General features: G+C 67.6%; 57 protein-coding genes and 1 tRNA gene (1 of these 58 running past the window's edge). 24 read left to right on the forward strand and 34 right to left on the reverse strand.

Features of this window, described 5'->3' with window-relative positions:
- A protein-coding gene (locus tag METY_RS01570; protein WP_103119632.1) for a hydantoinase/oxoprolinase family protein crosses the window boundary here: on the reverse strand, window positions 1-275 show its 5' end (the start). 1,819 nt of this gene lie to the left of the window's left edge; 275 of the gene's 2,094 nt are visible here — the first part of the coding sequence; its start codon is at window positions 273-275; its stop codon lies off the left edge, out of view.
- A gap of 106 nt (window positions 276-381) precedes the next feature.
- On the opposite strand from METY_RS01570, the gene METY_RS20760 reads away from it, so the two are divergent.
- Window positions 382-990 (forward strand): helix-turn-helix domain-containing protein, encoded by a 609-nt coding sequence (locus METY_RS20760; RefSeq protein WP_160147285.1) that lies wholly within the window; start codon window positions 382-384, stop codon window positions 988-990.
- Window positions 991-1,007: 17 nt separating this feature from the next.
- Here METY_RS20760 and METY_RS21660 read toward each other — a convergent pair whose 3' ends face one another.
- The 5 genes from METY_RS21660 to METY_RS01605 form a co-directional block, all read right to left on the reverse strand.
- On the reverse strand, window positions 1,008-2,765 hold the full coding sequence (locus METY_RS21660; protein WP_103119633.1) for an amino acid ABC transporter permease/ATP-binding protein: 1,758 nt from the start codon (window positions 2,763-2,765) through the stop codon (window positions 1,008-1,010).
- Window positions 2,766-2,793: 28 nt separating this feature from the next.
- On the reverse strand, window positions 2,794-3,645 hold the full coding sequence (locus tag METY_RS01590; RefSeq protein ID WP_244593471.1) for an ABC transporter substrate-binding protein: 852 nt from the start codon (window positions 3,643-3,645) through the stop codon (window positions 2,794-2,796).
- Between the two features lie 234 nt (window positions 3,646-3,879).
- Window positions 3,880-4,410 (reverse strand): flavin reductase family protein, encoded by a 531-nt coding sequence (locus METY_RS01595; protein ID WP_103119635.1) that lies wholly within the window; start codon window positions 4,408-4,410, stop codon window positions 3,880-3,882.
- Window positions 4,407-5,405 carry a succinylglutamate desuccinylase/aspartoacylase family protein gene (locus METY_RS01600; RefSeq protein WP_103119636.1) on the reverse strand — a complete coding sequence of 333 codons (999 nt, stop codon included), beginning with the start codon at window positions 5,403-5,405 and terminating at the stop codon, window positions 4,407-4,409. The genes METY_RS01595 and METY_RS01600 overlap by 4 nt, the downstream gene beginning before the upstream one ends.
- A 9-nt stretch (window positions 5,406-5,414) precedes the next feature.
- A complete protein-coding gene (locus METY_RS01605) occupies window positions 5,415-6,899 on the reverse strand; it encodes a 4-hydroxyphenylacetate 3-hydroxylase family protein (RefSeq protein WP_103119637.1) in 1,485 nt (494 codons plus the stop codon).
- Between the two features lie 74 nt (window positions 6,900-6,973).
- On the opposite strand from METY_RS01605, the gene METY_RS01610 reads away from it, so the two are divergent.
- Entirely contained in the window at window positions 6,974-7,567 is a 594-nt protein-coding gene (locus METY_RS01610; protein WP_103119638.1) for a MarR family winged helix-turn-helix transcriptional regulator, read from the forward strand.
- 95 nt (window positions 7,568-7,662) lie between these two features.
- Entirely contained in the window at window positions 7,663-8,130 is a 468-nt protein-coding gene (locus METY_RS01615; protein ID WP_103119639.1) for a group III truncated hemoglobin, read from the forward strand.
- A gap of 42 nt (window positions 8,131-8,172) precedes the next feature.
- On the opposite strand, the gene METY_RS01620 is transcribed toward METY_RS01615, so the two are convergent.
- The 9 genes from METY_RS01620 to nthB form a co-directional block, all read right to left on the reverse strand.
- A complete protein-coding gene (locus METY_RS01620; protein WP_255400792.1) occupies window positions 8,173-9,084 on the reverse strand; it encodes a DMT family transporter in 912 nt (303 codons plus the stop codon).
- A gap of 278 nt (window positions 9,085-9,362) precedes the next feature.
- A complete protein-coding gene (locus METY_RS01625; RefSeq protein WP_160147286.1) occupies window positions 9,363-9,815 on the reverse strand; it encodes a histidine phosphatase family protein in 453 nt (150 codons plus the stop codon).
- Between the two features lie 181 nt (window positions 9,816-9,996).
- On the reverse strand, window positions 9,997-10,653 hold the full coding sequence (locus tag METY_RS01630) for a hypothetical protein (protein ID WP_103119642.1): 657 nt from the start codon (window positions 10,651-10,653) through the stop codon (window positions 9,997-9,999).
- A complete protein-coding gene (locus METY_RS01635; RefSeq protein WP_103119643.1) occupies window positions 10,650-11,408 on the reverse strand; it encodes a CbtA family protein in 759 nt (252 codons plus the stop codon). Before METY_RS01635 ends, METY_RS01630 begins: the two co-directional genes overlap by 4 nt.
- A gap of 11 nt (window positions 11,409-11,419) precedes the next feature.
- The gene (locus METY_RS01640; RefSeq protein ID WP_103119644.1) at window positions 11,420-11,635 is read right to left on the reverse strand and encodes a CbtB domain-containing protein; all 216 of its coding nucleotides are present in this window, start codon (window positions 11,633-11,635) and stop codon (window positions 11,420-11,422) included.
- Between the two features lie 69 nt (window positions 11,636-11,704).
- Entirely contained in the window at window positions 11,705-12,226 is a 522-nt protein-coding gene (locus tag METY_RS01645; RefSeq protein ID WP_103119645.1) for a DUF1097 domain-containing protein, read from the reverse strand.
- 102 nt (window positions 12,227-12,328) lie between these two features.
- On the reverse strand, window positions 12,329-12,667 hold the full coding sequence (locus METY_RS01650; protein WP_103119646.1) for a nitrile hydratase accessory protein: 339 nt from the start codon (window positions 12,665-12,667) through the stop codon (window positions 12,329-12,331).
- Window positions 12,668-12,680: 13 nt separating this feature from the next.
- On the reverse strand, window positions 12,681-13,307 hold the full coding sequence (gene nthA / locus METY_RS01655) for a nitrile hydratase subunit alpha (protein WP_103119647.1): 627 nt from the start codon (window positions 13,305-13,307) through the stop codon (window positions 12,681-12,683).
- 65 nt (window positions 13,308-13,372) lie between these two features.
- Window positions 13,373-14,047, reverse strand: a complete 675-nt coding sequence (gene nthB, locus METY_RS01660) for a nitrile hydratase subunit beta (protein WP_103119648.1) — start codon at window positions 14,045-14,047, stop codon at window positions 13,373-13,375.
- A 521-nt stretch (window positions 14,048-14,568) separates the two neighbouring features.
- Here nthB and METY_RS01665 point away from each other — a divergent pair.
- From METY_RS01665 to METY_RS01675, 3 genes are all read left to right on the forward strand, one after another.
- Entirely contained in the window at window positions 14,569-15,723 is a 1,155-nt protein-coding gene (locus METY_RS01665) for a transporter substrate-binding domain-containing protein (protein WP_103119649.1), read from the forward strand.
- Window positions 15,723-16,370 (forward strand): ANTAR domain-containing response regulator, encoded by a 648-nt coding sequence (locus tag METY_RS01670; RefSeq protein ID WP_103119650.1) that lies wholly within the window; start codon window positions 15,723-15,725, stop codon window positions 16,368-16,370. Before METY_RS01665 ends, METY_RS01670 begins: the two co-directional genes overlap by 1 nt.
- Window positions 16,371-16,490: 120 nt before the next feature.
- Window positions 16,491-17,480 carry an acetamidase/formamidase family protein gene (locus tag METY_RS01675; protein WP_103119651.1) on the forward strand — a complete coding sequence of 330 codons (990 nt, stop codon included), beginning with the start codon at window positions 16,491-16,493 and terminating at the stop codon, window positions 17,478-17,480.
- Between the two features lie 246 nt (window positions 17,481-17,726).
- Here METY_RS01675 and METY_RS01680 read toward each other — a convergent pair whose 3' ends face one another.
- Both METY_RS01680 and METY_RS01685 read right to left on the reverse strand, forming a co-directional pair.
- Window positions 17,727-18,971 carry an NAD(P)/FAD-dependent oxidoreductase gene (locus METY_RS01680; protein WP_103119652.1) on the reverse strand — a complete coding sequence of 415 codons (1,245 nt, stop codon included), beginning with the start codon at window positions 18,969-18,971 and terminating at the stop codon, window positions 17,727-17,729.
- Window positions 18,972-18,996: 25 nt separating this feature from the next.
- Entirely contained in the window at window positions 18,997-19,497 is a 501-nt protein-coding gene (locus METY_RS01685) for a flavin reductase family protein (RefSeq protein WP_103119653.1), read from the reverse strand.
- Between the two features lie 303 nt (window positions 19,498-19,800).
- Between METY_RS01685 and METY_RS01690 the strand changes: the two genes are divergently transcribed.
- The 7 genes from METY_RS01690 to METY_RS01720 all read left to right on the forward strand — a co-directional run bounded on the left by METY_RS01690 (window position 19,801) and on the right by METY_RS01720 (window position 29,870).
- The gene (locus METY_RS01690; RefSeq protein ID WP_103119654.1) at window positions 19,801-20,922 is read left to right on the forward strand and encodes an LLM class flavin-dependent oxidoreductase; all 1,122 of its coding nucleotides are present in this window, start codon (window positions 19,801-19,803) and stop codon (window positions 20,920-20,922) included.
- A 2-nt stretch (window positions 20,923-20,924) separates the two neighbouring features.
- A complete protein-coding gene (locus tag METY_RS01695) occupies window positions 20,925-22,193 on the forward strand; it encodes a D-arabinono-1,4-lactone oxidase (protein WP_103119655.1) in 1,269 nt (422 codons plus the stop codon).
- Window positions 22,194-22,244: 51 nt separating this feature from the next.
- Entirely contained in the window at window positions 22,245-23,735 is a 1,491-nt protein-coding gene (locus METY_RS01700; protein ID WP_103119656.1) for an aldehyde dehydrogenase family protein, read from the forward strand.
- Window positions 23,736-23,818: 83 nt separating this feature from the next.
- Window positions 23,819-25,747, forward strand: coding sequence for a sigma-54-dependent Fis family transcriptional regulator (locus tag METY_RS01705; RefSeq protein WP_160147287.1), 1,929 nt, complete (start codon window positions 23,819-23,821; stop codon window positions 25,745-25,747).
- A 203-nt stretch (window positions 25,748-25,950) separates the two neighbouring features.
- Window positions 25,951-27,057, forward strand: coding sequence for an extracellular solute-binding protein (locus tag METY_RS01710; protein WP_103119658.1), 1,107 nt, complete (start codon window positions 25,951-25,953; stop codon window positions 27,055-27,057).
- A 22-nt stretch (window positions 27,058-27,079) separates the two neighbouring features.
- The gene (locus METY_RS01715; RefSeq protein WP_103119659.1) at window positions 27,080-28,150 is read left to right on the forward strand and encodes an ABC transporter ATP-binding protein; all 1,071 of its coding nucleotides are present in this window, start codon (window positions 27,080-27,082) and stop codon (window positions 28,148-28,150) included.
- On the forward strand, window positions 28,143-29,870 hold the full coding sequence (locus METY_RS01720) for an ABC transporter permease (protein WP_103119660.1): 1,728 nt from the start codon (window positions 28,143-28,145) through the stop codon (window positions 29,868-29,870). The genes METY_RS01715 and METY_RS01720 overlap by 8 nt, the downstream gene beginning before the upstream one ends.
- A gap of 13 nt (window positions 29,871-29,883) precedes the next feature.
- Here the strand turns inward: METY_RS01720 and METY_RS01725 are convergent, their stop codons facing one another.
- Complete coding sequence (locus METY_RS01725) at window positions 29,884-30,171, reverse strand: hypothetical protein (protein ID WP_103119761.1); 288 nt, start codon at window positions 30,169-30,171, stop codon at window positions 29,884-29,886.
- A gap of 220 nt (window positions 30,172-30,391) precedes the next feature.
- On the opposite strand from METY_RS01725, the gene METY_RS01730 reads away from it, so the two are divergent.
- The gene (locus METY_RS01730) at window positions 30,392-30,997 is read left to right on the forward strand and encodes a GNAT family N-acetyltransferase (protein WP_160147288.1); all 606 of its coding nucleotides are present in this window, start codon (window positions 30,392-30,394) and stop codon (window positions 30,995-30,997) included.
- A gap of 145 nt (window positions 30,998-31,142) precedes the next feature.
- On the opposite strand, the gene METY_RS01735 is transcribed toward METY_RS01730, so the two are convergent.
- Entirely contained in the window at window positions 31,143-32,009 is an 867-nt protein-coding gene (locus METY_RS01735; RefSeq protein WP_103119662.1) for a LysR family transcriptional regulator, read from the reverse strand.
- Window positions 32,010-32,177: 168 nt separating this feature from the next.
- Between METY_RS01735 and METY_RS01740 the strand changes: the two genes are divergently transcribed.
- A complete protein-coding gene (locus tag METY_RS01740; RefSeq protein ID WP_103119762.1) occupies window positions 32,178-33,029 on the forward strand; it encodes an oxidoreductase in 852 nt (283 codons plus the stop codon).
- A gap of 42 nt (window positions 33,030-33,071) precedes the next feature.
- A complete protein-coding gene (locus METY_RS01745; protein WP_146035644.1) occupies window positions 33,072-34,610 on the forward strand; it encodes an MFS transporter in 1,539 nt (512 codons plus the stop codon).
- A 121-nt stretch (window positions 34,611-34,731) separates the two neighbouring features.
- On the opposite strand, the gene METY_RS01750 is transcribed toward METY_RS01745, so the two are convergent.
- Complete coding sequence (locus METY_RS01750) at window positions 34,732-35,139, reverse strand: hypothetical protein (protein WP_103119663.1); 408 nt, start codon at window positions 35,137-35,139, stop codon at window positions 34,732-34,734.
- A 503-nt stretch (window positions 35,140-35,642) separates the two neighbouring features.
- Window positions 35,643-36,755, reverse strand: coding sequence for an NADH:flavin oxidoreductase/NADH oxidase (locus METY_RS01755; RefSeq protein ID WP_103119664.1), 1,113 nt, complete (start codon window positions 36,753-36,755; stop codon window positions 35,643-35,645).
- Window positions 36,756-37,410: 655 nt separating this feature from the next.
- Here METY_RS01755 and METY_RS20990 point away from each other — a divergent pair.
- Window positions 37,411-37,578: a hypothetical protein gene (locus METY_RS20990; RefSeq protein WP_160147289.1), complete on the forward strand. Its 168-nt coding sequence runs from the start codon at window positions 37,411-37,413 to the stop codon at window positions 37,576-37,578.
- Here the strand turns inward: METY_RS20990 and METY_RS01760 are convergent.
- The 3 genes from METY_RS01760 to METY_RS01770 form a co-directional block, all read right to left on the reverse strand.
- Window positions 37,575-37,958, reverse strand: coding sequence for a hypothetical protein (locus tag METY_RS01760; RefSeq protein WP_103119665.1), 384 nt, complete (start codon window positions 37,956-37,958; stop codon window positions 37,575-37,577). The two genes, METY_RS20990 and METY_RS01760, sit on opposite strands and share 4 nt — an antisense overlap.
- Window positions 37,959-38,110: 152 nt before the next feature.
- Window positions 38,111-38,827, reverse strand: coding sequence for an SOS response-associated peptidase (locus METY_RS01765; protein ID WP_103119764.1), 717 nt, complete (start codon window positions 38,825-38,827; stop codon window positions 38,111-38,113).
- A gap of 204 nt (window positions 38,828-39,031) precedes the next feature.
- Window positions 39,032-40,444: an MFS transporter gene (locus METY_RS01770; RefSeq protein WP_103119666.1), complete on the reverse strand. Its 1,413-nt coding sequence runs from the start codon at window positions 40,442-40,444 to the stop codon at window positions 39,032-39,034.
- A gap of 200 nt (window positions 40,445-40,644) precedes the next feature.
- Here METY_RS01770 and METY_RS01775 point away from each other — a divergent pair, with 200 nt between their 5' ends.
- Window positions 40,645-41,388: a GntR family transcriptional regulator gene (locus METY_RS01775; protein ID WP_103119667.1), complete on the forward strand. Its 744-nt coding sequence runs from the start codon at window positions 40,645-40,647 to the stop codon at window positions 41,386-41,388.
- Window positions 41,389-41,430: 42 nt separating this feature from the next.
- Here the strand turns inward: METY_RS01775 and panB are convergent, their stop codons facing one another.
- The 5 genes from panB to METY_RS01800 form a co-directional block, all read right to left on the reverse strand.
- A complete protein-coding gene (gene panB, locus METY_RS01780; protein WP_103119668.1) occupies window positions 41,431-42,312 on the reverse strand; it encodes a 3-methyl-2-oxobutanoate hydroxymethyltransferase in 882 nt (293 codons plus the stop codon).
- A gap of 132 nt (window positions 42,313-42,444) precedes the next feature.
- Window positions 42,445-42,750: a DUF6166 domain-containing protein gene (locus tag METY_RS01785; protein ID WP_103119669.1), complete on the reverse strand. Its 306-nt coding sequence runs from the start codon at window positions 42,748-42,750 to the stop codon at window positions 42,445-42,447.
- On the reverse strand, window positions 42,747-42,965 hold the full coding sequence (locus tag METY_RS01790; RefSeq protein WP_103119670.1) for a hypothetical protein: 219 nt from the start codon (window positions 42,963-42,965) through the stop codon (window positions 42,747-42,749). Before METY_RS01790 ends, METY_RS01785 begins: the two co-directional genes overlap by 4 nt.
- 27 nt (window positions 42,966-42,992) lie before the next feature.
- On the reverse strand, window positions 42,993-43,382 hold the full coding sequence (locus METY_RS01795) for a hypothetical protein (protein ID WP_103119671.1): 390 nt from the start codon (window positions 43,380-43,382) through the stop codon (window positions 42,993-42,995).
- 54 nt (window positions 43,383-43,436) lie between these two features.
- Window positions 43,437-44,240, reverse strand: a complete 804-nt coding sequence (locus tag METY_RS01800; RefSeq protein WP_103119672.1) for a sterol desaturase family protein — start codon at window positions 44,238-44,240, stop codon at window positions 43,437-43,439.
- 264 nt (window positions 44,241-44,504) lie between these two features.
- On the opposite strand from METY_RS01800, the gene METY_RS21680 reads away from it, so the two are divergent.
- Window positions 44,505-44,819, forward strand: a complete 315-nt coding sequence (locus tag METY_RS21680; protein ID WP_346433147.1) for an NUDIX domain-containing protein — start codon at window positions 44,505-44,507, stop codon at window positions 44,817-44,819.
- Between the two features lie 560 nt (window positions 44,820-45,379).
- On the opposite strand, the gene METY_RS01805 is transcribed toward METY_RS21680, so the two are convergent.
- Window positions 45,380-46,060, reverse strand: coding sequence for a DUF6538 domain-containing protein (locus METY_RS01805; protein WP_160147290.1), 681 nt, complete (start codon window positions 46,058-46,060; stop codon window positions 45,380-45,382).
- 93 nt (window positions 46,061-46,153) lie between these two features.
- Window positions 46,154-46,243: transfer RNA gene (locus tag METY_RS01810), tRNA-Ser, on the reverse strand.
- A gap of 157 nt (window positions 46,244-46,400) precedes the next feature.
- Between METY_RS01810 and METY_RS01815 the strand changes: the two genes are divergently transcribed.
- Complete coding sequence (locus tag METY_RS01815) at window positions 46,401-46,718, forward strand: hypothetical protein (RefSeq protein ID WP_103119765.1); 318 nt, start codon at window positions 46,401-46,403, stop codon at window positions 46,716-46,718.
- Between the two features lie 138 nt (window positions 46,719-46,856).
- Entirely contained in the window at window positions 46,857-47,450 is a 594-nt protein-coding gene (locus METY_RS01820; protein ID WP_103119674.1) for a TIGR00645 family protein, read from the forward strand.
- Window positions 47,451-47,497: 47 nt separating this feature from the next.
- On the opposite strand, the gene METY_RS01825 is transcribed toward METY_RS01820, so the two are convergent.
- Window positions 47,498-49,201: an AsmA family protein gene (locus tag METY_RS01825; RefSeq protein ID WP_160147291.1), complete on the reverse strand. Its 1,704-nt coding sequence runs from the start codon at window positions 49,199-49,201 to the stop codon at window positions 47,498-47,500.
- A gap of 175 nt (window positions 49,202-49,376) precedes the next feature.
- On the opposite strand from METY_RS01825, the gene METY_RS01830 reads away from it, so the two are divergent.
- The 3 genes from METY_RS01830 (at window position 49,377) to dapE (ending at window position 53,625) form a co-directional block, all read left to right on the forward strand.
- Window positions 49,377-51,341, forward strand: coding sequence for an acetoacetate--CoA ligase (locus METY_RS01830; RefSeq protein ID WP_103119676.1), 1,965 nt, complete (start codon window positions 49,377-49,379; stop codon window positions 51,339-51,341).
- 207 nt (window positions 51,342-51,548) lie between these two features.
- Window positions 51,549-52,391, forward strand: a complete 843-nt coding sequence (dapD, locus tag METY_RS01835) for a 2,3,4,5-tetrahydropyridine-2,6-dicarboxylate N-succinyltransferase (RefSeq protein WP_103119677.1) — start codon at window positions 51,549-51,551, stop codon at window positions 52,389-52,391.
- A gap of 64 nt (window positions 52,392-52,455) precedes the next feature.
- Window positions 52,456-53,625 carry a succinyl-diaminopimelate desuccinylase gene (gene dapE / locus METY_RS01840; RefSeq protein ID WP_103119678.1) on the forward strand — a complete coding sequence of 390 codons (1,170 nt, stop codon included), beginning with the start codon at window positions 52,456-52,458 and terminating at the stop codon, window positions 53,623-53,625.
- 10 nt (window positions 53,626-53,635) lie between these two features.
- Here dapE and METY_RS01845 read toward each other — a convergent pair whose 3' ends face one another.
- Both METY_RS01845 and mscL read right to left on the reverse strand, forming a co-directional pair.
- On the reverse strand, window positions 53,636-54,250 hold the full coding sequence (locus METY_RS01845; protein ID WP_103119679.1) for a glutathione S-transferase family protein: 615 nt from the start codon (window positions 54,248-54,250) through the stop codon (window positions 53,636-53,638).
- Between the two features lie 6 nt (window positions 54,251-54,256).
- Window positions 54,257-54,685: a large conductance mechanosensitive channel protein MscL gene (gene mscL / locus METY_RS01850; RefSeq protein ID WP_200819569.1), complete on the reverse strand. Its 429-nt coding sequence runs from the start codon at window positions 54,683-54,685 to the stop codon at window positions 54,257-54,259.
- Window positions 54,686-54,896 lie beyond the last annotated feature (211 nt).

Here is a 54,896-nt window from a genome sequence, read left to right on the forward strand (position 1 = left end):
GGGTGCCCCTCGGTCGCGAGCAGCGCCGTGCGGGCCGCCTGTCCCGTGATCACCGCGTTGATGGCGCGGGTCGTGGAGTGGAACAGCACCTCAACCCCGCCGAGGAACGCCTCGACGCCGGCCCCCTGCGCCTCCGCGGCCAAGGCGACCGCGGCGATGATGCCGTCGATCGGGTCGGGATAGGTGGTCGGGGCCTTGAAGATCTCGGCGGCGCCGGTGGAGCGGTCGACGACGAGGTCGGTGAAGGTGCCGCCGACGTCAATGGACAAGCGCATGCGGGTCCGCCCTTCGCATCCTGGGGTCGATGCAAGCCGCTTGCGCCATGCGCAAGCCGGCTGGTTTAAGTGGTTGGTCGTCGAATCTGAGGAGAACGGGAGCCGCATGGCCGGAACGAGCGTCGAGCGCAGCGCGTCGGGTCCTTCCCAGGAGAAGCCGATCCCGATCGGCCCCCGGGTGCGACACCTGCGCCAGCTTCAGGGCCTGCGGCTGAAGGATCTCGCGGGCCTCGCCGGCTGCTCCGAGAGCTTGGTGTCGCGGATCGAGAACGATCTCGTCACGCCCTCGCTCAGCACCATCCACCGCATCTGCAAGGCGCTCGGAGTGAACGTCTCCGCGCTGGTCGATCCCGTCGAGCAGCGTGTCTGCACCACCTACGGTCCGCATGACCGGCCGCGCACCTCGCATGGACCGGCCGGCGAAGGCGACGGCAGCATGTGCGAGACGCTGACGCCCTTCGGCGCGGAGCGGATGCTTGAGGGACTGCTGCTCGACCTGCCCGGCGGGGGGCCGCTGTGCGGACCGTTCGAGCATGCGGGCGAAGAGGTCGGCTACGTGCTGGAGGGCGAGCTCGAGCTCATCGTCGAGGGCGAGCGGCACCAGTTGCCGGTCGGGCACAGCTTCTTCTTCAGCTCGTCGCGCGTGCACAGCTATCGGGCCTTCGGAGCGAAGACCTGCCGCGTGCTCTGGATCAACACGCCGCCGACGTTCTGAGAGGGCGGGGACGCGGCTCACGACGCCGTCTCCGAGCGTTCAACGACCCGCAAGAACCGCTTGGTGCGCTCCTGACTCGGGTTGTCGATCACGTCCGAGGGCGGCCCCTGCTCGACCACTACCCCCTCGTCCATGAAGACGACGCGGTCGGCGACCTCGCGCGCGAAGCGGATTTCGTGGGTGACGACGATCATCGTCATGCCGGCGTCGGCGAGCTTGCGCATGACCTGCAGGACTTCGCCGACGAGCTCCGGATCGAGCGCTGAGGTCGGCTCATCGAACAGCATCAGCTTCGGTGAGATCGCGAGCGCGCGGGCGATGGCGACGCGCTGCTGCTGGCCGCCTGAAAGCCGGTGCGGAAGGTGGTCGGCGTGCCGTGCGAGGCCGACTTCGGCGAGCAGCCTCAGGCCGAGTTCGCGCGCCGCGTCGGGCTTCATGCCGAACACGCGGACCGGCGCCTCGATGACGTTTTCGAGGGCGCTCAGATGGTTGAACAGGTTGAAGTGCTGGAACACCATGCCGATGCGCGCGTCCGCCCGCGCTTTGGCGAGACGGCCCGTCGGCCTCAGTCCGCCCCCAGGACCGCGTTCGTAGCCGACATGGGCCCCATCGACGGTGATCTCGCCCCAGTCGACGGGCTCGAGGTGATTGATGGCGCGCAGGAACGTGCTCTTGCCGGAGCCGCTGGGGCCCAGGAGCACTACCACCTCGCCCCGCGCGACCGTCATGTCGATGCCGTTGAGCACGACGCGCCCGCCATAGGACTTCTGAATGTTGCGGCAGACCACGAAGGGCTCGCCGCGCTGCGCCGTCCCGCCCGCGGAGGTCGCCAGGCTTCGAAAGACGTCGTCGCCGGGCGCCGCCGGCTCGGCGGTCCCCGGGATCGCGGCGGACGCCGGCGGAGTGGCTTCCGACGGCTTTTCGTTCAGCCGGAACCCGAACATGCGCCGCAGCGTCTCGCCGCGCGGGCGGCGCTCCCGCTCAAGGTCGAAGCGCGCCTCGGCCCAGCCTTGAGCGATCGAGATCGCGCTCGTCAGGATGAGGTAGATGAGCCCGGCGGCTGCGAAGACCGTGAAGAACTTGAAGTTCTGGCCGACGATCTGCTGCGCTTTGAACGTCAGCTCGTTGACGAAGATGATCGAGGCGATGGACGTCAGCTTGAGCATGCTGATCGTGTCGTTGCCGACGCCCGGCAGGATGGCGCGCATCGCCTGCGGCAGCACGATGCGGCGCAGCGTCAGCACCGGCCCCATGCCGAGGGCTGTGGCCGCGGTCGACTGCGCCTTGTTCACCGACAGGATGCCGCCGCGGATGATCTCCGCGCTGAACGCAGCCTGATTGAGCGAGAAGCCGATGACGGCGGTGGTGAAGCTGTCGAACTTCAGTCCGATGTAGGGAAGCGCGTCATAGATGAAGACGAGCTGCAGCAGCTGCGGCGTGCCGCGCACGATCCAGATGTAGAACCAGGCGAGCGCGCGCACGGCGAAGAGGTTCGAGAGCCGCATCAGCGCGAGGCCAAGGCCCAGGACGAGGCCGATCGTCATGGCGAGCGCGGTGATCTTCACCGCGGTCCATGCCCCAGACCACAGGAATTCGGACGCCGCGTAGGAGAAGAACTCCCAGATCCAGTGCTGCTCCGGCGCCACGGGCGCGTCGTCGGCGAACAGGGATTGCCCGGCGGTCGTCGCCGGGGCCTGAGCCCATGCGGCGACCGCCATGAAGGCGCTCGCGGCGACGAATGTCGCCGCGACGCGCAGAGCGATGCCGATCGTCATGCGGGCGCGCCTGTCCGACCTCGCCCGATCAGTCGCGCTTCACTTCGGCCGCGACCTCGAGCGAGGGATCGACGCCGTACTTCTTGAAGATGGCGGCCTGCTCGCCCTTGGCCTGCAGCACCTTCAGTCCGTCGTCGATCGCCTCGATGAGGTCGGCGTTGCCCTTGGCGGTCGCTGCACCCATCGTGAAGCCGCTGATGATCGCGAAGGCGCGGGCGTATTTCTCCGGCGCGTCCTTCACGGTGGCGTCGGCGAAGCCGAGGTCCCACAGCAGGATGTCGGACCGGCCGCTCTCCAGCTGGCGCATGCCGGCCGCAAGATCCTGGAACGGCATCATGGTGACCGGGTCCTTGCCGCCGGCCTTGCAGGCCTCGTCTTGCTTCTTGGTCGCCTGCTCCTCGACGCTGCCGAGGCCGAACGCGACGGTCTTTCCGCAGAAGTCCTCGATCGCCGAGACTTTCTTCGGGTTGCCGGCCGGGACGAGCGCGCCGGTGCCGGCCTTCATGTAGAGCACGAAGTCGACGGTTTTGGCGCGGGCGGGCTTGTAGTAGAGGTTGTCCCACATGACGTCGATCTGCCCGGCCATCACCGCCGGCAGCAGGCCTGACCAGCCGCCGAGCACGAACTCGGTCTTGAGCCCCGCGCAGTCGAACACGGCGCGCGCGAGATCGGCGTCGACGCCTACGACCTTGTCGAAGTTCGCCTTGTCTCGCATGACGTAAGGCGGCGTCTGCGGATCCGCGCCGACCTTGATCGTCTTGCCGGCGAGCGACGGATATTTCTCCGCGACCTTGGCCGGCTCGCAGGCGGCCTGCGCGCGCGCGGCGCCCGTGACGGCGACAAGCGCTCCGAGGGAGGCCGCCGCGATCGCCATGCTCATTTTTATGGATGCCACAGTCTGAACTCCCCGATTGCGTCATGGTGTGAGGGGGCCGTCGGCGGAGCGCCGTCCGGGCGTCGCAGGCGTAATCAGTCGATGCAAGTTACTTGCATGTTGCGCAAGTCAAGCAAGCGATGTGCCACATCGAGGTCCGCCCGGTTTTTCGAGATTTCCTTGGCGAGACGCAGCGTCGCCCGCCGGCCGTCGCCGCTTTGCGCGGCGCCTGCACTCAGCCTAGGCGCCGACGAGCGCAGCTGGCGCTTGCGAGGGCGCGCTCAGCGTCGCGAACGCGCCGGCGTGGAAGAGCAGCGGTCGGCGGGAGGGCGCCGAGGTCAGCTTCAACACGCGGCCGATCAGGATGTGATGGTCGCCCCCGTCATGCATGGCGTAGCGCGCGCATTCGAAGGTCGCGATCGCGTCCCTGATCAGAGGGGCGCCGCACACCCCGGCGGCGCTCGGCGTCCCCGCCCATTTGTCCGCCCCGCGCGAGGCGAAGCGCATCGCGCAGTCCGCCTGCTCCTCGCCGAGCACGCTGATGCCGAAGTGGCTCGCGCGCTCGAACGCCGGCATGCTGGAGAGCGAGCGCGCGAGCGCCACTGAAATGAGCGGCGGGTCGAGCGAGACGGAGACGAAGGAATTGGCCGTGACGCCGACCCTTCGGCCCAGCTCGTCCTTGGCCGCGACGATCGAGACGCCGGTCGCGAAGCATCCCGCCGCCCGGCGGAACGCTCTGGGGTCTATTGGGTCCTCGCCGGCCTCGCTCACAGCAATCCGAGCGTCGCGACGCGCTCCCCCTTGGACACGCTGCCGAGGGTGGTGGTGCGTACCAGCAAACCGTCCTCGGGCGCGCTCACGACCTCGACCTCATCACCATAGACGTTGAAGATGCGGCAGAGCACGTCGCCGGCCTTCACCGCCTCGCCCAGCGCGCGCTCGGTGATCAGCAGGCCGCCCCGATTGGCGCGCAGGCCCAGGAAGTCGCGCATGACGTGGGTCTCCGCTGGCGGCACTTGATCGCCCTCGATCATCCCGAGCCCGATCAGCAGGTTGGCGACGCACTGCGCGCCGATGGCGACCTGATCCTCCTCGAGCCGGCCGCCCTCGCCGATCTCAAAGGTGAAGCCGGGAATCCCGGCCTTCGTCGCTTCGACGCACAGGATGCCGTCGGAGACATACATCCCCTTGTCGCCGCGCATGATCCAGCCGGTGCCTAGCAGTTGCGCCATGCGCTCGGCTTCGCGCGCGGGCTCGCCGAGGTTCATGTGCGGCAGGATCGCGATCGGCACATAGCGCCCGCCGCGGGTCGGGGTGTGGACGTCGAGCGCCGCGTCGCACTGGCTGATGAGGCGGAAAAGCGTCGCGGCCATGACCTGCGCGATGTTGCCCTGGGGGTCGCCCGGGAAGCAGGTCCAGGCGTCGGTCGGCGCCTGATCGAGCGGCGACTTCAGATACTGCGAGATCGGCAGGCGATGGTCGGCCAGCAGCGCGAGCGGCTGCTGCACCGGGCAGCAGACGATCGAGCCCGACAGCGTCTTCGGGTCGATCGCCGCGAGCGCCCGGTTGACCAGCGCGATTCCGTTCACCTCGTCGCCATGGATGCCGGCGCCGATGTAGATGCGGGGTCCCGGCTTCGCGCCGTTGATCAGCACGAGCGGCAGTTGCACGCTGGAGCCGTCCGCGAGCTCGAGCGCCGAAATCTGACCGCGCGCCCGCTCGCCGGCGGGAACGGAAAAGCCTTCGATCGTCAGGTCTTGCATCATGCGCTCGTATCAGCCGGCGACCGCTCTGAGCGGAGCGTCGGACTCCGGCTCGGGCAGGCCGTAGGAGGTGAAAAGGCCCTCGACCGCGCCCTTGGCGCCGGCCCAGTCGAAGGTGCGATAGGCCATGCCCGCCACGACGTGGCGCGGGCCGGAATAGAAGGTCTCGTACTGGACGTGCCGCGAGGCGAACTCCGACCCCATCGCGTCCCAGGCGAGCTTGAACAGCTGCACGCGCTCTTCCGGCGAAAAAGCCGGCGAATGCTGGGTGCGGCAAATGAGATCGGCGATTTCGGGATTGGCGAAATCCCCGACCGAGGACGGCAGCATGATCACGCCTCCGCCGGAGAGTTCGCGCAGCGTCTGAATCACCCGCGGATAGAGCGCCTGACCCTTCACCTGCGCGGCGTAGAGCAGGCCGCGGTCGGGGAGGAAGTAGGAGCCATAGAACGACCCCTTGGCTTCCATGCCGTAGACGAAGGCCTCGATCATCCCGACGTCGGCCGCCAGTTCTCCGAGCGTCTGGCGCACGTTCGGCATGGCGGAGGTGCCGATGGTGTCGGCGATCTTGTGGGCGAGGCCGACAAGGAAGCGCAGCTTCACCATCAGACGGATCTCGGCCTGATAGTTCTGGAACGCGTGCACCGGCGCCTCGTGCCACTGGGCCAGCTGCGCCGCGATCCCGCGATGGACGAAGATGCGGTCCCAAGGAATTTTGACGTCGTCGAAGTAGATCAGCGCGTCGTTCTCGTCGAAGCGCGACGACAGCGGGTAGTCGAACGCCGAGGTGGCAGCCTGCTCATAGGAGCGCCGCGACATCAGCTTCACGCCCTTGGCGGCGATCGGCAGCATCGCGGTCAGGGCGTAGCGCTCCTCGGTGGGCCCGAGCGGCCGCAGCGTCGTGACCATGACCTCGTCGGACAGCGCCGCGCCCGTGCCGAGCATCTTTGCGCCGCGGATGGTGACGCCGCCCTCGTCCTCGTCGACGATCCGGACCGCGACGTCGGCGTTGCCGCCCTCGCCCGCCCCCTTCGAGCGGTCGCCCTGCGGATCGATGATCACATAGGAGAGGTAGAGGTCGCGGTCGCGGGCGTAGGCGTAATAGTCCAGCACCGCGCCGGCCCGTCCGCCCTCCAGCCGGCGATAGACGTCGGCGCCCGCCGCCATGCAGGCGATCGTGGAGGCGACGTGATCGGGCGAGCGGCCCATGAAGCCATGATGCAGCTCCGCCCAGGCGACCAGCGCCTCCCGCCGGCGGACCAGCTCCTCGTAGGACGTCGGCATCTGCCAGGCGCGGCTGACGCGGACGCCCGTCGGCGTCTCGAAGGTCGAGCGCTCGATGTTCTCAGGGCGGGCCTGAAAGTCGTAGAGGCCCGCGACCGATGCGGCCGCGCCCTTAAAGGCCGCATGTCGCCCGACGTCCGGAACGCGCTCGCCGTTCAGGAAGACGCAGCGGCCGTCGTTCAGGCCCTGGACGTAGTCGGCTCCGGATCTCATTGCGCCCTCCACGGCCCCAGCTTCTTCGCAGGCCGATATTTCACTTTGCGACTTAGCTTTGTCAAGAAGCTAAAATGGCTTTATATTGGGATCCCTCGCGGTTGCGGTTCGTCGCGAGCTATGGGCATCTCGCCACGCAGACCTCCGCGGACGTTCCGATGACCTCATTTCCTCCAAAGACCGTCAGCCGCCGGGAACTGCTCGTCGACGGTTCCGACGCGGCGTTCCGGACCCTGGTCGACGACCTCTCGCACTTCGCGTCGCGCCTTCAGCAGATCCGGGACGGGCTGGCGCGGCGGATGGGGGTGACGACGCCGCAATATTCCATCCTGATGGCGCTCGCCCGCAGACCCGAGGAGGGCGCGCTCGGCATCAAGGCTCTGGCGGAGAGCCTGCGGATCAGCGTGCCCTTCGTGGTCAACGAGACCAAGAAGCTCGAGCGGCTCGGACTGATCGGCAAGCTCCCCGTCGCCGAGGACAAGCGGAAGGTCGACCTCGTCCTGACGGACGAGGGCCGGCGCGCGATCGCGGCGGTCGGCGCCATCCAGAGGGAGGTCAACGACGTGCTCTTCAGCAGCGTGGACGAGGCGTCGTTTCACGAGCTGTCCAAGCTGACCCGCGATCTCCTGGTCTCGGCGGGCCAAGCCCTGACCCTTTCGGACGAATGAGCCTCGCGTGAAGCCCTCGCAAGACATTCCTGTCCTCGCGTGGCAAGCATCGGCTCGCGAGGAACGCCTGCAGACACCAGCCCGCTGGAGCTTCGATGACCGCGCCGACGCCTCCTGCACCCTCGACGGCCCTACCCCGCGCCGTGACCCACGGAATCGACGAGCCTCTCATCCGCAGGGTCGTCGACCGCTTCTATGCGCAGGCGCGGGAGGACGCGGTCATCGGACCGGTCTTCAGGACCGCCGTGCCGGACGAGCGATGGCGCGCGCACCTCGACACGATCGTCGACTTCTGGAGCTCGATGCTGCTCGGAACCCGTCGCTACGACGGCCGTCCGCTACGCAAGCACCTCATGCTGCCGGAGCTGGGGGACGAGCACTTCAGGCGCTGGCTCGCGTTGTTCCGGAAGACGGTCGAGGAGCTCTGCCAACCGGACGTCGCGGCTTTCTGGGCCGACCGCTCGGAGCGCATCGGGAACTCATTCCGCATCAACGTTCGGATGCATCGCGGGGATGACGTTCTCCACATCAAGCCGCTCGAGCGCGAGGTCCTGCCCGAGTAGAGACATCCGGCATACGCCGGATCGCGCCGCGTCGAGCGCGGGCTAGGAGACCGAGCGACGCGCGCGAGTGAGGGCGATGATCCCCGCCATGACCACGATCGTCGATCCGACGAGGGTGAGAAGGTCGGGCCGCTCGTTAAAGACGATCACCCCCGTAAGGATGGCGAACACCAACCGCGTGTAGCGGAAGGGCGTCACGGCGCTGATCTCTCCCGTCCGCATCGCCGTCGTCAGGGCCCCGTAGGCGACGATCCCAGCGCAGGACGCGACCCCCAAGCTCAGGGCCGCGCCCGCATCCGGAAGTTCCGGCGCCGCGCCGAACGGAAGCGCCACGAGCCCGGCGAACACCAGAGACGCGAAGCCAAGCACGCCGAGTTGGTTCTGTGACAGGCTGGGCGGGGCGGCGCGCGTCGCGAGGTCCCGTCCCGCGAAGCCGAGCGTCGCGATCACGGCGAAGACGGACAGCAGGCTAAAGCCATCGGCGCCCGGCCGCAGGATCAGCAACACCCCGCCGAGCCCGACGAGGACCGCGAGCCAGCGGCGAACGCCGACGCTCTCGTTGAAGAACGCCGCAGCGCCGGCGATCACGACGAGGGGGGTCGACTGAAGGATCGCGGACGCGGTCGAGAGCGGCGTCAGCGCGATGGCCAGCATGAAAAACAGCCGCCCCGTGACCTCGAACAGAGACCGGACGAGCACGACGCGCGACAGGACCGCCCGCGACACGGGCCTCTCTCCCGCGGCGATCGCCATCGCGGAGAACGCCGCGAGCCCCACGGCGCCGAACGACATCAACACCTGCCCGATCGGCAACGACTGGGCCGCAAGCTTGAGGAAGGTGTCCTCGACCGCGAAGCCCAGCATGGCGAGGACCATGAATGCGGCCCCGCGCGCATTCCACGCCCCGTGGCGCCGGTCAGAACCGCGGTGAGGGGCGACACTTTTAATGCTCATGGCCACGCATGTGAGATGCGCCGTGGAGAGGCTGGCTACGGGGGGATGTCGCGCGTCGTGGCGCACGCGAGGGCCGCCGCCAACGCGCCGCACGGGCATACGCTATGACGGCTCGCCACGCGAACCTGATCGGACGCCGGCGACCATGTCGCTCCCTCGCCGGTCCATCTGCGGACATGAACAAGCGGGCGCGTTCGTTCGATTGCTGCTGGGCGCGGTCATGACCCCAGCCGCAGGAGGCGCGCCCTACGCCGATCTTGGCCCCATCCCGATCAAGGTCATGCGCCGTCGGGAGCCTGGCCAGACGCGGGCCTCACGCGTCGCCGGTCCGGCCGCTCATTGAGCGACCGCAAGCTCCACCTCCGGCCGTCGCTCACAAGCCTGGAGACAGAAAGCGGGTCCACGTCGATCCGGTAGAACGCCGTCGCGGGAGCGCCGAGCGATACGATCGCGCAGGCCTTCACGACCGCGGCCGGCGCGATGGCGACGCTATGCCCGCGATCGGACAGGCGCTCCGCGAGCCAGTCCCCGACGCGCGACGCGAGATCGGCGAGGGATTCGCCGCCATGAGGCTTCGCCAGTGGATCGCCGGCCCACTCCGCGAACGCACCGGGCTCATCTTTCGCCACGTCGTCCAGGTCGCGGCCGCTCCAGGCGCCATAGTCGATTTCGGCGAGCTTTTCCGAAGCGGCCGCATCCACGCCGAGCCATTCGGCCGTGAGGCGCGCCAAAGCATCTGGAGCGCGCCAGTACCTGTCGGCACGCGGAACGAGCCGACCGCGCCTGACCTCGATCGCGTGCGAGACATCGTCCGCGTCCTCGCGCTTCGGAAAGCCGGGGCGCCTCCGGCGGTCGGCGCAGATGAGAGTCAGGCGATGCGTCATCGCGCTCGGCCGGCTGCGCCGACCGCCCTCACTGATCGCCGGTCGGCTTCTGGCTGGCGCCGGCCGCGCGACGTCGGCCCGCCATCGCTGCGACGCCGCCGCCGACGGCGAAGAAGACCAGACCGAGGCCGGCCGACGCCGTCGCGGGATCGCTCAGGACATCGGTCAACCGCGGCCTGACGATCGCGGCGGTGTTGAACGGGCTTGCGCTCGAGGAGCAGATCGCGGCGGCCTCGGGCGAGGCGGCCCGTCGGGCCTCGATGCTCTCCAGGATCGCGTTCGCGCGCAGCCGGCTCGAAGGCGCGCGCGCCATGGCGTGCAGCAGTTCCTTGGCGGCCGCGAGATAGGCGTGGGCGCAAGGGTTGAACGGGCTGGCCTCGCGCGAGACGCCGCCGGGCGCCAAACCCCAGCCGCAGTAGGCGAACTGGACGCCGAAGTGGTTCACGAGCCGTCGCACCGGCCCGTCGGTCGCCGCCTGAGCCTCCGCGAGCGCGACGATCTCATCGAGATGCTCGTCGATGATGGCCATCTCGCCATGAGAGATCGGCGCGATCGGCAGGCCGCCGCCGTCCGTCGACGGCCCGCCCGAATGGGCGAGCGCGGCGGCGGGGGCGAAGACCCCAGCCGCGAGTGCGGCGGCCCGGACCAGGCGCCCGAGCCGTCCCGCAGAGGCGCCCGGCGTCATCGCGACGCCGCCGCGTGCGCCGCCCGGGCCGGCGGGCGCGCGCTTCGGGCGGCGTATTCCGTTGCGGCCCCGAAGCCGAGACCGACGGCCGCCCAGAGCACGGCCTGCACGCCGATCGACGCCATGCGGAAGTTCCAGAGCGCGGCCGGAGAGAACGAGGCGGGAATCTCCTCGATGTTCGGGAGCGCCGCGAACATGACCGCGACGACCGCAAGATAAAGGAGGCCCGCGGCCGTCGCGCCGTTCCAGTCGCCGAACCGCTCGGCGAGGCGCCGGGCCGCCATCACGCTCGCGGCCATCAGCGCGATCGAGAACGCCAGCATCGCGAAGAACAGCTCCGTGCGCGCCCCGATCGTGTCCGCGCTGCCGACGGCCGGAGGGTTCGCGGGATACTTGAGCTGCGGGATGAGCACGACCGTCACGAAACCGAGCGCCGCGAGAAGCGCGGCCGTCGAGCGGGGGCTCATGGACCCCAGGCGTCCGTTCGCGAAGGCGAAGGCCAGCGCGAACAGGCCGCCCGCCGCGGCGCCGTAGACGACGAGGCCCGTGAAAAGCCCAGCGCCGGCCTGTGTGGAGCGGCTCACGATCTCCGGCTCTTCGGCCTCGCCGTGAGCCCCGGAAGCATGGCTCGCGCTTTCCTCGAACGCGATCGCGTACTCAACCCATGGCTCGCCGAAGACCTTGGCGAAGCCGAAGGCGAGAAGGCCGGCGAGCACGCCGACCATCATGCCCCTCAGCAGAAGGTTGCCGACCATCTCGCCCTCCCTCAGTGGCAGGGGAAGCCGAGCAGGTGGCGGCCGTCGTGCACGAACTCATGCACGAAGGAGCCCCCGATCAGCGAGGTCGCGCCCTCTTCCGCTCCCACGAAGTAAACCGTGAGAAGGAGCATCAGGCCCGCGAAGACCGCCCAGGGCAGGATCGCCGCGACGGGAATCGGCTCGACGTGCGTCGACGTGGGGGTTGCGAATGCGGCATTGGTCATCAGGATCTCCCGAGTTCGACCGATGGAAGGAGAGACGCCGCGCGTGGGCCGCGCGACGGAAGGCGCGGCTCAGGACGCGCTTGGGGATTGCTTCAGCGCGACGTCGTGGATCCAGCCTGCGAGCTTTGCCGAAGCGAAGGCGAAGCAAGCCCCGATGATCATCGAGAACGGCACGATCAGCAGCGCGTTGCGCCCCGAAGCCGACAGCATGGCGGCGGGCGTGAAGGCGTCCGCGTTCTGCGTCAGGAATGAAAACGTGCAGGCGTAGCCGTAGGTGACCGCCGGGATCGACGAGAAGGCGGGGATGTGGGCGGCGAGAACGTAAACCGCGATCGAGGCCGCCACGATCGTCGCGCCGAGGACGGGCCCCGGAGCGAGGAGCGCGAGCGCGAGGCCTGCGGTCCAGGCGATGACGACTCCGAAGATGTTGGAGACGACGGTCGTCCGGAACGCCGCGGCGTCGCCGCCGCAGTGGTAGAAGCAGGCCCATGCCGCGAACGCCGCCCAGATCAGGAAGGCGTTGGTGGCGAGGAACGCCCAGGTGCAGATGCCCCCGAGGAGTCCCACGCTGATGGCGAGAGGGATGATCATGGCTTGCGCCTTTCGAGACGCGTGAGGACAAGACTTTCCCTTCCGGCGCGAAGCGATTCTCGCGCCGGTCGGCGAAACGCCGGTTCGGATGCGACTAGAGGGTCAGATGACCTCGTCGCGGGTGCGGTGGAGGAACTCTTCCGTGCGCCTGTCAAGCTCCTCGTGATTGATCAGCCCCTTGTCGAGCGCGAGCCTTTCGAAGGCTGCGAGCCACTGCTCGTAGTAGCTCCACGTTTCGTCGCCCGGCTCGTGGGTCTTGTCCCACTCGCCGATCGTGCTGATCAGGCTCTTGCGGAAGTCCTCGTAGGGGTAGGACTTCGCCTCCGCGAGCGCGAGAACCATGCCGAAGGCGCGTCCCTGCCAGGGCTCGTCGAACTTCAGGCTCTCGCAGTTCCGCGGGATGGCCTCGCGTCCGGTGAGGTCGTCGACATAGGCGTCCATCGTCCGCGCCTCCTCAGGCCGTCGCCAGACCGAGGCCCTGCATGGCCTCGGTGGAGACGAGCGCCGCGAGCTTCTCCTCGCTCCAGCCGTCCGTGCCGGCGGGCCGCTCGGGAATGACGAAGTAGCGGACCTGCGCGCTCGAATCCCAGATCTCGATCTTGGACTCGTCCGGCAGGGTCACGCCGAAGTCGGAGAGCACGCCGCGCGGCTCACGCACGACGCGGGCGCGGAACACCGGGTCCTTGAACCAGTAGGGCGGCAGACCGAGCAGCGGCCACGGCCAGCAGGAGCACAGCGTGCAGCAGACGACATTGTGGGTGCCGGGCACGTTCTCGACGACCTTGAGATTCTCGCCCTCGATGCCGTCGCGCATCCCGAGCTCGGCGATCGCCTTGTTGGCGTCGGCGAGGAGGCGTTCCTTGAAGGCCGGGTCGGTCCAGGCCTTGGCCACGACCTTGGCGCCGTTGAACGGCCCCATCTCGTGCTCAAAGAAGTTGATGACGCGGTCGACCGTGTCGGTGCCGATCAGGCCCTTCTCGCGGAACAGGGACTCCAGAGCCTTGGTGCGCGCGGCGTAGTAGGTCTCGCTTTCGCGCAAATGATGATGATGTTCGTGATCGTGATCGTGATCGTCGCTCATTGAACTCGCCTTCTCTTGGCGGGCGCGCCGCCGCTATTCGTCGCGTATCGGGAGGAGTATCTGGGTCACGCCGCCTCGAGGTAGGCCTCGAAGCAGTCGTTGTAGAGCACGTCGCCCTTGTCCGGGATGTCGTCCCAAAGATCCCGCGTCTTAAACTTCACGAGATATACAGGCTGGGCGGTGCAGATGCCGTCGGTCGGCACGTTGTCGGCGTAGAGATACGCGCCCTTGTAGACGGTCTCCACGACGCCGATCCGATTGCGGAGGTAGCCCGGGAGACGGGTATGGGCCGCCGGCGGCATATCCTTCACCCGCACCGTGTCTCCGGCTTTGAAGAGCGGGTCGACCGCCACGTCGCGATACGGATTTGCGCCGGTGTAGAAGTAGTCGATGACCTTGGCGGTGACGTCGTTATCCCCGGCGTTCGGCTGCGCGGCGTCGGGATGTTCGAGGTAGTACTTGGTCTTGGCCTCGAGCTCTTTCTCCGAGATATAATTCTTGGAGATCAGGAACTTGCACATTCCGCCGAGCCACTTGATGTAGTAGCGGTACTTGAAGTAATCGAGCGGGTTCATGGACTCGGCGAGAACCCGCAGGTCGGGCCAGGCCCAGATGCCGGTGCCCATCATCGTCGTGTGAACTGCGAAAAGCTGGGCCTCCCACGGCTCGACGAAGACGCGCTTCTCGACGTTGACGGGGCCGAGATTCTCTATGCCCCCGAGATAATGCTGTATCTTCATGCTTGAGCCTCCGCATCGATCGGCGCTGAACGACCCCCTCGGGATCGGCGCCTCGCTTGAATCAGGTCTGCGCGGCCGCGCTTCCGCGGCGTCGTCGCAGGCGAGTAATTCCTCAGATGCGCGACCTTTTTGCGAAGCAGGCCTCAAAGCCAAAAACGCAAAAAAGCCCGTCAGCATCTTGCTGCGGGCGACTGTGCCGAGTTCTGTTTAAGTGCGTGGCTTGCGTCTACATGGGCAGCACTGCCCGACGCATGCCATTAGAGTGAGGCTGGCATAAACGACAGTCAAGCACAATTTTTGATCTGATGGCGCACGCTTTTTACTCGCCTTCAGCGGGCAGGCGGTCCGATCGCCGCTTGACAACCCGTCTCGGCGGATGGAGCCTGAACATCAGGCGCTGGGCAAAGATGCCCGTTCGAGCGTCACGCATTTCGAGACACATCACGGCGCGGGACATCACCGCGCCTGGCAGCGACGCCCTCAAGCCTCACGGCTCGAGGGCTTTTTTGTTTGGCGATCCGATGACGACCTGCACCTTCCGCATCGGCCTGATGTTTTCCTCGACCGGGCCCTACAGCTCAGTCGCGGAGCCCATGCTGAACGGCGCACTGCTCGCCGTGTCGGAAGTCAACGCGTCGGGGCGGGTTCGTCTCGAGCCCGTCGTGGTAAACCCCGGCGGCGACCTTGCCCGCTACGCTCCCCTCAGCTCCCAACTGTTGTCGAGCGGGGTCCGACAGGTCGTCGGCTGCTACACCTCCTCAAGCCGGAAGGAAGTCATCCCGGTCTTCGAGAAGCACGACGCGATGCTCTGGTATCCCTCGCACTACGAAGGGTTCGAGAGCTCCGACAACGTCGTCTACACGGGGGCCGCGCCCAACCAGCACATCCTTCCCCTCATCGATTACCTGATGTCGTCTTACGGCGACCGCGCCTTCTGCGTCGGCTCCAACTACATCTGGGCCTGGGAGAACAACCGGATCCTGCGCGAGGTCGTGGTGGCGCGCGGCGGCTCGGTGGTCGCCGAGCGCTATCTCCCGGTGGGAGAGACCGACTTCGACAAGACCATTGAGGCGATCCTGTTGGCGCGGCCAAGTTTTGTGTTCTCGTCGCTGATCGGCGTCAGCGGATACGGCTTTATCCGACGTCTGCGCGAGATTTGTGTGGCCCGCGGCATAGACCAGCCGGCGAATCTCCCTGTCGCGAGCTGCAATCTGAACGAACCCGACCTGATCGACATCGGAGGCGATGCGATGGATGGCCATATCAGTTCAAGCGTCTACTTCTCGTCTCTCGCAACGCCCGAGAACGACGCCTTCGTGGCGAACTACGCCGCAGCCTATCCTCACAAACCCGCCACGTCCGCAGATGCGGAAGCGTCCTACATCGCGGTCAAGCTGCTCGCCGCGGCGCTCGCCGAGGCCGGCGTCGACGAGATCGTGCCGGTCCGCCGCGCGCTCGCCTGCCAGCGACTGAAAGCGCCCCAGGGCGAAGTCGCCGTCGACGCCGACACCATGCACCTTCATCTCACGCCGCGGATCGGCCGATCCCAGTCCGACGCGACCTTCGTGGTGATCCGGCAGGAGCCGGTGGCCGTCCGGCCCGACCCCTATCTCGTGCGCTTCTCCGCGACGGACCCCTGGTCGTCATCGACGGCGCAGCTTCGGGTGGTGAGCTGATGACCGAGGTTCATCTCCAGAATTTTCGAGGCATGCGCGCCGTGATCTTCGCGGCGGGCGAAGGCGGCATCGACACCTTGGCCTCGGTGCTCACGAAACTTGGTCTTGCTGTCGAGAGACCCGCGGCGCTCGACGGGCCCGTGGTCGACATGGCGGCGTTCAGTTCGGGACGCGACGTGCTGTTTATCGACGGCGATCTCGAAGGCGTGCTCTCGTCCGCGGCGTTTTCGAACGGCCTGCCGCCCGCGGCGGTGATCGGTCTCGTGGGCGTGGAGGCGCCGAGCCGGCTGAAGGGGCTGATGCACCAGGGCGCGACCGCGTTCCTGCGGAAGCCGGTTTATGCGGGAGCGGTCTACACGACGCTCTTCCTCGGCGTGAACCAGCACCTGCAACGGAAGGCGATCGTCGATCAGCTCGCCGAGCACCAGGATCGTCGCCGGCGACGGCGGCTCGTCATCAAGACCATCGTCCGGATCATGGAGCGCCACGGAGTCGACGACGACGAGGCCTACTCCATCCTGCGGCGCGACAGCATGCGTGGCAGGATCAGCCTCGAAGACTACTGCGAACAGTATCTCGCCTGCCGGTCAGAGCCGACCGGATCCACCGACGACGAAGCCGCCGACTTCACGCTCATCCGGCGCTGACCTGATCTCTCGACGACGCAGTCGACCGCCGCCCCGCACGTCGGGCGGCGAGCCGCCTCGCGCTTCCCCGGACGCCGGCTGCCATCGACGCCAGCCCGTCCTCCCCAGGAGAACGGCACAATGAACTGGCTCGACACGTCGATCATGGCGGCGCGCGGCGAAGCGAAGGGGCGCCCCGGGCGGACCTTCTCGATCACAGAAGAGTCTCAGGGCAAGTATCACTACGTTTACGGCCCCTACGCAGAGCCGAAGCTCCGGGTCGATCCCGGAGCGGTGGTTTCGGCCGAGACCCACGACGCGATGGAAGGGCAGATCAAAACCGAGAGCGACAGCCCGAGCGAGATCCTGAACTTCCCGTTCCTCAATCCGCAGAACGGGCCGATCTACGTCAACGGCGCCGAAAAGGGCGATTGCCTCGCGGTCTATATTCACAAGATCGTCCCGCGCGGTCCCCAGCCGGTCGGCACGACCTGCATCATGCCGGAGTTCGGCGGCCTCGTGGGCACGGGCGACACCGCGATCCTCAATCCGCCGCTGCCCGAGATCGTCAAGAAGCTCGAGGTGACGCCCGAAAAGGGCGTGGTCTGGAACGACAAGATCACGCTGCCCTATGAGCCCTTCATCGGCACGATCGGGACCTCGCCCGAAATCGAGGCGATCTCCTCGCTCGTCCCCGACTACTACGGCGGCAACATGGACCTCCCGGACGTCGGCCCGGGCGCCGTGATCTACCTGCCGGTGCATGCGCCCGGCGGTCTGCTCTATCTCGGCGACTGCCACGCCACCCAGGGCGACGGCGAGCTCTGCGGCTTCGCGATCGAGCATCCGACGGTCACGACGATCCAGATCGACCTGATCAAGAACTGGACCTTCCGCTGGCCGCGGCTCGAGACGAAGGACCTCATCATGACGATCGGCTCCGGCCGTCCGATGGAGGACGCCGCACGCATCGCCTATCGCGAACTCGTTCGCTGGATGGCGGCTGATTACGGCTACGACGAACTCGAGGCTTACATGCTGCTGACCCAGGCCGGAAAGCTCAGGGTCGGGAACATGGTCGACCCGAAATACACGCTCGGCGCCTCGATCTCCAAGACGCTGCTGATCTGACGGAGCCTCCCCCGTCGCTCCGGCCAGGCAAGGACGCGACCGGGTTCTTCGGCGTCCTTGGCGCCGGTGAAAGACTGAGCCTCGGGGTGGCGTGCGCGTAACGCCGCTTCGTGCTTCGAAGCGGAACGTCCCGAGATCCCCAGCAGGCGCCTTGGACTGCTGGGAACTTATGAGCTGCGGCTTGCCGGCCTTCGCAAAGCAGGAAGGCTCGCTCTCAAGCGCCAACGCCCGCCGGCGGAAGACCCGTTACGCCCTCGTCGGCGAGAAGGCCTCGATGGGGATTGTGGGCGCTCGGTCAGCGAGCAGGTCCGCCACCACCTCTCCGGTCCTCGCGCCCGAGGCCAGGCCGATGTGCCCATGGCCGAAGGCGTAGACGACGTCGCGCGAGCGGCTCGCGCGGCCGATCACCGGCAAGGAGTCCGGCATGCTGGGCCGGAAGCCCATCCACTGGGTAAGGCGTTCTTCCGGATAGTCGCGCCTCAACCCCGGAAAAAGCCGCTGGCCGAGATTGAGCAGGATCCGGGCGCGACGCCAGTCGGGCTTCGCGGCGAGTCCGGCGAACTCCACGGTGCCGGCCAGGCGAAGGCCCGTCTCCATCGACGTGGCGACGAACTTGCCGGTCGCGTCGAGGATCGATGAGCGCGGCGCGATCTCCGGATCCTTGATGACGATGTGATAGCCGCGCTCCGTGTCGAGGGGCACGTCGTCGCCGAGTTGCTTCGCGAGCGGCTTGGACCACGCGCCGGCCGCGACCACCGCACGGTCAGCCTCCAGGCGGCCGCCAGCCGTGCGCACCGCCTGCAGTCGGTCTCCCTCAAGATCGAACCCGACCGCACGCGTGCGCTCGATCGTGCCGCCGTCGCGAACGAACGCCTCGGCGAGCCGGGAGATCAGACGGTTGGGGTTCACCGTATGCCCGTTGTCGGGCACGAAGACGCCAATGCGGTACTCGCGGGAGAGGCTGGGCTCCTGCTGCCAGAGAGCGTCGCGGGTCAGCACCTCGAAAGCGATCCCGTTGTCGCGCCGCAGGCGCCAGCCGAGAGCGTCGCCGTCAAAATCCTCCTGGGAGCGGTAGACGACCAGATGACCCTGGCGCCTCAACAGCGCTTCCGCGCCGGCGTTCGTCACCAGCGGCCGATAGGACCCATAGCTGTCGCGCAACAGGCCGGCGAGCGCGGCGGCTTGGGCCGCGACACGATCGGGGGAGCCTGCCTTGAGGAAACGGTAGATCCACGGCGCGACCTTCGGCGCGTAAGCCCAGCGGATCGACAGCGGTCCAAGCGGGTCGAGCAGCCAGCCGGGAATCTTGGACAAGTTGCCCGGCATCGACATCGGCACGACCGAGGAGGCGTTGAGGCAGCCGGCGTTGCCGAAGCTCGCGCCCTCGGCGATGCCTCCCGGCTCGATCAGCGTGACCTCATGGCCGTCTCTCAGCGCGAAGCTTGCGGACGCCACCCCGACGGCGCCGCCGCCGATGACCACGACCTTCATGATTGCTCTCCTTCGATGCGGCCGCTCATGCCGGCGCCGCCGCGGAGCGCAGCGCGTCGAAGCGGCCGCCCGCGTAGAGCAGCGGGCGGGCTTCGTCGCCGCCCATCGTCATGTCCACGACGGTCGCGATGAAGAGGGTGTGGCTCTCGACAGGCATGGCCTCGGCGATCGCGCAATCGAAGCTCGCGAGGGCGCCTGCGAGCGCCGGCGCGCCCGTCGTCAGCGGTCGCCACGCGGTCTCGACGAAGCGCCGGTGACGGTGCTCCGAGGCGCTGAAGAGCCGCGCGGTGTCGACGTCGTCTTCGGCGAGCAGGTTCACGCAGAACACTCCGGCGCGGCCGATCACGTCGTGGCAGGAGACCTGGCGGTTCACGCAGATCAGCAGCGTCGGCCGTGGTTCGGCCGCCACCGAGGTCACGGCCGTCGCCGCGAAGCCGTGCGGAACGCCGCCTTCTATCGTTGTGATGACGGACACGCCCGAGGCGAGCCGCCGCATGCCGCGTTTGAACTCTGAGGGATCGGTCATCGAAGGCTCCTGTGCCGCAGCCGCTCCGTCGGCAAACGCCGTGCCATCGCAGCCCTCCGCCGCCGCTGAAGCGTGGGAGCGCGCTTCGTCTCGACGCTGAGGCGAGCGCTGTCGCTGATCTGAGACGTCGCGCGGTTGGGCCGCGCTCGTTCCGCTTCATCCCCGGCGCGGCCTTGGAGCACGCGCGGCCGGTCCCTCAGGAAAAGCAACGGGTTGGACCGCGTCGGAGGGGACGCCGCGGTCCCGCTGGCATGGCTCTTGCGGCCGGCGGTCGGACCACCTCCTAAGCAATGAGGCGCCGCCTTGAAGCTCTCACTGTTCATGATGCCGATGCACGCGATGAACCGGGACTATCCGGAAACGCTCGATGAAGACATCGAGGCCTTCAAGCTCGCCGATGAACTCGGCTTCGAGGAGGGCTGGATCGGCGAGCATTACTCGTCAGAGATCGAGCAGATCTCTTCGCCGCTCATCTTTCTTGCGCATATCGCTGCGCAGACGAAGAACATGAAGCTCGGCACGGGCGTGGTCTCGCTTCCAATCTATCATCCCGCGCAACTCTCGTCCCATGTCGCCCTGCTCGACCATCTGACGAAGGGCCGGCTGATCCTTGGCGTTGGGACCGGCGGCCTCGGGTCGGACTTCGAGATCTTCGATCTCGTGAAGGCCGACCGCACTGCGATGATGCTGGACTCGCTCTCCATCATGAAACGGATCTGGGCGTCCGACCCGCCCTACGACGTCCAGGGCACGTTCTGGAAGGTTCAGCTCAAGGATATGCTCTGGCCGGATCTCGGCGTCGGGCCGCTTCCGAAGACGCTGCAGAAGCCGCACCCGAAGCTCGCCGTCTCCGTCAGCAGTCCGAACTCCGGATCGATCCGGGTGGCGGCTCGGGAGGACCTGATGCCGATCTCGGCGAACTTCGTCGCCTCCTGGGTCGTGAAGACCCACTGGGACACCTACTGCGACGAGATGGCCAAGCTCGGCAAGACGCCGGACGGCGCAGACTGGCGGGTGGCGCGCAGCATCTTCGTCGCGCCGACCGACGCGGAGGCTGAAGCTTACGTCAAGACGCCGGGCGGAGCCTATGACTGGTACTACGACTACATGTTCCAGGTTTACGCCCGCATGGGCTCGGCGGCCCTGCTCGCGCCCTTCGTCGACACGCCGCCGGAGACGATCACCCATGAATTGGTTCGGGACAACTTCGTGATCTACGGAAGCCCGGAGACCGTCGCGGGCAAGATCTTGGCGCTGCGCGAAGAGGTCGGACCGTTCGAAACTCTGATGATGACGTCGCATGACTGGAGCGACAAAGCCGTGATGCGGCGCTCGATGGAGCTCCTCGCCAGGGAGGTCATGCCGCGGGTGAATGCGACGCTCGAGGCGGAGCCCGTCGAACTGAAGCGCGCCGCGGGGGCCTGAGCATGCTGAGCACGGATACGGGTCTGCTCCAGCCGGGCAAGCTCTGGGTCAACTGGTTCGGCGAGCAGTATTTCGTGCCCGCCTACACCGCGCGGCCGCGGTCGGAGGAGGACGTCCGCGCGATCGTGCTCGCCGCGCGCAAGCTCGGCCTGCCCATCCGCGCGAGCGGCGCCGGGCACTCCAATCCGGCCGTCGTGCCGACGCCGGGCGTCCATGTCGACTTCGACGCCTTCAACCAGGTCGTCGCCGTGGACCGGGACAAGCTCCAAGTCACGGTCCAGCCGGGCATCCGCGTCGGGGACTTGAGCCGGTACCTCCGCACGGTCGGCATGTCGCTCAACAATCAGGGCGACATCGACACGCAGAGCGTGACCGGCGCGATCATGACCGCGACGCACGGGGCGGGAGTCACCTTGCCCTGCATGTCCATGCAGATGATCGCCGCGCGGATCGTCACGGCGGACGGCGAGTTCCTCGATCTGTCCCAGGAAAAGGACGGGGAGTTGTTCAAGGCGTTCCGCGCCTCGATCGGCATGTTCGGGCTGATCGTGTCGCTCACCATCCAGGCCGTCCCGTCCTACAACATCCACAAGCGATCCTGGAACACGGACGTCGAAGACTGCCTCGAGGGTTTGCACCAGCGGCTCGCCGACAACCGGACGTTCTGGTTCTTCTGGCTCCCCCGCAAAGCGTCGGCGGAGCTCTATGTGCTGCCGGGCGGGGTGGTGCCGTCGCAGGCGACGCGGGACCACGACATCTGCCACATGCGCACCTACAACGCCGTGCCCGTGGACGAGCCCGCGCCCGAGCTGCAGCCGGGGGAACAGTTCGGCCACAGCTCGATGATCTTCCCCAACCCCTACATCCCGAACTTCCGGGAAATCGAATACGCCGTGCCGTTCGAACGCTTCGAGGAGGCCTTCGCGGAGGTCCGCGAGCGCTTCATCGCGAAGTATCCGCAGGCGATCTACCCGGTGGAGTGCCGCCCGGTGAAGGCCGACGACAGCTATCTCAGCGCCTACGCGGACCGCGCCGGCTACGCGCTGTCGATCTCCGGGCCGCTGGAGCACTGGAGCTGGGGCATGCTCAAGGAGATGGACGAAATCCTCGACCGGTACGATGCCCGTCCGCACTGGGGCAAGCATCACTTCATGTCCCCGCAGCGGCTCGAGCGGCTCTACCCGCGCTACGACGCCTTCAAGAAGATCCGTCGCGAGATCGACCCCGACGGCATGTTCCTGAACGACCACCTCCGGGCTCTCTTCGCCTGATCAGGGCCGTCGCTTGAACGACGACGCGCGCCCGAACCGACTGGAACAATCATGACCATGAGCCTCAGCGTCGCGGCGGCCGAGCCCGCCGGCGTCCCGACAAAGCAGTTGATCATCGACGGCAAGCATGTGGACGCGCAGGCCGGCCGCACCTTCGAGACCCGCAACCCAGCGACCGGCGAACTTCTCGCGGACGTCGCCGAGGGCGACGCGGCGGACATCGAGATCGCCGTCGCCGCCGCGCGCCGCGCCTTCGAGGGCCCGTGGAGCCGCTTCACGCCCTTCCAGCGGCAGGAGTGCCTGCTGAAGTTCGCCGACCTCGTAGACAAGCATTTCGAGGAGCTGACGCGCACCGACGTGCTCGACATGGGCGCGCCGATCACCTTCGCGCGCGCGCGCAAGACCCGCGCTCTCGGCATGATCCGGTTCTACGCCGGCATGTGCACCACCATCCACGGCGAGACGCTGCCAAACTCGTTCCCCGGCGAAGTCTTCAGCTACACGCTGAAGGAGCCGATCGGCGTGGTGGGCGCGATCACGCCCTGGAACGCGCCGCTGACCTCGACGATCTGGAAGCTCGGCCCGGTTCTCGCGACCGGCTGCACGATGGTGCTGAAGCCGGCGGAGGACGCGCCGCTGACGGCGCTGCGGCTGGGCGAGCTGCTGCTGGAGGCCGGCGTGCCCTCAGGCGTCGTCAACGTGGTCCCCGGCTTCGGCCACACGGCAGGCGCGGCGCTGGCGGCGCATATGGACGTCGACAAGGTCGCCTTCACGGGCTCCGACGTCACCGGCCGCAAAATCATCGAAGCCTCCAAGAGCAACATCAAGCGCGTGACGCTGGAGCTCGGCGGCAAGTCGCCGGACGTGATCTTCGCGGATTGCGACATGGAGGCGGCGGTCGCCGGCGCCGGCATGGGCGTCTTCGCCAACACCGGCCAGATCTGCTGCGCCGGCACGCGGCTGCTGATCGAACGCCCGATCTACGAGGAGTTCGTCGCGCGCGTCTCGGCCTACGCCAAGTCCCTCAAGGTCGGCGACGGAATGGACCCTGCGACGCAGATTGGCCCGGTGGTCAACGCAAAGCAGCTCGACCGCGTGACCGACTACATCGGCATCGGCCTTGAAGAAGGCGCCGTGGCGTCCGCCGGCGGGGCGCGTCTGACGGAGGGCAAACTCAAGGACGGTTTCTTCGTCGAGCCCACGGTGCTCTCCGGCGTCCACAATGACATGCGGGTGGCGCAGGAGGAGATCTTCGGTCCGGTCGCCTCCGCGATCCCCTTCGACACGATCGAGGAGGCGGCCCGGATCTCGAACGCCACGCCCTTCGGTCTCGGCGGCGGCGTATGGACGCAGAATGTCGCGACGGCGCACCGCATGGCGAAGTCCATTCGCTCCGGCACCGTCTGGGTCAACACCTATGGCGGCTTGGATCCGGTGGTCCCGTTCGGTGGCTACAAGGCGAGCGGGTACGGCCGGGAGTCCGGCCTCCACCATGTGGACGAATACCTCCAGACAAAGTCAGTGGTGATGAAGCTCGCCTAAGGCGACCTGGCGCAGCTGCTCAACTTGACGGCGCCGACAGGCGGAGCCCAAAATAGTCGCATCTCAGCGCTATGAGGGCTCCGATGGCTGACACGCTTGGCTATGCCGCGTCGCGCGCGGTCCGGACCGCCGCTTCGGCCGCCGTCGCCCTGCCTGCGGACAGCTATGACGTCGCCGCCTCATGGCGGCGCTGCGTCGACCGTTACCGCCTCGACCCGCTTTCGGGCCAGCCGGTGACGACGCTAACAGGACCCGAGCTGACGCAGCACCGTGAACCCTTCGAGGAAGTGCTGGCGATCGTCGAGGAGGAGATCTACCAGGTCGCCGAGCCGCTCTCGGCGGCGAGCTTCAGCGTCAGCTTCGCCGACATGGTGGGGCTCATCCTCTACTATCGGTCGGACCGCTCCCTCGGAAACTACCACGAGGTCGAGCGGGCGGGGACCCTGTGGGCTGAGGGCGTCGCGGGGACCAACGGCGTCGGCACCTGCGTCGTCGAACGTCGCCCGGTCCAGGTCTTCAAGGATCAGCATTTCTTTCGCCACTTTGCCCATCTCTCCTGCTGCGCCGCGCCGGTGATGGCGCCCGACGGCGAGATGATGGGTGTGCTGAACTTCACCACCGGAAACCCGGATGTCTCGGAAGGCGCGTTCCGGCTTGCCTGCGGGTTGGTGTCGAAAGTAGCCGAGCGTCTCGGCAACCAGCTGTTCCGGCGGCAGTTTCGCAGCAACGCGTTGCTGGCGTCGTTTGGGGCCTCGGGGTCTCTGCTGCTCGCCGTCGACGACGAGCACAACCTCGTCGGCGCGAACGCCTCGGCGCGGCGCTGGCTTCAACTCTCCGAGGGCGCGCTCCGGCCGCGGAAGCTTTGGGATCTCTTCGACGGCGACGGGGCCGCCTTGGCGGGCGAGGCCGGCCGCATCCGTCTTCGGCGCAACGACGAGGAGACCGAGTTCAGCTTCCAGGGGCGGCGGCCCGGCGCGGCCGTGGCGAGGGCGGCGACGCCGAAACCTACGAAGCCGTTCAAGCGGCCCGAGCCGGCCGATGTCGCCGTGGAACCGACCGTCGAGGCATGCCTTGGCGCCGACCCGCGCATGGCCGGCCAGCTCCGCCTTCTGCGGCGGGTCGTCGGCAGTCGTTTGCCCATCTTGGTCTTAGGCGAGACAGGCGTCGGCAAGGACACGCTCGCCCGCGCCCTGCACCGCGAGGGCGACCGGCGGGACAAGCCCTTCGTCGCCTTCAACTGCGCCGCGGTTCCGGAGAGCCTGATCGACAGCGAACTGTTCGGCTACGGCTCCGGCGCCTTCACGGGCGCGCGGCGCGAGGGCAATCCCGGCCGCCTCGTGGACGCCGACGGCGGCACGCTGTTTCTCGACGAGATCGGAGACATGCCGCTTGCGCTCCAGACACGGCTTCTCAGGGTTCTGGAGACGGGCGAGGTCACGCCGCTCGGCTCCGGCAAGCCGAGACAGATCGACCTGCAGGTGATCGCCGCAACCAACCACGACGTGAAGAGCCGGATCGCCGAAGGCGCGTTCCGGGCCGACCTCTATCACCGCCTTGCGGCGGTCGTGGTGACGCTCCCCCCGCTGCGCGAGCGCACGGACGCCGCGGCGCTCATACGCAGGCTCTTCGCGCTGGCGCGCGCCGACCGCCCGCTCGACCTCTCGTGCGAGGCTCTGACTGCGCTCCTGGCTCATCCCTGGCCCGGCAACGTACGCGAGTTGCGCTACGTGCTCCAGCGCGCCGCGCTTGTGGCGGAGGGCCCCGAGGTGACGGTGGACGATCTGATGCTCGACGCCGCCGTCGGATGCGCTCAGCCAGCCTCTCCCGGCAGCGAGACCCCCGACACAGCCCGCGGGGCCGTGGCGCTCGCCGAGCGGCGGGTCATCGAAGAGGCGCTCGTGGCGCATGACGGCGACGTCACGCGGTCCGCGCGCGCGTTGAAGATCAGCCGGGCGACCCTCTACCGAAAGCTCCGGCAGCACCAGCTCGAGGTCCCTGGGCGTCAGCGTTGAACGCTCATCAGGCGATCTCGGTGTCGCACCCGCGAGACTCCTCGTCCGATCCTGAAACGTCGGCGGCGGACGCGCTTGCGGGATCCGGCTAGCGAAGCCGCCTCAATCTTCACCGCGCTCAAGATCTGCTCAGCTGCACAGGAGGCGTGGCACGGGGTTTGCGCACGCTCCCAACGTCCACCCTTGAAAGCTGAGAGGCGCCGATGTCAGACAGCATTGCCCAACCGAGGCTCGACCGCCGATCGGTCCTGAAGGCGGGCGCCGCGGGCGCCGCCGTCGCGCTTGCGATGCCCTCCATCATCCGCCCGGCGATGGCGGACGACACGATCGTGCTGCTCACCTGGGAAACCTATCACGACGATCCGTGGCTCGAGGAGTGGGGCCGGGCCAACAACGCCAAGGTCCAGGCGATCCGGATCGGCTCCGAGGACGAACTCTTCCAGCAGCCGTTCTCCGGCGCGGTTCACCCGGACGTCATGTACATCGAGACCGGTTCGCTCGCCCGCTTCAAAGCCGGCGGCCTGATCGTCGATTTCGACGTTTCGCAGGTCCCGAACGCGAAGAACATCACGCCGAAGCTCGACTGGAAGAAGTACGCGAGCATCGACGGCAAGGTGCAGGCTGTTCCTTACAATTGGGGCACCCAGCCGCTGATGTACGACGCCGACGTGGTGAAGGCGACCGATAGCTGGTCCGTCCTCTGGGACCCTGCCTACGAGGGCAAGGTCAACCTGTTCGACGATTGCTCGCTGACCTTCCCGATGATCGCGCTGCATGTCGGGGCCAAAGACCCGTTCAATCTGACCGACGACGAATTCAAGAAGTGCGAAGACGCGCTGCGCTCGCTCCGCAAGCAGATCCGCGTGATCGCGCGCGGCTTCGACGACGCCTCCACCATCTACGCCGCCGGCGACGCCGTCATCGGCTACTGCCAGAACGTCGCCGTGGTGACGTCGCTGCAGCAAAAAGGCAAGAACTTCAAGTACTCGCTGCCGAAGGAAGGCACGCCCACCTGGATCGACTGCGCCGGCGTCTCGGCAAAGGGCAATCGCCCGATCGTCTATAAGTTCCTCAACGACAATCTGACGCCGGAATGGCAATCACGCTTCATCACGAGCTCGACCAACAACGGCGTGCTCAGCGCGGACGTCGCCCGGACCGCGGGCGTGAAGGACGAAACGATCAAGATCACCAACCTGCTCGACGCCGAAGACCCCTCGTTCTGGGAGAAACTTGTCGTCTTCCAGAAGAACGAGGATCTCGATCGGCGGCTCCAGATCTGGAACGACTTCAAGTCCGGCACTCTCTGAAGGCCGGCGGCGGGAGAGCGAGATGAGCCTGGCGGAACCGCCGTTGCTGGCGCTCGATGGGGTCGACAAGACCTACGAGAGCGGGAAGAAACCCGCTCTCGACCGTGTGTCGTTCCAGGTCGCGAGGGGGGAATTCTTCTCCATCCTAGGTCCGAGCGGCTCAGGCAAGACGACGCTGCTGCGGATGATCGCGGGCTTCGAGACCCCCGACAGGGGCCGGGTGGTGATGGACGGCGAGCCCATCACCCACGTGCCGCCGTTCAAGCGCGACGTTCGCACCGTCTTCCAGAGCTACGCCCTGTTCCCGCACCTCACTGTTCGGGGCAACGTCGAATATCCGCTGCGGATGGCCCGTATGGACCGTCCGCAGCGCGCCGCCAAAGCGGTGGACGCGCTCTCTCTGGTCGACATGGCGGACTACGCCGACCGGCTGCCGCATCAGCTGTCCGGCGGCCAGAGGCAGCGCGTAGCGCTCGCGCGCGCGATCGTCTGCCGGCCACGGATTCTCCTGCTCGACGAACCGCTTGGCGCCCTCGACCTGCGGCTCCGCCAGCAGATGCAGCACACGCTGGTTTCGCTGCAGAAGGATCTCGGGATCGCCTTCGTCTACGTGACGCACGACCAGGGCGAGGCGCTGTCTATGTCCAACCGGGTCGCCGTGATGAAGGAGGGCAGGATCGCCCAACTCGGCACGCCGGAAGAGCTCTATTTCGAGCCGGCCTCCGAGTTCGTCGCCCAGTTCGTCGGTCGCTCCAATCTCATCCCCGTGACCTTCCAGTCGGACGACGACGGTCCGGTCGCGGTGATCGGCGGCTCGCGGTTCCCGCGGTTGAGGTCCCCGAAGGCCGGGCCCGCCCGTCTCGCCCTGCGCTTCGAGGCCATTCGCGTCGCCCCCGTCGCCGCAGGCGCGGGGGACCTCCCAGGGGTGGTGGAGGACGTCCTGTTTCTGGGCACCAACCTCGAGATCAACGTCCGCTGCGAAGGGCTCAACCTCATCGCGAGCGTCCCCGCGGCGCGGACGAACGGGCTGTCACGCGGCCAACCGGTCAGCGTGACGATGGACCTCAGCAACGCGCGGGTCTTCCATGGTTGATCAGTCGGCCGCGGCGACCGGCATGAGCACGCCCGCGCTTCCGCGACCGCGCATCGCGCGCCTCGTCAATCTGCCGGTCTGGGTCTGGCTCGCGGTGATCGTGCTGCTGCCGAACGCGCTGCTGATCGGATGCAGCCTCATGCGCATCTCGAACGGCTTCATCGCGTTCGATCCGTCGCTGGTGAACTACCAACGGCTCTGGGGCTCGTCCGGGTTCTGGACCCTGCTCGGGCGCACCCTGAAGCTCAGCCTCCTCGCGAGCGCGATCGCGGCCCTGATCGCCTATCCCCTCGCCTTTTTCGTCGGCCGGGTCGTCAGGCGCAACAAGGCGCTGATCGTCACTCTCATCCTTGTGCCGCTGTGGATCAGTCTGCTGATGCGCGTTTTCGCGTGGCGGCTGATCCTCGGCCAGTCCGGCCTGCTCAACAGCTTCCTGGTCTCGAGCGGCGTCCTCGACCGGCCGTCCGAGGCGTTTCTCTACACCTCCGTGTCCGTCATCCTGGTCTTCACCTACATCGCCATCCCCTACATCTTCATCGCCACGTTGAACGCTTTCGAGAAGCTGCCCCAGTCGCTGCTCGAAGCCTCGGAGGATTCCGGCGCGTCGAGCCTGCAAACCTTTCTGCACGTGGTCTGGCCGCTCACCCGCCGCAGCCTCGCGATCGGCGTGTCGCTCGCCTTTCTGATCACCGTCGGCGATTTCGTGACCCCCTCGATGATCGGCGGCGTCGACGGAACCACGATCGGCGTTCTGATCTCCTCGCAGTTCGGGATGGCGAACAACTGGCCCTACGGCGCCGCCGTCGCGATCGTGCTCATGCTGTGCTGCGGCGCGATCGTCGGGCTCCTGATGGCGGCCTGTCCGCAGCGCGGGGTGGTGCTGGGCGACGAAGGCCCGCGGCCGCCCTCTCGCGCCGCCTCGCCTCGCGCCCGCTGGCTCAAGATCGCGGGGACGATCGGCGTCGCCGCGGTCGTACTCTTCCTTTACGCCCCGATCGCGCTCATGGCGTTCTTCTCCTTCAACGACAGCAAGATGCAGCTCTTCCCGCTCGCCGGCTTGAGTCTGCGTTGGTACTTCGACCTCCTCGCCAACGCGCCCCTGATCGCTTCCGCCCAGCGCTCGCTGATCGTCGCCGTCTGCGTGATCACGGTCTCCACCACCGTCGGCACGGCGTTTGCGCTGCTGCTGCACTATGGCCGGGTGGCCGGCGCGCGGATCTGCGAATTCGCGATCGCCCTGCCCATCGCCATGCCCGGGGTCGTGCTCGGCATAGTCATGGTGCTTGGCACCGAGATGCTGCGCATCCCGTCCGGCCTCGTTCGCACCGTCGTCGGGCAGTCGAGCTTCGTGCTGCCCGTCACGATGATGCTGGTGCTCGCGCGTCTGCGGCGGCTGGACCCGTCGCTGCTGGAAGCCTCGCTCGATCTCGGCGCGGACAGGCTGCGCAGTTTCGTTTTCGTGCTGCTGCCGCTGATCCGCGGCGCCGTCGCCAGCGGCGCGCTGCTCGGCCTGACGCTGTCCGCCGACGACGTCATGGTCACCCTGTTCCTGGCAGGGCCGTCGCAAACGCTGCCGATCTGGGTGTTCAACCAGATGCGTTTCGGCTTCACCCCGACTGTGAACGCCGTCTTCACCCTGCTCGCCGTCGCCTGCCTGCTGATCGTCGTCGCCGCATCGCGGATCGGCGGCCGGCTGGGCCGCCCAACCGATCCGTCGTGAGCGGCGACCTGCATCAGAGCGGAATGCTGACGCTGCGCGACACGGTGGCGTCCGTAAAATGAGGGACGTCCGACATGACCGCTTCCGTCTCGGCGGATGCGAGCGCCGCGTGCATCGCGGCCTCGTCACGAAACCGGTAGATCCCGACCGAGACGACATCCGGAGCGTCGACGTCGCGGGGAAAGAAGGCGGCTGCGCTCTCCAGGCCGTGCCGCCGCCAGCACGCGAGCGCCAACGCCAGGTGAACATCCACATAATAATCGCGGTCGAAATAGGTGCCGCCGCTGCAGGTCACTATCATCGTCGCCTTCGTCATGGGGCGGCATTTGCAACGACTGGCCTTCGCCCGCAACTGACAGAACTGAACGGTCGTCGTTCAATTGTGAGGGCGGATGCGGAGCTCACCCCGTCGGGAGCTCCGGCGACGATTTGGCATGACTTCTTTGTCCGCCGAGGACGAGCGCGATCACGGGCGCGAGGCGCTTACGGCCGCCCCGAAACGACCGCGAAGTCCGTTTCGAATGGGATCTGAAGCCGGGCGGCGCCGTCAATGCACGTCCGCTTATCCCTTTGCCGCCGCCCTCACGAGCGATCTGACGCCAACCATGCAAATCAACATCGCCTCCGAGACGGACATCGCTTCGGTGGTCTCATTGCTGAACCGTGCTTACAGGGCGACCGGCGGCGAAACAGGGTGGACCACCGAGATCGGGCTGCTTGCAGGGGATCGCATCAGCGAAGCGACGCTCCGCGACGAGATCGCGACGAAGCCGCAGGCGTTCTTGCTGGTCTACAAGAGCGAGGACGAGGTTCTAGGCTGCGTTTGGGTCGAGCCCGGCGCCGATGGGGACGTCTGGTATCTCGGCTTGCTGGCCGTCGATCCGAAGCTGCAGAACAACCAGCTCGGCCGTCGGCTCCTCGGCGCCGCGGAAGACTGGATCAGAGAAAGAGGCGGGCGGGCGATCAAGATGACGGTCATCGACGCGCGCAAAGCCCTGCTCGACTGGTACGAACGGCGCGGTTACGTCCGAACCGGCCAGACGGAGCCCTTCCCGTCGGCTGACACCCGGTTCGGGGTCCCGATCGCGCCAAACCTCCGGTTTGAAGTTTTAGCCAAGGCGCTTTGACTTGAGGCCGCCGCTTCAGCGATCTCGCCGCACGTCTGATCGGACATCCGTCCGTCCGACGTAACTGGACCGTATCGGGCGCCGCAGGCTCTTCTCGTCTCGCGGACGCCGCCCTGCGCACAGGCTTCGGTCGCCGACGGCGCAATCACGGCTGCTGCGTCGTCCTCGCAACATGATCGGTCACCACGCTTATGAAGGCCCGCAGCCGCTGAAGGCGCCGAATGTCCCGGTGGTACCCCATCCAGATGTCCCGTGAGGGCGGCTCCACGGGCAAATCAAGCTTGCGAAGACCGGCTATCTGGCTTCCGACCACCTGCGGCAGGACGGCGACGCCGATGCCCTGGCGGCTCATCCGCCCCTGCACGTTCCGATTGTTCGACCGGAGGAGCGGCTTCGCGTTCGGGAAGCTCTCGGTGAGCCAGGCGATGTCCGGGAACTGCCCGGTCGAGGTGTCGTGGGTGATGAGCCGGAAACCGGCTCCATCTCCATACGCCGGCTCAGGCGAGCCTGCAGCGACGTAGACGCCATAGGGCAGACGGACCAGCCGGCGCTGCACCACGTCGGGGCTGTCGAACGGAACGATCCGGAACGCGATGTCGGCCTCCCGCTGCGCGAGGCTGAAGAGGCGGGTGCCCGTGAGAACTTCCAGATCAACGTGCGGGTAGGCCTTGGCGTAATCGTCGATGATGGGCGGCAGGACGTAGGCGCCGAACCAGTCGGCCGAAGATATGCGCAAAGTCCCCTGGAGATTTTGCTCCTGGCCGGCGAGCCGTCGTTGAATGGTCAGGGCGCTTTCCTCCATCTGCTCCGCCAGAGCGATGACGGCGGTTCCCTCCTCCGTCGGAACGAAACCGTCGGCGGTCCTCTGGAAGAGCGTCTGGCCAGTAGCCTCTTCGAGCGCCCGGAGCCGGCGCCCGACCGTGGGATGGCTCAGATGAAGCGCCCGGGCGGCGGCGCCCAGCGTGCCGGCGCGGGCTATGGCCAGAAAGATCCTGACGTCGCTCCATTCCATCGCACACCCGCCTGACCCACAGAAATGAACAGGGATCGTACGATACTGTCAGTTATCGAACGAATCCATGCGCCTACATGCGCCTCATCCCCGCTGGGCTAGGCGGCGCGCAGGCCGCTGTCGCGTCGGCTTACGCCGCGCCCGGCGCCAGCGCTGAAGGAGAGCATGATGAAAACTTGGCTGATCACGGGATGCTCGTCGGGTCTCGGCCGGCAGCTTGCCGAAGCCGTCGCCGCGCGAGGCGATCGCCTCGTCGCCACCGCCCGTTCGACCGACAGCTCGAAAACGCTGTGCGAACGCTATCCGGAGACGGTGCGAGCGATTTCGGTGGACGTCACCCGCGCCGGCGACGCCGCAAAGGCCGTAGCCCTGGCTGAAAGCGCGTTTGGCGGCCTCGACGTCCTCGTCAACAACGCCGGCTTCGGCTTCATCGGCGCGATCGAAGAGGGCGAGCCCGGCGAATACCGCCCGATGTTCGAAGTGAACCTCTTCGGCCTGATCGAGACGACCCGGGCCGCGCTGCCGGCGCTGCGCAAACGCGCCGGCGCCCGCATCGTCAATCTCTCCTCCGGCGCCGGGATCGCCGGGTCCGCGGGGTTCGGCTTCTACAACGCGAGCAAGTTCGCGGTCGAAGGACTGTCCGAAGCGCTTGCGCAGGAACTTCGTCCGCTCGGCGTGCGCGTGATCATCGTCGAGCCCGGCCCCTTCCGCACCGCGTTTCTCGGTCGGTCGATGGTCACCGCGGCGCGGGAGATCTCCGCCTACGCCGAGACGGTGCCGGCGAGACGCCAGTACCGTCAGACCAATGACGGCCGGCAGGCGGGCGACCCGGCGAAAGCCGTCGCCGTGATGCTCCAGGCGGTCGATGCGGAACAGCCGCCGCTGCACCTGCCGATCGGGCCGCGCGCCCATGCGATCGCGGAGCAGAAGCTGGACTCCTTCCGCGCCGACCTCGCCGCCTGGCGCGACGTCTCCATCGCCACCGACTTCGACGCGCGCAGCCAAATCGGCCCGAACTGATCGGCGGCGGCGAAGCTGAGGTTCAAGAACGGAAATAGGCACATGAGCGCGACGACATGTAACGCCGCGGCCCCCACGGCCGCTCTGGTCCCGAACGGCGACGCCCTGCTTGAGCCGCGGCGCTGGACGATGTTCGTGATCCTGCTGGTCGGCGCGTTTCTGCCGCCGCTCGACTTCTTCATCGTCAATGTGGCGCTCCCCTCGATCCGGGGGGACCTGGGCGCCTCCTCCTCCGCCGAGCAGCTCGTCATTTCCTCCTACGCCGCGCTCTACGCCGTGACGCTCACGACCGGCGGGCGGCTCGGCGATCTGTTCGGTCGCGGCCGCGTGTTCTTTCTCGGCCTGATCGGCTTCGCCGCCGCCTCGACGCTGTGCGGCTTCGCCTGGTCGCCCTGGGCGCTGGTCGCCGGGCGGGTGCTGCAGGGCGTCACCGCCGCCGTGATGGCGCCCCAGGCGCTCGCTTCGGTGCAGGCGATTTTCCCGGAGAGGGAGAAGCCGCTCGCCCTCGGCATCTATGGCGCGATCTTCGGTCTGGCCGCGGTGATCGGGCAGGCCTTGGGCGGCGTGCTGATCGCGTTGGATCTTCTGGGGCTTGGGTGGCGGGCGATCTTCCTGATCAACCTGCCGGTCGCGGCGCTCGTCCTGCTGTTCGGCGTGCCCCTGCTGAAAGAGACGCGCGCCCGCGACGCGCGCCGGCTCGATCCCGGCGGCATGGCGCTGTCGATGCTGGCCCTCGGCGCGCTGCTCGTGCCGCTGATCGAGGGGCGTGAGGCGGGCTGGCCTCTCTGGTCCTGGCTGTCGCTGGCCGGCGCCCCGCTGCTGGCGTGGCTCTTCTGGCGTTATGAGACCCGGCTGGCGCGCTCGGGCGGCGCGCCCCTGCTCGACCCGGACGCCTTGCGGGCGCCGGGATTGGGACGCGCGCTGCTGATCGCGCTGCTGTTCTATTCGATCGGCGGCTTTTTCCAGCTGCTCTCCGTCTACCTGCAGGAGGCGCTACGTGTGACGGCGCTGGAGGCGGGCCTCGTCTTCCTGCCGTTCGGCGCCGGTTTCTTGCTCGGGCCGCTGTCGACGCCTTTCCTCCGACGGGTCTGCGGCGCCTATGTCAATCCGATCGGCATGGGGCTGGAGGTCGCCGGGTTCCTGGGTCTCGCCGGGCTCCTTGCGGCCACGCTGAGCGGCGCGCATCCGGCGCCGACGCCGCTCGCCGTCATCCTGTTCGTCATCGGTTTTGGGCAAGGGCTCGCGCTGCCGACCCTGATGCGGATGGTGACCGGCCGGGTCGCGCCGGCGTTTTCCGGCATGATCGCCGGCATCGCGAGCTCGACGCTGCAGGTCAGCACCGCGCTCAGCGTCGCCGTGATCGGCGGGATCTTCTACGAGGTGCTGGGGGCGCGATCCGATCCGGCCGCCATCACGCGGGCGCTCATCGTGGCGGTCCTGTGCATCGCCCTCTGTCTCGCCGCAGGCGTGGCTCTGAGCGTCGCCCTCGTTCGGCGGGCTCCTCCTTCGCACGGCGAGGGGGCAGGGGCGGTTTTGAGATCTCCTCCACGCCGCGCGCCTAGGGGCCCTTCCCGGACGTGAGATGCTCCACACGGTCCTGCCGGCCGAGCAGAGGCGAAGGCCTTCATCGACACCCTCGGTCCATCGCGGCGGCGACGCCGTCAGCGGCTGGCTGAAGAGCGGCAACCCGACGGCAGCGAGCTCACGGCCGGGCTCCGAAGTTGACCGGCGCGTCGATCCCAACGCCTTTGGCCGTGAGCCGGATTATCAGGCTCTCGAAAACCTCCGGCGCGCCGCGCTGCTCTTCAATGGCGCATGCGAAAACCGCGGACATGACGAGGTCGAGCGTACGGCTGGCCGGTCCGCATTTGACCGCGTTGGTCACGGTGATGGCAACGTTGACCGTCGTCGCGAGGTCGCCGCGCGCCGCCTTTCCCAGTGCTTCGTCCCGGTCGGCGTCACGCTCATCAGGAGCATGCGGGATCTCGCGGGCGAGCTTGGTGTCGCCGAGCGGCGGCGCCTCGCGTCGCCACAGCGACAGCAGCTCGTCTTCCCGGTCGATCCAGATGTTCTCGGGCTCCTTCAGCTCGACCGACCGCCAGCGGCGCACAGCGATCAGTCGCCGGGACTGATCAGGCCCGGCGAGTGGGGCTGGAGAAGATCGGCTTAGCCGCGGGAAGCCGCATTAAGTCGCTCGGCTCGGGCCGATCGGCGGCGGTCAATCTGGCGCTATGCAGGAGGTGGTTTGCTTCGTGAAGCCGCGGCTCGATCTCGTAACGACGTTCATCGCCTCACCGAACCGCCTTAGCTTCAGAGCTCCTGAGCGCCGTGGGGCCCACTCGCCGCATTCAACAACGCGCAGGGTCATCGCGCTTGAGGTGCGTCGAAAGCTTGTTCGATTTTATCGCTGCACCTCCGTTGGCGGCGTCGATGCAGACTGTCCAATCGCGGACGAAGTGAAGTCCGTTTCTGACCCGTCGCGGACAGCCGGAGAGACCGCTTTTGGACGGCCATCCCTCTAGCTGCGCGCGCTCAGGCAGGTTGGTCTAATCGTCGGAAAGCTAGGGAATATTTGCGCGGACTTCATGGTCCATGATCAACTTCCCCCCGCCCTCAAGCGGCGGGCTTCGCGAACAGGTCTTTCAGTCGCGAGGGCTGGCAGCGCAGGTACTGGTCGGCGGCGCGCACCTGTCCGCCAAGCTCGGCCGCGGCGTGCCAAGGCCAGCGCGGGTCGTAGAGGATGGTGCGGGCGAGCGCGACCATGTCGGCGTCGCCTGTGGCGACGATCGTCTCGGCCTGCTCGTATCCGGTGATCAATCCTACGGCGACCACGGGGATTGAGACCTCGGCCTTCACCGCGCGCGCCAACGGCACTTGATAGCCGAGCGAGACCGGAATCTTCTGGGCGGGATGCAGCCCGCCGCTCGACACGTGGATCGCGTCGCAGCCGCGCGCCTCTAACGCCTTGGAGAAGGCGATCGTCTGCTCTACGTCCCAGCCGCCCTCGACCCAATCCGTCGCGGACACGCGCACGGTCACCGGACGCTCGGCCGGGAACGCCCCGCGCACCGCGTCGAAGAGCTCGAGCGGGAACCGCATGCGGTTTTCCAGCGACCCGCCGTAGTCGTCGTCGCGCCGGTTGGAGAGCGGCGACAGGAACTGGTGGATCAGATAGCCGTGCGCGCCGTGGAGTTGGACGGCGTCGACGCCGAGCCGGCCCGCACGGGCGGCCGCCGCCGCAAAGGCGTCCCTGACCTTCTTCAGCCCGTCGGCGTCGAGCGCCCGGGGCGGCGTGTCGCCGTCGGCGAAGGGAACCGCGGACGGCGCTTCGGTCCGCCAGCCGTTCGGGGACGTCGGAGCAATGTGATGGCCGCCGAGCCACGGCTTCTCGGTCGAGGCCTTGCGGCCGGCATGGGCGAGTTGCACTGCGATCGGCATGTCGGACCAGCGCCGCACGGCGGCGAGCGTCTTGCCCATCGCGGCCTCGGTGGCGTCATCGTAGAGCCCGACGTCGCCATAGGTGATGCGGCCCTCGGGGAGCACGGCGGTGGCCTCGATGGTCAGCAACGCGGCGCCCGACAGCGCGAGTTGGCCGAGATGGATAACGTGCCAGTCCGTCATGCGGCCGTCCTCTGCCGAATATTGGCACATCGGCGCAATAACGATCCGGTTCTCGAGTTCGAGCTTGCCGACGGAAATCGGCGTGAAGAGCTGAGGCTGGGCCAAAGGAGGCTTCCTGATACGGAAGGACCGACGCTAAGCGTCAGCCCTTTTGAAGGCGTGAGACTGTCGGCGGAGATAGGCGCTATGTGCTCCACAGTCGAGTTTCGACGAACAGACGCGGATCATTGGCCACGCCGATCTCGCCGCGTAGGCCTTGCCGAAACGTGATGGGCAGGTGGTCGTTGCGGTATTCCTCGGACAGCGCCGAAAGCTCTTCGGAGACCTCGATCCCGGAAATCCGCGCGGTCCGCCCGCCAGCCAGAAGCCGGATTGCCTGGCGAGCGCGCGAGCGCGTCGAGAGCCACGACGATGCGACCGCTCAGGTTGAGGGGCCCGGTCGGTGGGGGTGGAACAGCACTTCCGTGTCGGGCGCCTGAGCAGCCTCGGAGGACCGCGTCATGGCGGCTACCTCGTCCATGGTCCCGCCTCAAAGAGCGATGATTCCCGGTCTCCTTGGACCGTCTCAGGGAATGTTAGGGGCGCAGCGATCCGCCTCAACTGACGCCCGTCAATTTAGCGCAGAATTGGCGCTGCCGAGACCAGCGACGGCGATGGGCCAGCGATCGTTAGCGCCAAGGACATCGCGCCAAGGACGAAGTGTCAGCGGGGATCCGGTCGCGGGCGATTCCTGACGCCCGTCAATGCCGGACCGGCGCCGGTGGGATATAAGACCCTGCAGATCGTTGGCCCAGCGGCCGCCACCAGCCGCGACCTGCGCCGTCGCCTGGACGGTGGCGAGACGATCAGCGTCGGGGTGGAGTATCGCGGCCGCACGCCGAGCGGCGGGCTGCGGCACGCGGCGCTTGCGGAGATCCCGGAGCACTAGAGCTTGCTCCACGGATCGGCGTCTTCATGCGCCTTCTCGATGCTCTTGCGGAGCCTGTTCGCCTTCATGCTTCCGGGCACGGCCCAATACGGGCGGTTTCCGTGGGCGCCTGGGTAGTACCGCCAGCCGGCGAAACGAGGCACAGGCCGAAGGCCTCTCAGCTCCTGGGGCGCAATGCTGCGAGGAATGCGGACCTCCAGACCGAGGGGATCCGATGCGCTCATGAATGCCGCTACGGCCTCCGCTGCTGAAACCGATTTGCCCTCGTCGTTGTAGCGACCGACCTTCACGGTCTCGCCGTCCGGGATCACAAACACGACGGCAATCGAACTGCGATAGCCGCTGCGGCGGAGTTCCCGAGCCCACTGGAAGGTCGTCATGAAATTTGGGACGACCGGCACGCAATAGACGTTCGCCTCCGTTCCCCACGTTTGAGGCTTCAGACCGCTTCGCAGAACCGCGCGCGCCAGCCGAGCATCGGTGATGTGAAGAAATCGAGCCAACCTCAGTCCCCAGATAGCAGCCGAGTTGTTCAGGCGTCGTCGTTCCGGAGCAGCTCCATCTGGTAGGTCTCCGTCGCCGGAGAAATCTCGTCCAGCCCTCCGTCCTGGCGCAAGCCGCGTGCCACCACGATCAGAGCGTCGTCCGGGAGCGGCCGCTGCAGCGCCTTTGCCTCCGCCCAGTCCCCGCGCAGCCAGACATCGATCTCTTCAGCGGCCGTGAGGATGACCGGCATGGCCTTCGGATGGATCGGCGCGACGACCGCGTTCGGCTCGGTCGTGAGGAAGCCGTAGGCGTCGACCGTCACCTCGCCCTCGGCGTTCTTCCGCACGCTCGTCCAGGTCGTCCAGATCCCGGCGAACACGGCGAGCGGCCGGCTCTCGTCGCGCGCGAACCACACGACCTCCTTCTTCCCGCCCGGCAGCGTGTCGTATTCGCTGAAGCTCGTGAACGGCACGACGCAGCGGTTGGTCGGTCCCAGCCAGCGGCGCCAGTGCGGCGACGCGGTGTTGCGGATGTTGGTCACGCCGGGATCGGTCGTGGGCCCCTTCAGGGCGAAGACCGGCGACGGCATGCCCCAGCGCGCCAGCGCAAGCTCGCGGCCGTCGGCGCCCTCGCGCACGATCGGCGCGGAGTAGTCGGGGAAGATGCCCGGCATCGGCGGCAGGTTGCCGGTGCGGTCGACCATCGCGCGCGTCAGCTCGCGGATCGCCGCCTGGCCCTTGGTGAGCGAGTAGAGATTGCACATGAGCGGCGTGTCCACGCTTGCGTCAGCAACTGATGTGGATCAGCCGCGTTACCGTTCTACCGCGAGCGGAGAACGGTGTATGCCGGTACCCTACGCCCTTGTGGCGGAAGCCGAAATCATCGGCCGCACGGACGTCGCCGACGTGCTCACTCAGGCTGGTCGCACATCGACATCGTCGTGTGCTCGGCGCGACGTCTCGCCTGTTCAGCCCGAGATTTCCTCGAGCGACTTTCCTCTGGTCTCGACGCCTAGCGTCAGCACCGCGACCGCGGCGACGACGAATGAGCCAGCCCCAAGCGCGAACACGCCGGCCGAACCAAGAGTTGGTAAGACCACCCCGATGACAGACGGTCCGATCAACGAACCGATCCGGCCGACCGCGGAGGCGCAGCCCGCGCCGGTCGCCCGCGCGCGCGTCGGATAGAGCTCCGGCGTGTAGGCGTAGAGCGTCGACCACATGCCGAACAGGAAGAACTGCATGACGAGGCCGAACACGATCAGCATCGTGAACGATGGCGCGTTGCCATAGGCGAAGGCTGCGACCGCGGAGCCGATCAGCATCAGCGCGCACGTGCCCTTGCGGCCCCAGGCGTCGACCAGCCAGGCGGCGGTGATGAAGCCCGGAATGCCCGCGAGCGCGATCAGCACGACGTATTCGGTCGACTTGGTGTTGGTGAAACCCTGCGCCTGCAGCAGCGCGCCGAGCCAGGTGGTGAGGCCATAGAAGCCGAGCAGCGCGAAGAACCAGACCAGCCAGATCATCACGGTGCGGCTGGCGTACTCGCCGGCCCAGAGCTCCATGAAGGAGAAGCGGCGCTGGCCCCGCGCGAGGGCCGCGACGGGCTTCGGCTCCCCGAGGCTCGCTCCGGCCGGCAGCCGCTCCGCGACCTTCCGCTCGATGTGCGACATGACCTTCTCGGCTTCGTCCAGCCGGCCCCGGTCGGCGAGCCAGCGCGGGCTCTCCGGCACGAGGAAGCGCACGACGAACAGGAACAGCGCCGGGATCGCCTGACACAGGAACATCTCCCGCCAGGTGAAGTGCGTGAGGAACAGCCAGCTGAGCAGGCCGGCCGCGATGAAGCCGATCGGCCAGAACCCCTCGAGGATCGCGAGGTAGCGGCCGCGCTTCGCCGTCGGGACGAACTCCGACACGATCGCCAGCGCGACGGGGAACTCCATGCCCATGCCGAAGCCGAGCAGCAGGCGGGCGTAGCCGAGGGTCGTGGGATCGGGCGCGAAGTAGCACCACAGGCTGCCCGCGCCCCAGAAGATCATCGAGATCTGGAACACGAGCTTGCGGCCGATACGGTCCGCCGCCATCCCGGAGATCGCCGCGCCGAGGAACATGCCGAGAAAGCTCATCGACGACAGGAATCCGGCCTGCGCGGTCGAGAGGTTGAACTCGGTCTTGATCGAACCGAGCAGGAAGGTCAGCGAGCCGAGGTCGATCGAGTCGAAGAACCAGGCGGTCGCGATGATCGCGAAGATCATCTTCTGGTAGCCCGTCATCGGCAGGCGATCGAGCCGCGCCGCGATCATCACGTCGCTCGCCGTCGTGGCCGACGACGCTCCGGCAGGCGCGGCGGCGCCTCCCGCTGGCAGCGAGATATCCGTCATGGCCGCATCCTCCCCCGGTTGCGTGGCTCGAAGCTCGGGCCCTTTGGGCCTCTTACCCCGACGCTATTTCCGGAAAATGAGAGATGCAACTGATATATTAGTAGCCTTCCAATCCTTCGCCCTTCTCTTTTTGGGTGGTCGGCGGCGTGCTAAGTCACTCTTCGTCGACGACCAAGCCGCCCCAAGGAAACCGGGAAACCATGAGCGTGACGAAGGTGCGATCGCGACCGCCGCGCGCTGCGGCGGTCGAGCGTCCGGCGGTCGAGCGTCCCGCCGCAGAGCGCCCCGCGCCGGCGCAGCCCGCGGACGGCGGGACGTTGACTGACCGGGCCTATGTGATCCTGGAAGAGCTCATCACCACCCTGCAGCTTCCGCCCGGAGTCTTCCTGAGCGAGATGGCGCTCGCGCAGAGGCTCGGCTTCGGCCGGACCCCGATCCGCGAGGCGCTTCAGAGGCTCGCGCGCGACGGTCTGGTGATCGTCGCCCCCCGCCGCGGCATTCTGGTCTCGGAGGTGAACCTGAAATCGCAGTTGCGCCTGCTCGAGACCCGGCGGGTCCTCGAATCCCTTCTGGCGCGGCTGTCGGCCGAACGGTCGGACGCCGGTGAGCGGGCGCGTTTCGCGGCGATCGCGGAGGGCATGCGGACCGCGGCGGCGGCCGCCGACGACCTCGCCTTCATGCGGCTCGACCGCGAGTTCAACGACCTGGTCTCGGCCACGGCACGAAACGAGTTTGCGGCGCGCGCGATGTCCAACATGACCGCCCTGTCGCGGCGCTTCTGGTACCAGCACTACAAGGAGGTCGGCGACCTCGGGCTCTCGGCGCGGCTCCATGCCGAGGTCGCCGAGGCGATCGCGGCGCGCGACGGCGCGGCCGCGGCCGCGCGATCCGACCGGTTGATGGACTACATCGAGAGCTTCGCCAGAAAGACGCTCGACGTCTGACGTCGTCTGGTCCGGAGCAGATTCCGGACAGAAGGACCGCCGTCAGACCTGCCGGCGGTTCTCGACCATGGCGGCGAACTTCTCGTATTCCGCCTCGTTGACGCCGTAGGAATGGTCGTCGTCGGGAAACGCGCCGACCTTGACCTCGCGCACATACTCCTTGATCCCCGCCACCGCGACCTCGGTGAGCCGCGCGTAGCGCTTGGTGAACTTGGGCTTGAAGTCGGTGAAGACCCCGAGCAGGTCGTGGCAGAGCAGGATCTGGCCGTCCGTGCCGACGCCGGCTCCGATGCCGATCGTGGGGATTGTCAGCTGCTCGGAAATGAGCTTGGCGATCCGCGCCGGCACCGCCTCGAACTCCAGCATGAAGCAGCCGGCGTCTTCGATCGCGAGCGCGTCCTCGAGGATCTTGAAGGCCGCGTCCGCGGTCTTCCCCTGGATCTTGAAGCCCCCGAAGGTCGCGACCGTGTGCGGCGTCAGGCCGATGTGGGATGCCGTCGGGATTCCCGCGTCCACCAGCGCCTTCAGGATCTGCGCCCGGCTCTTGCCGCCCTGCGGCTTCACGGCGTCGGTGAGCGCCTCCTGCATGAAGCGCGTGGCGTTTACGAGCGCCCGGTCGATCGTGTTGTAGCTCTGGTAGGGCATGCAGCCGAGCGTGAACGTGTCCGGCGCGCCGCGGCGGATCGCCTGCGCGTGCATCACCATCATGTCCATGGTCGCAGGGATTGTGTTGGGGTGGCCGTGCGCGATCATCGCGAGGCTGTCGCCCACCACCGCGACGTCGACGCCCGCCATCTCCGCCCATTTGGCGGAGGTGTAGTCCGGCACCGACATGTAGACCATCTTCTCGCCGGTGGCTTTGGAGGCGCGGATCTGCGTCACGGTGCGCTTCTCGCGCTTTTCTGACGACGGAGCTGCGGTCATATCGAGTGCTTTCAGGAGGGGTCGCGCGTGAGGCGACGGGAGGCCGGGGCGCTTTGCGCCTGCGGCGTTCGCCGTCGGGGAACGACCCTCGGGGTGGATCCGCGGGGCCGCGCGATGGACACGTCGCGGCGGTTAGGCCGCAGCGGCGTCGTAGGTCGAGACGACGTCGTCGATGTCGGCCGTCGACATCTCCCACTCGTTCTGGAAGTTCGCCACCACGTCCCGCATGAAGCGCTCAGTCAGCGCCTCGGCCCGCGCCCCGTCGCCGAAATGATCGGTCAGGATCGCAAACGCCAGTTGCCGCGGGGCGGGACCCTCGTAGCTCCATTCGAAGTCGGCGCCGGCGTAGTCCTTGAGGTCGTCGCGCGGCTGGAGCGGTTCGCCGTTCACGGTCACCAGAATGCCGTCGATGGTGCGGTCGCCGATATAGGTCTTCATCGCGCGCGCCCCTTAGCGTCCCGGCCCGCCGGCGTGTTGTCGGCCTTGGACCGCATGACCTCAGGGAAGATCCACAGGCTGACGCCCGTGAACGGCCCGAGGAACAGCAAGGCCATCTGGGGCCCGGTCTTGCCGAGATGCCCCATGTAGAACCAGCCCGCGGCCGCGGCGAGCAGCACCACGATCGTGAGCCCCATCTTCACCCTAAACGGCATCGCCCCCTCCCTTGTTGTCGTAGGTTGTCAGGCGGCGTAGACGCCGCCGACGACGTGCAGGAGCGCGATCGCGAGAACCGTGCCGGCGAGGAGGATCGCAAGACCCGCCGCGCCGTCGCGCCAGCGCTCCGGCCACATGTTGAAGATCCCGGGCGCGAACAGGAACGCGAAGCCCGCCACGATGACGACGCTGGTCCAGCGAAGCTCAGCCGCCGCGTAGATCCCGGTCCCGACGGCGAGCGCAAGAAACGCCAGAGCGTTGACGATCGCAAGCGGAACGCCGGCCGGATGGACCTTAAGGTCGTCGCGGGTTGACAGCGGAAAGGCCCCGGCCAGCACGTAGAAGCCCAGTCCCGCGACGCTTGCGAACAGCGCAAACCATGCGAGCGCCCCCAGGTTCGGTTCGATCATGTCCATTGAGTTCCGGCTCCTCGGTGCGGAGGCCCGACGACGTCGTCGCGCCGATCGACGTCATTCGGCGGGCTGCGCGTAACCCTTCTGAGCCGCGGCTCCGGGAGCCCGCGGCGTGCGCGCGGTCTTCCGCATGTCCGTCTTCACATGCTCGGTCGAGTAGCCGTTGAACAGCGTCCCGATCAGGCCACGGTTGAGGTCGGAGGTGCCGAACAGCCAGTCCATGATCGGGAACGTCAGGTTCATGTTGCGCTCCATCATGATCGACTGGTCGTGATGGGCGGTGTGGTGCCGCCGGTTGGTGTTGATGAACGGCATGTTTCTGACGAACCAGTTGTCGTCGACGTGGCAGCAGAAGTGCATGAACTCGTAGATCATGTAGATCGACGTCGTTGTGGTGATGAACAGCCAGCCGACGTTGGCCGTGAACAGCCAGCCGAGCACGATCGCGCCGGGAATCGACATCAGCGTGAAGGCCGCGAGCGCGTAGGGCGGAAAGAACGTCACCCGGTAGTCGCGGTGGTCGGCGAACCGCATCTCGTGCTCGGTGAAGAACTGGTGATGCTGCAGCGTGTGGCGGTTGTAGACGGCGCGCGCGACCGGGTTCTTGGACGGCCGGTGCATGACGTAGCGGTGGATCCACCACTCGACAAAATTGCAGAACAGGAAGGTGATCGGAACGGTCGCAAGCTCCGCCCAGGACGGAGCGTCGAGGTTCGACAGGTAGATGTAGAGCGCCGTGAAGCCGATCACGTAGATGATCGCGATGTGCAGCAGGCCATTGTACCAGCCCGCCACGCGCTGCCGGTAATTCGCCCGGTAAGCGCGCTGCCGTTCGGACATGGTTGTCTGGGTGAGTTCCATGTTTCCCTCCTGCTTGGACGCCGGTCACCGGCCTTGCTGCGCAACTGATATATCATTGGCGCATCACGAAAGCTAGGAGGATTAAAAGTGAGGAGCTGACCACCTATTTTTGGGAAGAGCGGCACGTTCGCGTGGCGACAGGCTCGCGCCGCGCCCGGCGCCAATCGAGGGAGCGAGGCAAAACTACCGCGGTAGTGACCCTAGGTTCGAAGTGCTCCTTGTTCATCCTGGTGGACCGCTGTGGCGAGCGAAAGATTCTCATGCGTGGTCGATCCGAAAGTTGAAATTCAAAGCGGAGAGACCGCCGAGGAGGCCGCCAGACGGGATTTTACAGAAGAGCTTGGAGTCCCACTCGCCGGCGCGCTCGCGACGCTCGGAACTGTCAAACCTCTAGCAGACAAGATCATTTATGGCTTCTCGTGGTGCGACGACGATGCCATTAGCAGCCTTCGTTCGGCAATGGGACGCGCCTTGCAAGCGGCGGCAAGCCCGATCCCGTTATCCAAACCGTCGTGGCGACCAGCCGTTTTCACTGCAGCGTACGCGCCCTCGACTTACTGCGTGGGAGGTCATCTCTAGCTGACCATTTCCAAGCGCATCGCGCAGCAGCGCTTCAGATTTCGGTTTCGCCGTTAACTGACGTTAATGCGGCGTTCGCAGCCGAAGCAAAGCTTGTCGCGTCGCCTCATGTTGGGGAGCCGCAGCGTCTTGCGCGCATCGGAATTTGAGCCTGTCAATCCAAGCCATCTCCTCGGCTGAGGGGATCGTAGATCCATATCGCCGCTTCAATTCCTTGGATGTGCTTCGACTCCGATTCCCTGTCTTGCTCTCGTCCTCGCCCATATGACCCATGAACTTTTCTTTCAGAACTTCCGGGACGCCTGCAGCGTCACAGGCCGCGCTGAATGTGTGCCGCGTCGGATGAACGACATGCCTCGGATCCGTCGCCACCATGTCAATCTGGCGATTAAGTCTCTTGGACGTTCACCGGAAGGCGGTCGAGGATATCTCGATACTGAAACACGTCGTATTTCCTGTAATATCCAATCGGCTTGTCTCCAACGACAGCGGTTAAGACATCGATCCGTCCTGGACAGTCGGCCAGATGCTTGGCGCTCTCGCCCAACTCTTCCTGTTTCTTAGACGAAAAAGCGGCTACTCGCGTAGATAGCGCGATCCCGGCCGGGCCAGCGATTGCGACACCGCCGCTGCGACTGCCGAATGCACCATGGCCTCCAGCGTCCCAAGCCCAGGGAGGCGATCAGGGGCGTCGCCGCAATAGCGCCTTCGGGAAGAAGCCGGCGCGGAACACCGACGCCCTGCAGTTCTGCTTGAACGAAAGCATCGGTGTCCGCCGAAATCAGATCAGCCAGATCGTCGTCCATGATCAGCTTCGGCGCGCCGTCGATGACGATCGGGCGCGACGTTCCACCTCCGGCGAGGCGCTCCATCGTTATCTGGCATTTCGCTCGATCGGCCCAACGGCGGCGGTCGCCATCGAAATCGTCCATGACATGGTCCAGGATGGCCGCGAGCGCAGAGCGAGCGTCCGGGCCAAGCCCGGCGCTCCTCAACGTCTCGAATGCCTCCTCGACCACCCGCACGAGCGTCGACGCCCTTCGCCGGGCGATCCGGAAGTCGCTTGTTTGAACCGAGCGCCGGATGTCCGGTCTGCCAAGGCGAGAAATGAGATCGGATGGGACCGATCTGCGGAACCAGAGCATCTGGCCTCGCCGGCAAATGTAGCTTGGCGAGATGCTTGGCATGGCACGAATCGCGTTGAACGATCGGCGTGCCGTTTCGGGAAACGAATTTTGCATCGCTTGGCGGCATCCGTTCGTGTGACGGTGCGCTGTGACAATGCGAGCGAAAAATCAGGCCATCTGATCGAAAAATATCAACGACTTAAGTCGTGGCGGAGGGAGCGGGATTCGAACCCGCGATACGGTTTCCCGTATACACACTTTCCAGGCGTGCGCCTTCAACCACTCGGCCACCCCTCCGGAGCAGCGGGGAGTATCAAGCCGCGGAGGCGGTGACAAGCGGGGATGACCGAAACTTCGGCGATTGCCGCCGACGGCGCGGCGACCCATGTTCACACCGCGGCCGACGCGGCCGCTGCGCATGCTCGATCCGACAGTCAAAAGGCCGCCGACGCCCATGATCCGCTTTCTGATTCGCCTGCTCGGCTTCCTCGTGCTCGCCGCCGGCTTCGTGGCGTTGGTCGTCGACGGCGCGCGGGCGATCGCGTCCGGCGTGGTGACGCTGACGTCCCTCGAGTCGAGCTGGGCGACCTTCGCTCCGCAAAGCCTCACCGACGCCAAGGCCGCCGCCGGCGGGGGCGCCGCGGCCTCGATTGTCGATCCCGTCCTCGCCTTCCTGCTCTCCGCGCCGACCTTCGCGGTGTTGGTCGCGCTCGGAGTGATCTTGATGCTTCTCGGCCGGCGTCCGCGCCGGCTGGTGGGCGTCACGCCCTGACCGCGATCGCGCCCCGCGAGTTGACGAAAGAGTGGCTGCTCCCGTGCTTGCCCGGTCGTTTCGCGTGTGTCATGCGGGCTTGGGGGCTGCGCGCGCGACCGGGGAGAGCCTGGAACGCCGACGGGGGCTAGTAGGGTCATGATAGCACGCACGCTGGAGCGCGGCCTGTTCGCCAGCCGCTGGCTGATGGCGCCGTTCTACGTCGGCCTCGTCGTCGGCCTGGCGGTGCTCCTGGTGAAGTTCCTGCAGGAGCTCGTGCACTTCGCCGAAGGGGTTTTTGTCGCGACCGAGAGCCAGGTGATCCTGGGCGCGCTGTCGCTAATCGACCTGTCGCTCACCGCGAACCTGATCCTGCTCGTCATCTTCTCGGGCTACGAGAACTTCGTCTCGCGCATGGATCTGCATGACCAGAACGAGCGGCCCGAATGGATGGGCAAGGTCGATTTCTCCGGTCTGAAGATGAAGCTGATCGCGTCGATCGTCGCGATCTCCGCCATCCAGCTGCTGAAGTCCTTCATGGATCTCAGCGAGACCAGCGACCGCGACATCTACTGGATGACCGTCGTCCATGTGGTGTTCGTGCTGTCGGGCGTATTCCTCGCGCTGTCCGACTGGCTGACCGACGACGCCCACGGCAAGGCGGGCGACAGCCATGCGCCCAACCCCAAGGGCGAATCCGACAGCGAGGCGGCGGCGCGGCATGTCCGCGAGGACGCGGGCGTCGCCGGCTAATCCGGCCGCAAGGGCGATCGGGCCCAGAGGCCGCGCCGCCATCGCGGTCATCCAGGGGCGAGAGCGCGGTGTTCGGGCGAGGACGCCCCAAGCCGGAAGCGTGGGTCGGCGATCGGTCCTTCCACCCGCACCGGGGCGCGCAGAGGGGCGCCGCCGAGCGGCGCGAGTTGCCCCGCCAGAGCGAGCCGGCGCGTCGTGAGGTCCGCCTCGCCGGACAACGCGAGCGAGGCTAGCGGCCCGGACAGTTTCAGATCGTCGCTGCGGGCGACGCCGCGCCTGATGACGGCGGTTCCCTCGGCCGAGGTAACGTCCAGCCGGCCGGGCAGACCGAACAGCGCCAGCGCCTTGGCGCGGAATCCGCCGATCGCCCGATCGCTCGCGAGCCGGGCGGAGGCGCGGCCATTGAGACTCGCGACGATCTCCGCGATCGAGCCGCCGACGCCCTCGAGCGCGAGGTCGCCGTCGACCACGCCCGACAGCCGCGTCCCGCCCGCGGCGGCCTCCAGCGCCCGTTCCGAATCGACCCCGCTCAGCGTGAGCCCGATCTTGACCGACACCGTTCGACCGTCCGGCCGGATCGTGGCGCCGCCGCGGACGACGCCGCCGTAGGCCGCGGCTTCCCCGACGCCGACGTCGAGCACGCCGTCGGCCACGCCTACGGTCGCGGCCGTGGCGCCCAGGCGGAAATCGCCGACGGTCACAGCGCCGGCCGAGAGCCTGAGGTCGAGGTCGACGGCGCGAAACGGCCGGGCGTCCAGCGCCGCGGCGCTCCACACGTCCGCGGAGCCGAACAGCGGCGCGAAACCATCGACGTAGTGCGTCACGTCCAGCGCGCCGGCGTCGAGCGTCGCTTCGATCAGCGGCCGCCCGTCCCGCGCGCCGAAACGCGCCGCGCCGACCAGCGTGGCGTCGTCCACGACCAGCTCCGCTCGGGTGACCGCGACGCCGTCGCCGTCGACGGTCGCGCTCCCGGTGAGGCTGACCTCGGCGAGCGGGGCCGCCAAAGCCGGCGCGGCGGAGCCGACCCAGGCGATCATGTCGCGCAGGGACGCGAGCCGGACGCCGAGCCCGCCTTCGAGCCGCGGGGCGGCGCCGCCCGTCGCGGCCCCCTCGAACGCGAGCCGCGCGCCCGCAGCGGTGAGCCGCAGTTTTGCGCCCGACCGACCCTCGGAGAGAAGCGCGAGCGGATCGGCGATCGAGGCGAGAGCCTCGACCCGCCGGCCGCGGAAGACGGCCGCTCCGGTGACCGACAGCGGCCGCCCGGCGCGAGGCCAGACGGCGCCGGCGTCGAGGTCGTCGAGACGCCCGCCCGACCAGGTGACGACCGCATCGCGGATCCGGATCCGCGGCGGATGGGCGGCGCCGAGCGGGCGCGCCTTCAGAAGAGCCGCGGCGCGTTTGAGGTCGATCGCTTCGGCGTCGATCGCGGGCGTCTTCAGTTCGAGCTCGTCCAACTCGACCCGGCCCATCAGCAGGGCTCCGATCCGCGGCGTAGCGACCACGGCCCGGACGACGGCCATCGGCGTTCCGCGCGCATCGGAAACCCGCACGTCCTCCAGCCGTAGTCTCGGCTTGGGAAACAGGACGAAGGAGCTCTCGCCGCGCGCCTCGACCACGAGATCGCCGCCGGCCGCGACGCCCGATCGCAGCGCCGCCTCGATTGCTCCGGGCGGCGTCCGCACGGCGGCCGCCCCGAGGCCGGCGCCAAGCGCAAGCGCCACGACGGCGAGGCCGAGAACGATGCGACGCATCGGAACGGCTCCCATGATGCGGAGAAGGACCGGAAGGGCGGGCGCCGCTTATACCGCCGCCGCGCCGAAGGGCCAACTCGCCCCAGCGCGGCCTCCTCTTCCCCGCGGCGCGGCCGAGCGTGTAGCTTTCGCAGCGATCACGCCCCGCCTACCGCTCACCGGGAGCCGCCCGCCCATGACGACCGACGCTTCCGAACCGCTCTGGGCGCCAAGCATGCCGCGCATGGCCTCAAGCGCCATGGCGAGCTTCGCCGACAGCGCTGCGGGGCGGGCGCGCCGCAGCCTCAAGACCTTCAAGGACTTGCACGCGTGGTCGATCGAGGATCGCGCGGCCTTCTGGGACCTGGTCTGGGACTTCTGCCATGTCGTCGGCGACAAGGGCGAACGCGTTCTCGAGAACGGCGACGCCATGCCCGGAGCGCAGTTCTTCCCCGAGGCGCGGCTGAATTTCGCCGAGAACCTGCTGCGGCGCGACGGCCCCGGCGACGCCATCGTGTTTCAGGCCGAGGACAAGGCGAGCGCGCGCCTGTCGTTCGACGAGCTGCGCGCGCTGGTCTCGCGCATCCAGCAGGCGCTGGTCGCGGCCGGCGTCGGCGAGGGCGACCGGGTGGCGGCGATGATGCCGAACCGTCCGGAGACGGTCGCCTTCATGCTGGCGACCGCCTCGCTCGGCGCGATCTGGTCGTCCTGCTCGCCGGATTTCGGCGAGCGCGGCGTGCTGGACCGCTTCGGCCAGATCGCGCCCAAGGTCTTCGTCACGGTCGACGGCTACTGGTACGCCGGCAAGCGCATCGAGGTCGCGGCGAAGCTGAAGCCCATCGTGGAGGGCCTACCGACCGCCGAGCGCGCCGTGGTCGTCCCCTATCTCGGCGTCGCCGAAGAGGTGGCTTCGACCTTGCGCGGCGGCGTCTCGCTGGACGCCTTCCTCGACGGCTTCGAGCCCCGGCCGCTCGCCTTCACGCGCCTGCCGTTCGCGCATCCGCTCTACGTGTTGTTCTCGTCCGGCACCACGGGCGTGCCGAAGTGCATCGTGCATTCGGCCGGCGGCGTGCTGCTGCAGCACCTCAAGGAGCATGTGCTGCACTCCGACATCCGGCCGGGCGACCGGGTCTTCTACTTCACCACCTGCGGCTGGATGATGTGGAACTGGCTGGTCTCGAGCCTCGCGGCGCAAGCGACGCTGCTGCTCTACGACGGCTCCCCGTTTCATCCCACTCCGGCCGTGCTGTTCGATTTCGCGGACGCCGAGCAGATGACGTTCCTCGGGACCTCGGCGAAGTGGATCGACGGGGTGAAGAAGCAGGGCCTGCGCCCGCGCGACACCCACGACCTTTCCACGGTGCGCACCATCGCCTCCACGGGCTCGCCGCTCGCGGATTCCAGCTTCGACTGGGTCTACGAGGCGGTGAAGACCGACGTCCAGCTCGCCTCGATCTCGGGCGGAACCGACATCGTCTCCTGCTTCGTCCTCGGAAATCCGCTCGACCCGGTGTGGCGCGGCGAGATCCAGGGCCCGGGCCTCGGGCTCGCCATCGAGGTGCTCGACGACGACGGCCGCCCGCTGGCCTCCGGCAAGGGGGAGCTCTCCTGCGTCAAGGCCTTCCCGGCCATGCCGATCGGCTTCTGGAACGACCCCGACGGCGCGAAGTACCGCGCGGCCTATTTCGAGCGCTTCGACAACGTCTGGGTGCACGGCGACTTCGCGGAGTGGACGACGCACGGCGGACTGATCATCCACGGCCGGTCGGACGCGACGTTGAACCCCGGCGGCGTGCGCATCGGCACGGCGGAGATCTACGCCCAGGTCGAGAAGATGCCCGAGATCGTCGAGGCGCTCTGCATCGGGCAGGAGTTCGACGACGACGTCCGCGTGGTGCTGTTCGTGCGGCTGGCCGAGGGCGCAACCTTGGACGAGGATCTGACCAAGCGGGTGAAGACCCGCATCCGCGAGGGCGCCTCCCCACGGCACGTGCCCGCGAAGGTGGTCGCCGTGGCCGACATCCCGCGCACCAAGTCCGGCAAGATCGTCGAGCTCGCCGTGCGCGAGGTGGTGCACGGCCGCGCGGTGAAGAACAAGGACGCGCTCGCAAACCCCGAAGCGCTCGACCTCTACGCCGACCTGGAAGCGCTGAAGAGCTGAGAGAGCGAGGCTTCGACCCTGTCGTCCTCCGGGCCAACCAGGGGACCTATCTTCGGCGTCGAGCGCCACGACGGACGTGGATGGTCGCATGTGCGGCGCGCTCACCTGGTGGAGGCGCCGTCGAAGCGCGCTCCCCGATTGACAGCCCCGGCCGCGCGCCCCAAACGTCCGAACCCGTTTCAGCCCTTCTCCGCGGAGCCCCACCCCATGAGCCATGCCGACATCGCCAACGTGATCGACGACGCCTGGGAGCGCCGGGCGGAGATCGGCGCCTCCACCAAGGGTCCGGTCCGTGAGGCGGTCGAACAGGCGTTGGCGGCGATGGACAGGGGCGACCTTCGCATCGCTGTGCCGGAGAACGGCGCCTGGACCGTGCACCAGTGGGTCAAGAAGGCCGTGCTGCTGTCGTTCCGCCTCAACGACATGGAGCGCATCCCCGGGGGTCCCGGCGGCGCCGCGTGGTGGGACAAGGTGCCGTCCAAGTTCGACGGCTGGGGCGACGAGCAGTTCAAGGCCGCCGGCTTCCGCGCGGTGCCGGGTTCGATCGTGCGCCGCTCGGCCTATGTGGCGCCCAACGTCGTGCTGATGCCGTCCTTCGTGAACGTCGGCGCCTATGTCGACAGCGGCACGATGGTCGACACCTGGGTGACGGTCGGCTCCTGCGCCCAGATCGGCAAGAACGTGCATCTCTCCGGCGGCGTCGGCATCGGCGGCGTGCTGGAGCCGCTGCAGGCCGGCCCCGTGATCATCGAGGACGACTGCTTCATCGGCGCGCGCTCCGAGGTCGTCGAGGGCGTCGTCGTCCGCAGGGGCTCGGTGTTGTCCATGGGCGTGTTCATCTCGGCGACCACCAAGATCATCGACCGCGCCACCGGCGAGGTCTTCGTCGGCGAGGTCCCGGAATACTCGGTCGTCGTTCCCGGCTCGCTGCCCGGCAAGCCGCTGCCGAACGGCCAGCCCGGCCCGTCGCTCTATTGCGCGGTGATCGTGAAGCGCGTCGACGCCCAGACGCGCTCCAAGACCGCCATCAACGAGCTGCTCAGGGACTGAGGGCCGTTAAACCCGCGATCGTCATGTCCACCTTGCGGGCATGACGGCGCGCAGGACGACGTCAATGACCACTGATCTCGCCGCACTCGACCCCAAAGACCCCGTCGCGGTGGCGCAGGCGCTGATCCGCTGCGAAAGCGTGACGCCGGCGGAGGGCGGCGCTCAGGCGCTGCTCGAGAGCCTGCTTTCGCCGCTTGGCTTCGAGGTCTGGCGGCCGACCTTCTCGGACGAGGGCACGCCGGACGTCGCGAACCTCTACGCACGCCGCGGCGAGGGCGAGGCCTTCGTGCTCGCCGGCCACACCGACGTGGTGCCGACCGGCGACGAGGCGCGCTGGACTGAAGGGCCGTTTTCCGGTGCGATCGCAGGCGGCGAGCTCTACGGCCGCGGCGCGGTCGACATGAAGGGCGCGATCGCCTGCATGGTCGCCGCCGTCGCCCGAGCGCTCGACGGCGGCGCGCTCTCCGGCCCCGTCGCCTTCCTCATCACTGGCGACGAGGAAGGCCCCGCGATCAACGGCACGGCGAAGCTGCTGGAATGGGCGCACGCCCGCGGGGAGCGCTTCTCCGGCTGCCTGCTGGGCGAGCCCACGAACCCGCAAGCGCTGGGCGACGTCGCCAAGATCGGCCGCCGCGGCAGCCTATCCGGCACGGTGACGCTCCCCGGCCTGCAGGGCCACGTCGCCTATCCTCATCTCGCCCGCAACCCCGTGCGCGAGCTCGCGCCAGCGCTCACGGCGCTGATTGGCGAGCCGCTGGACCAGGGCACGGAGCATTTCGAGCCGTCGAACCTCGAAGTGGTCGGCGTCCGCAGCGGGACCGGGGCGTTCAACGTCATCCCCGGCGACGCCGCGTTGCAGTTCAACGTCCGCTACAACGATCTCCACACCGCGGACAGCCTGATGGCGCTGATCCGCGACCGGCTGGACGACACCCTCGGCGCCGGGGCCTACGTCCTCGCGTTCGAGCCCGCGAACGCCGACGCCTTCCTCACCGCGCCGGGACCGCTGGTCGACGCCGTGTCCGGCGCGATCGAGGCCGAAACCGGCCGCCGGCCGGCGCTCACCACCGGCGGCGGCACCTCCGACGCGCGCTTCATCAAGAGCTACTGCCCGGTGATCGAATTCGGCCTCGTCGGCCAGACCATGCACCAGATCGACGAGCGCGTGGCGGTGGCCGACCTCGAGACGCTGACGCGAATTTACGAGCGCGCGCTCGCGGCCGCCTTCGGCTGAGCGCCTGCTGTCAGCCGAACACCTTCTGGTTCGCCGGCCGGGCGGCGATCCGCGCGAGGTAATCGTCGAAACGCTTCGGTTCGGGAAGCCGCCCCCAAGACCGCGTCCATCCAAGCATCGATCCCACCATCACGTCGGCCGCGGTGAAACGAGCGCCCACGATGTAGGGCGTCCGGGCGAGCTGGGCCGCGATCCGCGCCACCGTCGCCTCGAAAGGCGGCCACCCGATCGCGCTTGCGGGCGGCGCAGACGCGCGTGGATAGGCGGCGTCGGCGAGCGCTGGCTCCACCGCCGCCGCCATATAGACGATCCAGTTCAGATAGGCGCCGCGGGCCGGGTCGCTCGGCGGCGGCGCGAGGCCGTCCACCGCCGCGGCGTCTGCCACATGGATCACGATCGCCGCGCTTTCGGTCACCACGGTCGACCAGGTCCCATTGGGGCCGCGGTCGACGAGAGTGGGGAGCTTGCCGTCCGGGTTGAGCGCCAGGAACTCCGGCGCCTTGTGGGTGCGCGCCTCGAAGTCGTGGGGGACGAGTTCGTAAGCCTCGCCGCTTTCCTCAAGCAGCCACCGCACGCGCTGGGCGCGCGACCGCGGATGGTGATGCAGGACGAAGCGCGGAGCCACCGCCCGTCAGACCCGCGCCTGGCGGCCGGCGAGCAGGTCGCGGATTTCCCCGAGCAGCTTCACGTCCGGGGGCGTCTCGGCGGCCGCGGCAGGCTTGGCCTCTTCCTTCTTCTTCAGACGGTTCACCGCCTTGATGATCAGGAACAGGATGAAGGCGATGATCGCGAAGTTGATGGCGATCGTCAGGAAGTTGCCATAGGCGAGCACGGCGCCCTGCTTCTTGGCCTCGGCCAGCGAGGGGGCGGTCACGGCCGATGACAGACCGATGAAGTAGTTCGAGAAATCCAGCCCGCCGACGATCGAGCCAATGATCGGCATGAAGATGTCGCCGACGAGGCTCTCGACGATCTTGCCAAACGCCGCGCCGATGATGACGCCGACCGCGAGATCGACGACATTGCCCTTCATGGCGAATTCTTTGAATTCCTGAAGCACCGACATGTCTGACCCTCAACGCTGCGCCGGCATTGGCCGAATGATCGCTGGACGTTAACGGAGCTTTGACGGAAGGCAAGGCGACGGAGTTCTGGGGGCGCGAAGGTCTCGCGGCTTGCCCGACCCGGACGTGCGAGGGAGGCCGGCGACGGTCGGAAGCAGAAGCGGCCCGTCTGGAATTTCGGTCGCGCTTCGGACGAAGGTCGTCATT

The organism is Methylopila sp. Yamaguchi, from assembly GCF_002897035.1.
Classification (GTDB): Bacteria; Pseudomonadota; Alphaproteobacteria; order Rhizobiales; family Methylopilaceae; genus Methylopila.

What these genes read in the sequence shown, in the direction of transcription:
- METY_RS01790 (WP_103119670.1), bottom strand. Translation starts at nt 42,965, where the DNA reads ATGCCGTTTAGGGTGAAGATGGGGCTCACGATCGTGGTGCTGCTCGCC.
- panB (WP_103119668.1), bottom strand. Translation starts at nt 42,312, where the DNA reads ATGACCGCAGCTCCGTCGTCAGAAAAGCGCGAGAAGCGCACCGTGACG.
- dapE (WP_103119678.1), top strand. Translation starts at nt 52,456, where the DNA reads ATGACCACTGATCTCGCCGCACTCGACCCCAAAGACCCCGTCGCGGTG.
- nthB (WP_103119648.1), bottom strand. Translation starts at nt 14,047, where the DNA reads ATGAAGATACAGCATTATCTCGGGGGCATAGAGAATCTCGGCCCCGTC.
- METY_RS01610 (WP_103119638.1), top strand. Translation starts at nt 6,974, where the DNA reads ATGGCTTTATATTGGGATCCCTCGCGGTTGCGGTTCGTCGCGAGCTAT.
- METY_RS01805 (WP_160147290.1), bottom strand. Translation starts at nt 46,060, where the DNA reads ATGCAAAATTCGTTTCCCGAAACGGCACGCCGATCGTTCAACGCGATT.
- METY_RS01695 (WP_103119655.1), top strand. Translation starts at nt 20,925, where the DNA reads ATGCTGAGCACGGATACGGGTCTGCTCCAGCCGGGCAAGCTCTGGGTC.
- METY_RS01705 (WP_160147287.1), top strand. Translation starts at nt 23,819, where the DNA reads ATGGCTGACACGCTTGGCTATGCCGCGTCGCGCGCGGTCCGGACCGCC.
- METY_RS01630 (WP_103119642.1), bottom strand. Translation starts at nt 10,653, where the DNA reads ATGACGCCGGGCGCCTCTGCGGGACGGCTCGGGCGCCTGGTCCGGGCC.
- METY_RS01820 (WP_103119674.1), top strand. Translation starts at nt 46,857, where the DNA reads ATGATAGCACGCACGCTGGAGCGCGGCCTGTTCGCCAGCCGCTGGCTG.
- METY_RS01760 (WP_103119665.1), bottom strand. Translation starts at nt 37,958, where the DNA reads ATGACGACCTTCCAGTGGGCTCGGGAACTCCGCCGCAGCGGCTATCGC.
- METY_RS01600 (WP_103119636.1), bottom strand. Translation starts at nt 5,405, where the DNA reads ATGATGCAAGACCTGACGATCGAAGGCTTTTCCGTTCCCGCCGGCGAG.
- METY_RS01785 (WP_103119669.1), bottom strand. Translation starts at nt 42,750, where the DNA reads ATGAAGACCTATATCGGCGACCGCACCATCGACGGCATTCTGGTGACC.
- METY_RS20760 (WP_160147285.1), top strand. Translation starts at nt 382, where the DNA reads ATGGCCGGAACGAGCGTCGAGCGCAGCGCGTCGGGTCCTTCCCAGGAG.
- METY_RS01665 (WP_103119649.1), top strand. Translation starts at nt 14,569, where the DNA reads ATGACGACCTGCACCTTCCGCATCGGCCTGATGTTTTCCTCGACCGGG.
- METY_RS01830 (WP_103119676.1), top strand. Translation starts at nt 49,377, where the DNA reads ATGACGACCGACGCTTCCGAACCGCTCTGGGCGCCAAGCATGCCGCGC.
- METY_RS01720 (WP_103119660.1), top strand. Translation starts at nt 28,143, where the DNA reads ATGGTTGATCAGTCGGCCGCGGCGACCGGCATGAGCACGCCCGCGCTT.
- METY_RS01815 (WP_103119765.1), top strand. Translation starts at nt 46,401, where the DNA reads ATGATCCGCTTTCTGATTCGCCTGCTCGGCTTCCTCGTGCTCGCCGCC.
- METY_RS01710 (WP_103119658.1), top strand. Translation starts at nt 25,951, where the DNA reads ATGTCAGACAGCATTGCCCAACCGAGGCTCGACCGCCGATCGGTCCTG.
- METY_RS01680 (WP_103119652.1), bottom strand. Translation starts at nt 18,971, where the DNA reads ATGAAGGTCGTGGTCATCGGCGGCGGCGCCGTCGGGGTGGCGTCCGCA.
- METY_RS01675 (WP_103119651.1), top strand. Translation starts at nt 16,491, where the DNA reads ATGAACTGGCTCGACACGTCGATCATGGCGGCGCGCGGCGAAGCGAAG.
- METY_RS21660 (WP_103119633.1), bottom strand. Translation starts at nt 2,765, where the DNA reads ATGACGATCGGCATCGCTCTGCGCGTCGCGGCGACATTCGTCGCCGCG.
- METY_RS01670 (WP_103119650.1), top strand. Translation starts at nt 15,723, where the DNA reads ATGACCGAGGTTCATCTCCAGAATTTTCGAGGCATGCGCGCCGTGATC.
- METY_RS01765 (WP_103119764.1), bottom strand. Translation starts at nt 38,827, where the DNA reads ATGTGCAATCTCTACTCGCTCACCAAGGGCCAGGCGGCGATCCGCGAG.
- METY_RS01800 (WP_103119672.1), bottom strand. Translation starts at nt 44,240, where the DNA reads ATGGAACTCACCCAGACAACCATGTCCGAACGGCAGCGCGCTTACCGG.
- METY_RS01640 (WP_103119644.1), bottom strand. Translation starts at nt 11,635, where the DNA reads ATGACCAATGCCGCATTCGCAACCCCCACGTCGACGCACGTCGAGCCG.
- METY_RS01715 (WP_103119659.1), top strand. Translation starts at nt 27,080, where the DNA reads ATGAGCCTGGCGGAACCGCCGTTGCTGGCGCTCGATGGGGTCGACAAG.
- METY_RS01725 (WP_103119761.1), bottom strand. Translation starts at nt 30,171, where the DNA reads ATGATAGTGACCTGCAGCGGCGGCACCTATTTCGACCGCGATTATTAT.
- METY_RS01735 (WP_103119662.1), bottom strand. Translation starts at nt 32,009, where the DNA reads ATGGAATGGAGCGACGTCAGGATCTTTCTGGCCATAGCCCGCGCCGGC.
- METY_RS01590 (WP_244593471.1), bottom strand. Translation starts at nt 3,645, where the DNA reads ATGAGCATGGCGATCGCGGCGGCCTCCCTCGGAGCGCTTGTCGCCGTC.
- METY_RS01730 (WP_160147288.1), top strand. Translation starts at nt 30,392, where the DNA reads ATGGGATCTGAAGCCGGGCGGCGCCGTCAATGCACGTCCGCTTATCCC.
- METY_RS01645 (WP_103119645.1), bottom strand. Translation starts at nt 12,226, where the DNA reads ATGATCATCCCTCTCGCCATCAGCGTGGGACTCCTCGGGGGCATCTGC.
- METY_RS01700 (WP_103119656.1), top strand. Translation starts at nt 22,245, where the DNA reads ATGACCATGAGCCTCAGCGTCGCGGCGGCCGAGCCCGCCGGCGTCCCG.
- METY_RS01795 (WP_103119671.1), bottom strand. Translation starts at nt 43,382, where the DNA reads ATGGACATGATCGAACCGAACCTGGGGGCGCTCGCATGGTTTGCGCTG.
- METY_RS01740 (WP_103119762.1), top strand. Translation starts at nt 32,178, where the DNA reads ATGAAAACTTGGCTGATCACGGGATGCTCGTCGGGTCTCGGCCGGCAG.
- METY_RS01650 (WP_103119646.1), bottom strand. Translation starts at nt 12,667, where the DNA reads ATGGACGCCTATGTCGACGACCTCACCGGACGCGAGGCCATCCCGCGG.
- METY_RS01770 (WP_103119666.1), bottom strand. Translation starts at nt 40,444, where the DNA reads ATGACGGATATCTCGCTGCCAGCGGGAGGCGCCGCCGCGCCTGCCGGA.
- METY_RS01825 (WP_160147291.1), bottom strand. Translation starts at nt 49,201, where the DNA reads ATGCGTCGCATCGTTCTCGGCCTCGCCGTCGTGGCGCTTGCGCTTGGC.
- METY_RS01685 (WP_103119653.1), bottom strand. Translation starts at nt 19,497, where the DNA reads ATGACCGATCCCTCAGAGTTCAAACGCGGCATGCGGCGGCTCGCCTCG.
- dapD (WP_103119677.1), top strand. Translation starts at nt 51,549, where the DNA reads ATGAGCCATGCCGACATCGCCAACGTGATCGACGACGCCTGGGAGCGC.
- METY_RS01605 (WP_103119637.1), bottom strand. Translation starts at nt 6,899, where the DNA reads ATGAGATCCGGAGCCGACTACGTCCAGGGCCTGAACGACGGCCGCTGC.
- METY_RS01775 (WP_103119667.1), top strand. Translation starts at nt 40,645, where the DNA reads ATGAGCGTGACGAAGGTGCGATCGCGACCGCCGCGCGCTGCGGCGGTC.
- METY_RS01620 (WP_255400792.1), bottom strand. Translation starts at nt 9,084, where the DNA reads ATGAGCATTAAAAGTGTCGCCCCTCACCGCGGTTCTGACCGGCGCCAC.
- METY_RS01615 (WP_103119639.1), top strand. Translation starts at nt 7,663, where the DNA reads ATGACCGCGCCGACGCCTCCTGCACCCTCGACGGCCCTACCCCGCGCC.
- nthA (WP_103119647.1), bottom strand. Translation starts at nt 13,307, where the DNA reads ATGAGCGACGATCACGATCACGATCACGAACATCATCATCATTTGCGC.
- METY_RS01635 (WP_103119643.1), bottom strand. Translation starts at nt 11,408, where the DNA reads ATGGTCGGCAACCTTCTGCTGAGGGGCATGATGGTCGGCGTGCTCGCC.
- METY_RS01745 (WP_146035644.1), top strand. Translation starts at nt 33,072, where the DNA reads ATGAGCGCGACGACATGTAACGCCGCGGCCCCCACGGCCGCTCTGGTC.